The sequence below is a fragment of the Vibrio sp. ECSMB14106 genome (assembly GCF_000972265.1).
Lineage (GTDB): Bacteria > Pseudomonadota > Gammaproteobacteria > Enterobacterales > Vibrionaceae > Vibrio > Vibrio kanaloae.
In genome coordinates this window covers 1-57,671 of the sequence record NZ_LAUM01000007.1, presented here as the reverse complement: position 1 = coordinate 57,671, position 57,671 = coordinate 1, and the positions used below count along the sequence as shown (strand labels likewise).

Here is a 57,671-nt window from a genome sequence, read left to right as displayed (position 1 = left end):
AACTCGATTGCCATCTAGGGTGTATAAAGAGCCCGAATCAACACTGCCATCGTCGTTAGTTTTGTCGTAATGAACAGAAACCGTTACGTCTTCAGTTACATCGTAATCAACAACTACCCCACCAACAAAACGTTCTGTTTGAGGTTCAGAGCCGTCACCGTACGTTCTCCAAGAGTTGTAACTTTCTTTAGATAAGATTGCACGACCACGTAGAGTTTCAGCATCGTTCAGCGCACCGCTTACATCGACCGTTGTGCGAGAATGATCATTAGAACCAATATCTTGACTAACACTCACTTGCGTATCGTAAGTTGGCTTTTTGCTGACCATATTGATCAGACCTCCTGGCGCAGAAATACCATAAAGAAGACCTGAAGGGCCTTTCAATACTTCAACACGCTCTAGCAATTCGATAGGTTGGCGGTAGTGAGACCAGTGTTGTTGGCCATTCTTAAGGAAGCCTGAAGAGCTCCCTACAGAGAAACCACGTAGAGAAAAACGCTCACGGTTACGGCTTGTGCCACCCGCACTTACACTCGCATCATTCTTCAGAACATCACCAAGCGTTGTTGCACGCTGTTCATCAATGATTTGCTCATCGATTACTGAAACTTGTCCCGGAGTCTCTAACTGAGTTGCTTCCATGCGCATTGCAGTGGTGTTTGTATCGGCCTTGTAACCATAATCACGACCTTCGACGACCATATGCTCGTCTGTTTGTGCTGTTTCTGCCAATACTGCTGGTGAAGCCAATACCGCGCCGATCACTAAAGCCAATGGGCTCTTTAAAAACATGTCCTTTACTCCGCTTTATTCTTTTTGTCCGAGCACTTTTTTATTTATTCGCTGTGCTCATTAGGCCGTTACCGGCACCACTGAATTATTTCGCAAGTGAATATAAGTGATAATCATTACTATTTGCATTAAATTTACATTCTTTGCATTTGTAAGGTTTTGTAAAGGAACAGAGGGGGTATTAATTGCTTGCATATTAACAAAGTTCATTTGATACAACAGGTTATATGCCAACCGTAAGAAGATAGGTTTATGGGTAGAAGCTATCGCTATCCGCATTATTAATTACGTCGATTTAACGAACATTATTTCATCAATAATTCGGTTGTCTTACTTATTACCTTTCAAGCACCTTAATTTGTGTATAAAACTCTCGATAAATGTAATTAAACAGTGAATAACTTTGATTTAATTTGTTTAAATTATAGATTTATCAGTGATTTTGATCACATCTAGAATCCCAAGGCGATTTTTTGTTTTTCGATTTCTTTAACAGGCTGATAATCTCCTGCTCACTTTGAAAAGGTGTCAAAGTTATCAATAATAAGGAGTGTTCTAAATGAATACCAAGAAACCTATGTCTCTGACTGGACGAGTTATTCTCGGTATGGTCGCAGGTATATTGACGGGATTTGCCATTCAATCCCTGTTTGCAGAAAGTGGATTTGTCAACAATTACATCGTTAACGGACTCTTTGAAGTTGGCGGACAGATATTCGTCGCCAGTTTAAAAATGCTTGTTGTGCCGCTAGTCTTCGTTTCACTAGTGTGCGGTACGAGTTCCCTTAAAGATCTATCCACACTTGGCCGTATGGGCGGTAAAACACTTGCACTTTATATCGGTACAACAGCCGTTGCTATTACCCTTGCACTCACTATCGGTAACCTGTTCCAACCTGGAGCTGGTGCAGATCTTACTGCAGCAAGTTCTTTCAAATCAACGGATGCCCCTTCTTTGGGCCAAGTGATTATCGACATGTTCCCTACCAACCCTATCCAGGCAATGGCTGAAGGGAAAACGTTGCAAGTTATCGTATTTGCTGTGTTGTTTGGTATTGCTATCAGTGCGGCGGGTAAACCTGGTGAACGTATTGCTGCGGTTTTTTCTGACTTGAACGAAGTTATCATGAAGCTTGTAGCACTACTCATGAACCTAGCGCCTTACGGTGTTTTCTTCTTAATGGCGAAACTGTTCTCTAGCCTTGGCTTAAGCGCAATTTGGAATCTAGCGGAATACTTCCTAGTTCTGGCTGGTACCCTACTGTTGCACGGTTTGGTTACCTACAGTGCAATGCTTAAAGGATTCACAGGTTTAAGCCCAATCACATTCTTACGTAAGATGGAAGATGCGATCATGTTTGCGTTTTCAACGGCCTCTTCGAACGCAACGATTCCAGTTACAATGGAAACAGCGAAGAACCGCATGGGCGTAGATAATAAAGTGGCTTCGTTCACAGTACCACTAGGTGCGACTGTAAACATGGATGGTACAGCTATCATGCAGGGTGTGGCTACTGCATTTATCGCGCAAGCATACAACATTGACTTGACGATGGGCGACTACCTAATGGTTATTCTAACGGCGACATTAGCGTCTGTTGGTACAGCGGGTGTTCCAGGTGTTGGTCTTGTTATGCTGGCGATGGTATTGAACCAAGTAGGCCTACCACTGGAAGGTATCGCGCTTATCATGGGTGTTGACCGTCTTCTTGATATGATTCGCACCGCAGTAAACATCACTGGAGATAGTGCCGTAACTATCATCGTAGCTAAGTCTGAGGGTGCTTTTGACGAAACTCGCTTCAATGACCCGGCTGCTGGTGAGAAAGAAGAAGAAGTTAAGCTAACACGTCAACAGGCATAATTTAGCTTCTCTGTCGCTCTTACCTTCAAGCTAAAGCGTAATTAATGGCTGCACCTTAGCTGATAATGAAAAGCGTATAAACTAAAACGCCACTGCAGATGCAGTGGCGTTTTTATTAAGTGTCAGATTCAATTAATAGCGGGAAACATCAGATTTACTCGAAGCCCCCCACTTTCTCTATTCTCAGCAGTAACATAGCCATTCATCACACCCACCGCCTCCTTAACAATAGCAAGCCCTAGGCCATAACCACCAGACTGTTTATCTCGGGCTGATTCAATACGCGTAAACGGGTCGAAGATACCTGAAATCTGGTTATCAGGAATGCCATCACCGTCGTCTTCTACAGATATGACACTGTAACGTCTGTCTGCTAACAGTTCATATGTAGTAACGACAATATGAGCATTCTCTCCTGCGTATTTAATCGCGTTACCAACCAAGTTACCAATGACTCGAAGAAGAAGTCTCTCGTCAACATTAACCATTGATGTCGGCGTTTCTAAATCGCCGACTAAGGTTTGATTCGGCTTTAGGTCGTTTTGCATTTGCGCGATAAGCATCGAACAGTAATGCTCAAGATGCATCAAGCTTAACTTAGGGTCATAACGAGACGTTTCTAAACGGCTAAATTCAAGGATTTCCCCCACTAGCTTGTTCATCTCTTCCGTTTCACTTTCGAGTCGATCAAGTAAACCGACGCTCTTGTCGTCAACCTTGCTTCGCAATAAATGTAATGCGAGATTTTGCCTTGCCAATGGCGTTCTAAGCTCATGTGACACATCACGGATCAAACGACGCTGCTTTTCAGCCAATGACTTTATCTCGAACGTCATATGATCAAAATCATGGGCTAATTCATTAAATTCACGCGTGGTTGAATCGAGCTCAGACACCACACTCACCGAAAAGTCCCCTTGCGCTAACCTTCGACTGGCTTCCCTTAGGCGATCGAGAGGTTGCTGTAGACTCTTCGCCATAATAATCGAGAACAGTGTCAACACGATCAAAGCAATCAAAGCTTTAATTAGATAAGAATAAGGTGCAAAAGATTTGGCGGGGTGGAACTGGTGCGGCAATTGGATAACCAAGGTATTTCCGTTATTAAGCGGTAGACCGAATATAGGCTTGCTCACACGGTCACTCAGTTGGTGATCCAAAGTTCGTAGATATTGAAGCTTGAATTCAAAGTGCGGATGCATGTGTCGGTGCGTAATCGGTTGGTTATCTTTATCAATCACAAACAAGTAATACTCTTGAGCATTCCCCCAATCGGCTAACTCATCCATGTCACCTTCTTCAATCAACACATTGGCTTGATAGGCAAGGTCAAGCATTTCAGCTTTAACGGATTCAGGTACTTTCAAGAGCGCTTTCATCAGCGCTCTTTCAGCCACACCTTGCAGAATCAAAATACTCACCAAAATAACTGTCAGGTAACTGAACAGTTGGAACGTTAATCCATCCTTACGCTTAGCTATATAGTCCGGGCAGCGCAGTAACTTAGCGATCATGCTCCAACTGACTCTAGATAACTGTACCCTTTACCACGCACCGTTTTAATATGTTGTTTTGATAGGCCAGCCTGAACCAATTTCCGTCGTATATTACTGATGTGCATATCTAAGTTACGATCGAACGGACACAGCTCCTTCTTGAGTACATGGATTTGTAAATCTGATTTTGATACGACGATCCCGTCGTGTTTAATGAGGTAGTCAAGTAGGTCTTTTTCTGTGCCGGTTAATGGCAAACGAGAGAACTGTTCGCACAAGCCACGATCGGACGAAGCCAAAGATTGTCTCTGACGTTCAAACCCAACTCGGCGCAAGATCACCTTAATACGGGTTAAGAGTTCAGGAACATTGAAAGGTTTAGCGATGTACTGGTCGGCACCCGCTTGATAGCCATCAAGCATAGATGCGTCATCATTAAGCGCAGTTAACATAAGAATGGGAGTAGCAAAACGCTGACAAATGCGTCTTGCCACTTGAATACCGCTGAGGTTTGGAAGCATTACATCGAGTAAAACCAAATCGACAGGATGCGATTGAATAAACTCAAGCGCGGACTCACCGCAATGAACAGTATCAACGTGATACCCCTCATTCTCTAACACTTCACCCAATAGCTCACACAACTGAATATCATCATCAACAACTAAAACGCGCGACATCACACAAACCAATAAATAATAATAGTTTGCATTCTAATTATCGTTATTATTGATTTCAATTATAAATGTGAGATTTACTCTATAATAAGAAATCTTTTTCAATCGGTACAAATTTAGACGCAGAATCAATAAGGTTTTGCGCGGTTAGCCCAGGAACTCCATATACTTCAACCGGTTTGCCAAAACGTTCTTTGATTCGCTCTACAAGGATTTCGAAATCACCGTCGCCAGAGACCAAAACTATCGTATCAACCGTTTCTGCTAGCTCTATAGCATCTAACGCAATACCAACATCCCAATCTCCTTTTGCACTGCCATCTCGGCGCTGAATAAATGGTTTTAGCTTCACATTAAAACCAACACCACGGAGAATATGGTGAAATTGACGCTGTTTAGGATCTTGGCTAGAGATTGCGTAAGCATTCGCTGTAACAACGTTACGCCCTTCCGTGGCAACATACCAAAACTGGTTATAGTCGAAGTTAGAACGATATTTGTCGCGAGTGGTGTAGTAAACGTTTTGAACGTCGACCAGAATTGCTATGTTTTCCATAAATTCATACCTTTAGATTTTCCGTATACCCTATTCTATTCAATGAGGAAATGCGAGTCGCTTTATTTAAAAAAATGAACCCTTTAGCGATCGTCAACGTAAATCTAAGTATCTTCAACATAAACCTAACTATGCTTAATGTAGGTCGATTTGTTCCCCAGTTACCTGGAATTATTCTTCGCATCACTGCATTCACGTGACAATCAAATCGTACTCAGGCTCAGTGTTATTAAAGGGAGGTTGGCCATGCTACACCTACAGACACATAAACCGTGTGTAAGCCTCGACACAGCCAGATCGGCACAAACAAGCAATGACTCAAACGTTTGCTCTAATTTACTTAAGTTTCTCACCATCAGCACAGTACTAATAATGACCTTAGCCATCAGCTCAGCACTCGCCTATCCAGCTAGTTCTCACACCAATTCATTACCACACCGCAGTGTGATTTATTTCGCACCAAAAGAAGATTCAGTAGTTAAAGAGTTTCTCAATGAAGTGTTGATCAACAACTGTCAGTTAGACGAACGAGATGTCGTCATCATGGTGATAGCAGAGAGCGGTTACACTGTTCCTACTTGGCTAGAAGAAGAGTTTAACTTAGATGCCGTAACCCGTATTTATAAGATACCTAAAGGTTCACACACCGCTGTGTTGATTGGTAAAGACGGTAAAGAGAAATACAGATGGAGTGGTAAAACAGATTGGCAGAAAATCACCAATATCATTGACGAAATGCCAATGCGCCAACGAGAAATGCAGCGACAAAGTAGTCGCTGCAGTATTTGATTCTTGATTTATTCACTGGCTGATTGTTTATTAGCTTTGAGGCTACGCCGTTAAACTTGCTTGTTAAACCAAGCTAATTTTTCATGAAGTTGAGCGACACTGCCGACAACAATCAGCGCAGGACTTTTTGCAACGCCAGCAAGGCTAGCTAAATCACTCAACCCACCACGGAATACTTTTTGTTCTTGGCGCGTACCGTTCTCAATAATGGCAACAGGCATGTCCGATCGCATACCGTTATCAAGTAAATTCTTCTGGATGTTCGGGCTCTCTTTTAAACCCATATAGAACACGATCGTGTGATTGTGCTGAGCAAGCGAACGCCAATCAATATCTTCACCATCTTTCTTTAGATGACCAGTAATGAATTGGACGCTTTGTGCGTGATCTCGATGTGTTAGTGGAATGCCCGCGTAAGCCGTCGCGCCTGCTGCTGCAGTGATTCCGGGGACCACTTCAAACCTCACACCATGCTCAGCTAGGGTTTCACACTCTTCACCACCACGACCAAAGATAAACGAGTCACCACCTTTCAGGCGAACCACATGCTTATTTTCTTGTGCTTTAGTCACCAATAATTGATTGATTTGATCTTGTGGGACACAGTGATGGTCGAGCTTTTTTCCCACATACAGCATTTCTGCATCGGAGTTAGCCATTGCCAAAATATCTTTAGATACCAAGCGGTCATAAACGACCACATCAGCCTGTTGAATAACACGAGCCGCTTTTAGGGTAAGTAAGTCTGGGTCACCAGGGCCAGCACCTACTAATGTAACCAATCCTTTGGTTACTTCTTTAACATTCGATGACGATACTTCTGACATGCTGTGCTCCGAAGGTTTGCTTGTTTTTTCTCAAGCTTCAATCTATGTGGTAAGTCACTGTATTTGTGATGACTTATCCAAATCCTTAACCCTTAGACTATCAGGTGTTGAGTTAAATATTCTGTCTAAATACTAACGAAGATAGAAGTAATTATAACAAAACAATCTATTGCAGGTATTTTACTCAATAAGAATCAACACATTAATGGAGCTTAAGGCGTTCGAACAAAAAAGCCCCGAACATTTTGTTGGGGCTTTCAATCTCAAACTAAATTACGTTTCACCGTATTCAGATTTATTTAGCTCCTAGAGAAGGAGCCGTTTTAGCGTGAGTTAGGTATAGAGGAACACACGTTAACAGTAGGCCACCAACGATGTTACCAAGAATTGTAGGGATAAGGTTGAAGTTCAACCATGTCGCGATACCAAAATCTGCGCCTAGAATCATACCCAATGGGAATAGGAACATATTTACTACTGTGTGCTCGAATACGAGTGCGAAGAAGATGAAGATTGGGAACCACATCATTGCTACACGGCCAGACACTGTACGTGCTGTCATGTTACCAATCACACCTAGACATACCATGAGGTTACAGAAGATACCGCGTACGAAACACGTGATCCACCCGTCCATACCCATGTTTTCAAAACCTAAGCTACGAGCTGTAGAAACCGCAATGAATTTTTGTGCGACTGCATTTGGATCTAAAGAGAAGTTACCAGTCAATGAGATAGCAATCAGTACGGCTACGATGAGAGAACCGATAAGGTTACCAAGGCCAACAATACCCCAACAACGTAAAACACGCCCCCAAGTCACGCCTGGGCGGTTATCAAACTTAGCTAAAGGAGCAAGGCCAAATACGCCAGTGACTAGGTCATAACCCATCACACTTAGAATGACGAAACCAACTGGGAACACTAATGCGCCCACAATGCCGATACCGGTTTGTACAATAGTCGTGATTGCCACAACGACAGCAAGCGAAAGAATGATACCAGCCATAGTGCTTCGAATCAGAAGATCACGAGTACTTGTTTTCGTTTTTGCTTCACCCACATCGATCATCGTTTGAACGAATTCAGCTGGTTTAAAATCAGTAGACATAAGGTTGTCCTTAAAAAAGTTAAAATTGGATAGGAAAAGGCTCTAGTTGCCGAGTTAAGGCAATATCGAGAACTAGAACCCTTGAACTATCAAATCTTGCTAACTAATTCACTATGCAGAGGTTTCTAACTAACCGCGCAGAAGTTTCAACTAACTATAAGAGATTTCTACAGCACCTTTCGTAACACGAGCTTTGTACGCTTTTACGCTGAAGTTTTCATCTTCCATGCACGTACCTGTTGCTAGGTTAAAGCGTTGCTTCTTAAGTGGGCTTGCCACCCAAAGCTCTTCTTTGTGCTCAACAATCAAACCACGTGATAACACGTTAGATTGGAAGTATGGGTCTGTGTTGCTAATCGCGAATACTTCTTCAGCCTTAGTTGGGCGGAAGATAGCCACTTGCTCACCACCAACCAATGCACAAACACCTGTACCTGGGATAATGTCTTCGATCTTACAAACTTTGGTAAATGCCATGATGTCGTCTCCCGTTACACAGTTTCTACGTGAATGATGTCGCCCTGATGCCTTGAAGTAATGGCTTCAGAATATTTCTCAGTGAATGTCGCTGGACGGTGTTGTTCTCGACCATCTTCAACAAACACAACGTTATCATCACGGTCATCAGTATTGATGAAGTGTGCAAAGCGCTTAAGTTGAGCTTCGTCGTTGATTGTATCTGTCCATTCACAAGCAAAATTATCGACTAAGCCAGCAATATCAGCTTCAAGTTGGTCGTTGATACCAAGCTTGTTGTCTACAATCACTTCACGTAGGTAATCAACACCACCTTCTAGGTTGTCCATCCATACCGAAGTACGTTGCAGTGGCGCAGCCGTACGGATGTAGAACATCATGAAGCGGTCGATGTACTTGATCAGCGTTTCTTGGTCTAGGTCGCTTGCCAGTAAGTCTGCGTGACGAGGTTTCATACCACCGTTACCACATACGTACATGTTCCAACCTGCGTCAGTCGCGATAATGCCTAAATCTTTACCTTGAGCTTCAGCACACTCACGAGTACAGCCAGATACTCCAAACTTCATCTTATGAGGAGTACGGATGCCTTTGTAGCGGTTCTCGATCATCACACCAAGGCCAACAGAATCTTGAACGCCGTAACGACACCAAGTTGAACCGACACATGTTTTAGCCATACGAAGTGCTTTTGCGTAAGCTTGTCCAGTTTCGTAACCCGCAGCGATTAACTTCTTCCAGATTGCTGGTAAGTCATCTTTTTGAGCTCCGAATAGACCGATACGTTGTGCTCCCGTGATCTTTGTGTACAGGTTGTATTCAGCAGCAACATCAGCAAGAACACTTAGTGCTTGAGGTGTTACTTCACCACCCGCCATACGAGGGATAACAGAGTAAGTACCATCTTTTTGCATGTTACCTAGGAAGTTATCGTTAGTATCGTGCAGCTTCACTAGCTCAGGCTTAAGGATGTGTTCACCCCAGCAAGAAGCAAGAATAGAACCCGCTAGAGGCTTACACACTTCACAACCGTAACCTTTACCGTACTTCTCTAGAAGCTCATCAAACGTTTTGATTTCTTCGATACGAATTAGGTGGAAAAGCTCTTGGCGAGAGTAAGCAAAGTGCTCACACACGTCGTTCTTTACTTCTACACCAGCCTTAGCAAGTTCAGCGTTGAGTACTGAAGTCACCAGTGGGATACAACCACCACAACCCGTACCTGCGCCTGTTACTGCTTTGATATCACCAATGGTGTGGTGGCCTTCAGCAACCGCTTGAGCGATCTTGCCTTTCGTTACATCGAAACAAGAACATATAACGGCAGTTTCTGGTAAAGAATCCGCGCCAAGTGTTGGTTTTTCAGCACCCGCGTGAGCAGGAAGAATCAATGCATCTGGGTGTTCTGGTAGGTCGATTTCGTTCAGCATTAGCTGTAGAAGATCGCCGTAGTCAGACGTATCACCAACCATTACTGCACCAAGAAGCTTCTTGTTGTCTTCAGAAACAATTAGGCGTTTGTAAACTTCTGATTCTTCATTTTGGTAAACGTAGCTCTTACAACCAGGGGTACGGCCATTTGCGTCACCGATAGAACCTACTTTCACGCCAAGAAGCTTCAGCTTCGCTGACATGTCAGCACCTTCAAATGTACTTTCGTTACCAACAACGTGGTCAACCGCTACCGTTGCCATTTTGTAACCAGGAGCGACTAGGCCGTAGAACGTTTGGTTCCAAGATGCACACTCACCGATAGCGTAGATGTCTTTATCAGTCGTTTGACAGTGATCGTTAATCTCGATACCGCCACGAGGCGCAATACCTAGACCCATTTGACGAGCAAGTTTGTCTTGTGGGCGAATACCAGCAGAGAATACGATGAAATCAGTTTCTAGCTCGGTACCGTCTGCAAAACGCATTACGTTACGAGCTTCAATGCCTTCAGGAGCGATCTCAAGCGTGTTCTTACTTGTATGTACGTTTACGCCCATACGTTCGATTTTTTGACGAAGTTGGTTACCACCCGCTTGGTCAAGTTGCTCAGCCATTAGCTTAGGAGCAAACTCAACAACGTGTGTTGTCACGCCAAGCGCTTTCAGTGCGCCCGCCGCTTCAAGGCCAAGCAAACCACCACCAACAACAACACCCGACTTAGAGTTCTTAGCCGTTGCTTCAATCGCTTTCAAGTCTTCAATAGTGCGATATACGAAACAGTCTTTGCCTTCGTTACCTTTGATCGGAGGAACGAATGGGAATGAACCGGTAGCAAGGATGAGTTTGTCGTATTGAATTTCACGACCAGTGCTTGAGTAAACGGTTTTCTTTTCACGGTTAACGTTGATAGCACGTTCGCCGATCAGCATAGTGATGCCGTGTTTCTCGTAAAAGCCTTCTTTAACTAAAGAAAGTTCATCTGCAGTATGGTGTGAAAAATAAGAAGAAAGGTGTACGCGATCATAGGCTACACGAGGCTCTTCACAGAACACCGTGATGTCCATGTTAGTCACATCTGTCTTCTCGACTAAATCTTCGATATAGCGATGACCAACCATCCCATTACCGATTACGACTAGCTTCATCTTGCTCATAAGAATTCCTGAAGGTTATATATTTCTTAACTGAGCGAATAATGAATTATGAAAGAAAATGAAAATATGATGTAAATCAATTACGAAATCGAACTACCCAAAAGGGGTAGAACAAAAGAGGTAGGAGAGCCTAATCTTGCATTATTCATAGCGAATAACCATAAGTATGACAAGGTTTAAGGGCGGTATATCGTCACTTTGATGCACGACAGGGTGCGTTGTAATATTTCATAATAGATTAGTAACAACAAAAATAAATAACAATCATTTTCATTTATAACGATAAGATATGTAATAGCGGATGAAAGCGTTACAGAATCATGAGTAACTGTATATAAATGTGAAGAACTTATCGACTTAGTAGACAAGCGTAGGACGATGGTAGAAAACGAAAATATATCAAATTGCAGATAGCAGATAGCAGATAGCAGATAGCAAAAAGGCCAGCATTTTAGCTGACCTTTCACTTTGAATAATGGAGGCGCCTCCCGGAGTCGAACCGAGGTCCACGGATTTGCAATCCGCTGCATAGCCACTCTGCCAAGGCGCCTTCAAGCCGTGTTTTAAGAGAACGACTCTGTTGATTTCTACCCAACAAGGTAACAATCAAATAGATGGTGCCCCGGGCCGGACTTGAACCGGCACAACGCGAACGTCGAGGGATTTTAAATCCCTTGTGTCTACCAATTCCACCACCAGGGCACGCAATTCTTTATTGCGATAATCGGCACCATAGTCTAAACAGACTTACATCCAATTTTCGTAAAATTACTTTCTCTAGGGTTATTTCCCGAGAACGAGATGCACTTTAACTGATTAAAGTAATGAGTCAATAATAAATTTATTTATTTTATTCAACCGGTTATAAAACAATCTAACCAACGATCTTTCAACCTCACATAGAGCAAGGATAATGCAAAAGGCATCAATACGTATATGGCTTACAAACGTTGTTCATAAATCAACCAGTTAGCATTGGTTTTCAAGAAAAACATTAACTGTCTTAAACAACCCCCATAATAAATTAAAGCCCTTCACCTAGCACTCATTCATACCAAGCATTAGAACCCATTATTGATAAATTTATAACTAGCATAATCGTAATCTTACAAAATCATTGACATTTTTTATTTTCATTTGAAGCTCAATTCATTATCGAAAATATCAGTAATAAATGGTACGTTACATACGTTGCAGTAATTTAATGGACAAATATCACATATAGGGAAGTGGTTTACTTTGGCGACACAACATAAGACCAACAAGGTATATCACCAATGTCTATCAAGAACCTTTCTATAGCGAAAAAGATATCGCTATCATTTTTACTTATTGCCATTGTCAACATTGCGTTTGGCGTGTTTTTATCTACAGAGCTCAAAAGTATTAAAACTGAACTATTAAATTATACTGATGATACTCTGCCTGCAATGGAAAGAGTAGACGCTATTCGAGATCACATGTCTCTCTGGCGCCGTACTCAATTTGCGACTTATACCTATGAAGACGCTGACAAAATCAGAAATAAAATCGCCAGTAACATTCGCGAACGCGAGAAAATCAGTCAAGACCTACACGCTTACGGTGAGACAATTTGGCCAGGTGAAGAGCAACAAACTTACCAGCGTCTTATGCGTCAGTGGAAACAGTATTTAGTCACTATGGACAAGTACAACGAAGCGATGATGGCCAACGACAAAAGCACGGCCCAGCCAATCTTGGCAAATTCATTGTCTTCATTTCAAGCGGTTGACTCTGAGCTAGGCGAACTGATTCGACTGCTTAAAAATGCCATGGATAGCAATAAAACTCGTATCCTTTCTTCAGTAAACGGATTAAGCAATTCATCGATCGCGAGCAATATAATTATTCTATTGATTATGGTTGGCATGACGTATGCGCTAACACTGTTGATTTGCGGCCCACTCAAACTTGTTGTTGAGCAAGCAAACGCGATCGCAACCGGTGACTTATCAAGCGATATTGACCGTAAAGCGATAGGCAATGATGAACTTGGTGAGCTAGCTGATGCAACCACGAAGATGCAAGACGATTTACGCCAAGTAATCGACAACGTTATTTCAGCTGTGACTCAGTTAAGCAGCGCAGTAGAAGAGATGAACCAAATCTCTGATATTTCGGCATCAGGGATGAAAGACCAACAGATGCAAATCACGCACGTTGCAACCGCAATGACAGAAATGAAAGCAGCGGTAGCCGACGTAGCACGTAACACTGAAGATTCAGCGAACCATGCTAACGAAGCAAACCGCCGTACACAGCACGGCGTTCGTGAAACTCAAAGCATGGTTGACTCGATTCAAGAAGTTTCAAACGTTATTGGTGCTGCTGGGGATACTGTGGCTGAACTAGAACAGCAATCGAACAAAATTAACGTTATCGTAGATGTTATTCGCGACATTGCCGATCAAACTAACCTACTTGCGCTTAACGCTGCAATTGAGGCTGCACGCGCTGGTGAATCTGGTCGTGGCTTTGCAGTGGTTGCAGACGAGGTTCGAACACTTGCTGGTCGTACACAAGATTCAACCAGTGAAATCACTGCGATCATTGAACAGCTCCAATCGCTTGCGAAAGACGCAAAATCTGCCACAGAACTTTCTAGAAGCAGCATTTCAGAATGTGCAGAACAAGGAGTCCAATCGAAACAACTGATGAGCGACATTGAGCACTCTATTTCTGATATCTCAGACATGGGTAGCCAAATCGCGACCGCTTGTAACCAACAGGACTCGGTTGCAGAAGAGCTTAACCGAAGCATTGAAAATATACATTTGGCATCTCAAGAAGTATCACAAGGTTCAGATCAAACCGCTCAAGCTTGCCGCGAACTGAGCCAGCTGTCTATTTCTCTTAAAGATGTGATGGGTCGCTTCAAACTAAGTTAATCCGACTCTAAGTTAATCTAACACTAGGTTAAATCACGCTCCTCAAAAAACGCTCCAAATACCCACTTGGAGCGTTTCACTTCGTCAGGTATTCTCCCTAAAGAATCAATAACATAACCAATAAAAATGCGTACGGAGACTTTATGCACTTAAATAAAACCTTACTAGCACTTACCATCGGCGCGGCAACTTTTGCGCCAGCGATGCAAGCAACAGCTGCCCCTCTTCAGATCACCAATGCCGCAGTAAAAGCAGAGCAAGTTCAAGGTGCTAACGCTTGGTTAGAAGTAAACTTGAGTCAGTTCCAAGAAAATATTGAACAGTTTAAATCACACATGAATGGCAAAACAAAAATATGCGCCGTGATGAAAGCCGACGCCTACGGCAATGGCATCGCCGGTCTCATGCCTACCATAATAGAACAGAACATCCCATGTGTTGCGGTCGCAAGTAATGCAGAAGCGAAAGCCGTTCGTGATAGTGGCTTTAAAGGTCAACTTATGCGTGTACGCTCTGCTGACATTGGTGAAATTGAAGCGGCAATCGACCTCAATGTCGAAGAGCTTATTGGCAGTACTGAGCAAGCGAAAGCATTGTCTAAGTTAGCAGAAAAAACCGATAAAGAAGTTAAGATTCACCTTGCTCTAAACGACGGCGGTATGGGGCGAAATGGCGTGGATATGACAACCGAAGAAGGTCAACAAGAAGCGCTAGAGATCGCTCAACAAAATGGCGTTAACATTGTCGGTATTATGACTCACTTCCCAAACTACAATGCGGACGATGTTCGTCAAAAGTTAGCTTCATTTAAAAACAGCTCAGCATGGCTTATTAAAGAAGCGGATCTAAAGCGTGAAGACATTTTATTGCACGTTGCAAACTCTTATACCGCGCTTAATGTTCCAGAAGCACAACTTGATATGGTTCGTCCAGGTGGCGTTTTATATGGTGATTTACCAACCAACCCAGAATATCCATCAATCGTGTCTTTCAAAACACGCATCGCATCACTTCACCACCTACCAAAGAATAGTACTGTCGGCTACGACAGCAGTTACAAGACAAGTAAAGAGAGCTTAATGGCGAATATTCCTGTTGGCTACTCTGACGGTTACCCGAGAAAAATGGGCAATACAGCAGAAGTACTCATCAATGGTCAACGTGCTAAAGTTACGGGTGTGGCTTCAATGAACACTACCATGGTTGATGTCTCCGATATCAAAGATGTCGCTCCGGGCTCCGAAGTTGTGCTATTCGGTTCTCAGCAAGGCAAGACCATTTCCGCTGCGGAAATTGAAAATAACTCACAAGTGATCTTCCCTGAGCTATACACTATTTGGGGCACTGCAAACCCTCGTGTATATGTAAAGTAAACTAATTCGGTCTTCCTAACAGAATTATAAAGCGAGCCTCGTGCTCGCTTTCTTATTTAATGGTTTGGCCATGTTATTGATTAAATTCGGCTTTCAAGATTTTATCTTTGCTAACGCTTATGTGTTTTTATCTGCTATATAACGTTTGAAAGCCTATCCAATTGATGTTAAACATGCAGTTCACAAAATAACAACAAGATCCTTCCATGGCTCTGCCCTTTTGCCTGCTGGCTAGGAACCTCTATGACAGAAAATACTCAACACCTTCAACGCTCCTCAACTGAATTACACGAATTTACACGAATCGATGTCTGGAACGGCTTCACCCAACTTTTGCCTCTCTCTATGTTTGTGATCGTTTTTGGCCTCGCATTCGGTGTTGCAGCAGCACAAACAGGGCTGGATGAGTTTCCAACTATGTTAATGAGCACTCTCGTTTTTGCAGGTGCTTCACAGTTTGCTACGTTGGATATGTGGGGAGCAGAAGTGCCCCTTATTCCAGTTCTTATTACCGTGTTTGCGATCAATGCTCGCCACCTTTTGATGGGGGCCACGCTATATCCTTGGTTACGTCAACTCCCACCGGCAAAACGATATGGTGTGATGTTGGTAGCTTCGGACGCAAATTGGGCAATGGCACTCAATGCATTTGGGAGGAAAGAGCCGGGGTTTGGTCTGCTCGTTGGTGGTGGTTTAGCACTTTGGTCATTTTGGATTATTGGTACTTGGGTTGGAATTTACTTTGGTAGCGCAATCCAAGATCCTGTGAGTCTTGGGCTCGATATGGTTATGGGCTGTTTTTTACTTTCCATGGTGGTAGTCGGGCCTAAAAGCTTAAGAATTTTTGCTATTTGGACGACTGCTGCAGCGTCTTCAATGCTGGCGTATTGGTATTTACCAGAAAATAGCCATGTTGTAGTTGGTGCTATCTCTGGCGGAGTTTTGGGTGCTTGTTGGAAGGAGAAAAAAGCATGAATATCGAGACGAGCGTAGGTGGAACACTACTGATAATCATCGCAATGGCATTAGTCACGCTTATCACCCGCTGGGGTGGTGTGTATGTCATGTCGTTTGTTCCAATTAGCGAACGTATTCAACGGTTCATTAGTGCGATGTCAGGTTCTGTATTAGTTGCCCTTCTAGCACCTCTTGCAGTAGAAGGTGACAATGGCGCTAGAGCGGCACTCTTTTCGACAGCTGTCGTCATGTTCATCGTCAAAAAGCCTCTACCAGCAATCGCAGCAGGCATCATTGCTGCGGCGGCAATGCGATCTTTTTAGCTGTTGTCACTACTACGGAACTCCCTCAAATAACGAAGCCACAGCTAAGCCTTGGTAACATCTTTCGATACTATCAAGGCTGACCCAATACCTAAAACACCTGAAAGTGACTGGTATAAATCAAGTGGTAAACCATTGAAGAGAAGTAAATTTATTAATTTTTAGATACAAAAAAACCAGCTTTCGCTGGTTTTTAGTTAATGCTTTTAGCATCAAGATATCGTAATTACCATATCTGAATAATTTGGAGCGATACATCGGGTTCGAACCGATGACCTCAACCTTGGCAAGGTTGCGCTCTACCAACTGAGCTAGTATCGCAATTTTATTCTTCTTACTTATCTCTTCTTGTAAACAAAGAGTAAAAGAGAATGGAGGCGCCTCCCGGAGTCGAACCGAGGTCCACGGATTTGCAATCCGCTGCATAGCCACTCTGCCAAGGCGCCTTTATCAACATAACAATATATTGAAGTGTTTAAAGAGAACAACTCTTCGTTCATCACTCTACTCAAAAGTAGAAGCTAGATAGATGGTGCCCCGGGCCGGACTTGAACCGGCACAGCGCGAACGCCGAGGGATTTTAAATCCCTTGTGTCTACCAATTCCACCACCAGGGCAACGCAATCTTGCGATGCCGATTACTGAAAAGTAAAACACCATCTCTCTGCGACCTAAGCCGTGAGAACGAGATGTACTTTAACGGATGAAAAAAATTCGTCAACAATAAATTTTATCTTTTAATTCAAATGATTAATTATCACTCTCCAAAGAATAAATTTGATTCGGATTGTACGGTTTTTATACGCCACTCTCTGATTTAACAGTGTAATTGACTAACCATTATTAGCTTTAGCGACTGCAGCCTATTTCGGTTTTTCTGTAATGAATCAAACAAATGGTGTTTTCATGTGCTTTTCACATTCAACAACTAGAGTTTTAAGTAACTCTTATTAAGAAGTAAAAATGTGAAACCATTAAAACGATACCAATATGAGCGCTACGCCGTTCTCTGTAACCTCGCCTACCCCCGAGTTTTCAAGCAAACTCGTTATGGTTTCGACCCTAATGGACAACGCATCATAAAGAACCAGTTTGGTAAAACCATGATTCGCGTGTTATGGAGCAGCGACAAAGATGAAGTGGTTGTTGTTATCAAAGGATCGCACAGCATCTCAGATTGGTTACTGACTTTTGCTCTATGGACAAGAAGCTGCAAAAGAATTGGGCTCAATTATCGTGTTCATGCGGGTTTCTATCATCTAATGTTTCAAGAAAGCCAACCAAACAGGAATGAAGATAAGCTCGGCTTGACGGTAATCGAACGATTGGAAAGGACGCTCGTCCCTCTTTTAGAACAAGGTAAAAGAATCTCAATTACGGGTCACTCTTCCGGTGGCGCGATTGGTTGCGTGTTTGCCGACTACTTTGACCAGAAATACCCTGGTTGCATCAAACGAATCGTGACCTTTGGACAACCTGCGATTGGTGACTGGAGTTTTCGAAAACACTATCGTTTGCGTAGGAAAACCTACCGCATCTGTTGTGACATTGACATCGTCACCTTCATGCCGCCCGTACCTATACTGTATTGGCATGTAGGAAAGGTACTTTGGCTCTACAACGGCAGAATCTATGAGAATACGCCAACCTTTATTCGTCTTGGACGATCTATTTTTAGCTGGTTGATACGACCTTTCTCTTATCACTTGATGAGCAAATATATCCGCAATAAGGATTTCTTTGACCAACACTGAGCATCTCTTAAATCGAATAAAGAAAGAGCACAGGCTTATTACAGCCTGTGCTCTTTTTAGTATCGAACTTATGTTGATGCTTATTTATCTATTAAAGCTTGAATCGTGACAACTCTTGCTTCAAATCGCTGGCTAAGTGGCTGAGCTGATCCGCTTGTGAAACAGCATCAGTTGCGTCCAACGCCATAACATCACTTACTTCACGCACAGACTCAGTATTGGTATTAATTTCCGCAGTAACCAGTGATTGCTCTTCAGCAGCAGAAGCGATCTGAGTCGCCATGTCGCTGATCATCTGAATCGCTTCACGGATTTGAGCCAAGCTCTCTCCCGCCATGTCTACATCGTGCACGCTTGTCTTCGCCATATCATGACTTTGTGTCATCACTTTCACCGCACCGTTGGTCGCTTGCTGCAAACGCTTGATCTTGTCTTCGATCTCTTCTGTTGAAGCATGAGTGCGTTGAGAAAGCACTCGAACCTCATCCGCAACCACAGCAAAACCACGACCTTGTTCGCCAGCTCTAGCGGCTTCAATCGCTGCATTGAGCGCTAGTAAATTTGTTTGCTCAGCGATTTCACGTATTGTCGCCAAAATAGACGCAATTTGCTGACCGTGTTCTTCCAACTCACTAATGATAGATACAGCACTGGTTAGCTCGGTTGCTAGCTCGTTGATCGATGATTGACTCTTGGCCATTTGTTGGAAGCCTTGCTCGCTCAATTCAACAGAGTGAGTCGCACTTTTGGCTGTGTTGTCAGCGTTAGCAGCAATTTCAGAGGTCGCCGTCGCCATCTCAGTCACTGCGGTTGCAACCATGGTGATTTCGTCTTGCTGCCTGCTTACGCTATCACTACGCTTCAATGCGCTGCTATTGGCGTGCTCTGCACCATTGTTCATTGCGCTTGAAACTTGAGTGACATTTGTCATCATTCCATGAAGTCGGTCTACAAACACATTGAACTTATCGGCGAGTTGCCCTACTTCGTCTTTGCTTGATACTTGAAGGCGCTGCGTTAAGTCACCTTCCCCTTCAGCGATATCTGCGAGAGCTTCACTTACTCGCCCTAACTCCACCAGCTGTCGAGCAACAAACCAAGACGTTGCTGCCGCCATCACGATCAATACAATCAAACCTATTGTGACTTGGCTCACCAACATATCGAACAGAGGTTGTTCCAATACATCTTTATCCATTTCAATCACAAGCAGCCAGTCGGTGCCATTGATTGGCTCCGCCATGATCACTCGTTCGTTACCATCAACTTGAGTAAAGATCGTCGTTAGATTCTGCGCAGCGCTGTTTAAACCAGAAACACTGAGTTCAGGCGCGATCTCGTTAACTTGTTTAAGTATGAACTCTTTGTTTTGGTGCGCAACGACCGTACCTTCTTTATCAATGAGAATCGCACGTCCATTTCCTGGAACCTGAATCGCCAATACGTCTTTAATCAGCTTATCTAACGCAAGGTTTGAAGCAGCAACACCAATAATGGAGCCGTTTTCGGTGACAGGGTCAGTAAGTGTTACGACTAGCGCTTGCATTGTGACGCTAACATACGGCTTTGTTGTGACGGCTTTATTCTGAGCCAAAGTCTCTTTATACCAACCTCGGACTCTTGGGTCATAACCCGCTTTATTAAGCGAAGGATCATGACGGAACATCTCCCCCTCTTTATTACCGTAATAACTCAATCCAAAGCCACCAGACACAAGGGTTTGACGCAAATGAGGGACAATATCTAATGAGGGATTAAGCTGCACTTGCTGTTTTAAGCCATGCACTGCTTGTTTCTTATCATGGAACCAATCACTGATCCCTTTCGCGTGTGCTTGCAGTGTGTTGCGACTCTCGCTTTCTATCGCTTGCCAGCTGTTGTTTTGAAAGGTTTTATAACCCATAAAAAGAAGAATGGCAGATGTCACTGCAATCGCCAAAACGACAGAGAAAACCATTTTCCTCTTTAGACTAAATTGCATATTAAGAACCTCTTATAGAGCAATTAAAGAAATATAGAGAAGAACACTATCACTCATACGCATGTTTTAATCAGGGTTATCCCATAAAAAAATGAAACAAATTGAGCATTATGTTTAATTGTGACTTCGATTTATTTACCGGTTTATCAACGACAGGTGAATTGTAGGGTTAGTCGAAGATAACTTAGGGTAGAAGGTGTGACGTGATGCAAAGCAAATTGTTTAAGAAAAAATAGTGACTCAAAGACGGGGGGAAGCCAGAAACGAAAAAACCAGCCACAAGGACTGGTTTCTTCTAAATGATGGAGGCGCCTCCCGGAGTCGAACCGAGGTCCACGGATTTGCAATCCGCTGCATAGCCACTCTGCCAAGGCGCCTTCAATAGTGTTTTAAGAGAACAGCTCTTTTGAATACTACCTAGAGAGGTAACAATCAAATAGATGGTGCCCCGGGCCGGACTTGAACCGGCACAGCGCGAACGCCGAGGGATTTTAAATCCCTTGTGTCTACCAATTCCACCACCAGGGCACGCAATTCTTTATTGCGATGCCAATTACTGAAAAGTAAAACACCATCTTAATGTCAAAATGAATCGACATTACAAAATTTGGAGCGATACATCGGGTTCGAACCGATGACCTCAACCTTGGCAAGGTTGCGCTCTACCAACTGAGCTAGTATCGCAATGTCATTCTTCTTGCTTATCCCTTCTTGTAAACAACATGAATAAGTAGGAGAGAATGGAGGCGCCTCCCGGAATCGAACCGAGGTCCACGGATTTGCAATCCGCTGCATAGCCACTCTGCCAAGGCGCCTTTAATTCAACGCTTTCAGGGTTTAGATTAGCTACACCGCTGCGTTCGGGTGCTTACTTTACGGATTGAAGGGCGATAGTCAAACAAAAAAGTGAATTTAAACTTCGCTTGCTGACATTTAAATCAAATTGCTGCATGTTCGATCTCTTTAATCAAAAAACACACAGCAAAATGGGCCAAATTAAAGTGTCTTGGCACTACCACTTCTTCATAAAACGACCAACCAAGCTCGGGTGATACGCCCAACAATGATCAAACATCGTCATAAGTTGAGGGTTGCCGTATTTAGAAAGGCTCACCGCATGGAAACGGTTTTTGTGCGTTTTAAGTTTCTCGACTTGAGCAATCATCTCCTCAGACTGCTTAGGCGCGATAAAGTCAGAAAGTACAATCAAATCAGCATTCTTATATTTATCGCCCATCATCAAATCAATCGACTTCATCAGAACAGGCTCTAGATCCGTACCACCGTGGAATGAGTAACTTAAAAAGTCACTCGCTTCGCGCAAGCCATCTTGTCGAGTCAATTCATAAGTAATGTGTTCTGAAGAGAACAAAATCACGTAACAGTCTCTCTCTTCCGCGAGCGCGATTTGCATCAAGGCATACGCCATTGCTTTGGCAGATTGCTCTGGGAAGCCACTCATTGAGCCAGACGCGTCCACACAAACGATGAATGGACCTTTTTCAATATCGACGTTCTTGCTATCTGGCTTTTGCGCCTTCACTTTGCGTAACGTACGAGACTTCCCTTGCGAACGGTAGCTCAATAAACGCTTGTCAGCCAAGTGCTTATAGAAGATAACTTCAAGCTCAGGGTAAGCTAAAAACATGGTTTCGTTTGGCAGCATCTTATTGAGGTCATCACTCTCGTGAATCCCTACAATGTCATCCACCGCTTCATCGCTTTTCTCTTCCACCATCTGCAGTTCTTCTACAGGGGCTTTGTGCAACGAAGGATCATCTTCCTCACCAGCCATACGGCCAAGCTTTTCGGCGATCTCTTGAAGACCTTTATGCTTATTTAAAAACTCGGCATGGCGCTTCATTACGGTTAAGTCAGTTTTACTCAACTTAGCCGATGCCATATCCCACAAGCGCCCCACGCTGCCTTCATCACCAGACTCCGTCACTTTATCCATGTTTTTCATGGTTTCCATGCGCTGGTATAGATCGGCTAAGACTTTTTCTTTGCTGGTTTCAAGTTCGGTAACTTGCGCTTGCTTGATCGCGTCGGACAGTGATTGATACCACTGGTCGCAGAAATAGTGAGGGAACATCGCATTGTAAACGCCCTTATTGTGTTCCATTAGGCGTCTAGCTTGAAGATAAAACGCTGAGTGCCACTCCAATTTTCTGATGACACTGTCAATTTCATCAAAAAACTGGGACTCATCCCAGTGGATCACTTCTTGGTAAAGTGCGATTTCTTCTTGGAATCGATCAGTTTCACACACCTTGGTGACGCGTTTTTTCACTTTGCCACGCCATTTAACCAAGTGGTTTTTTACCGACGTTTTCACGCCTTTGTTCTCAGCCGCCATCATGACCTGAGAACGAGCGATGAGATCATTCATCGCGGTATCTATGATGCCTGAGTCCGCAACCATTAAAGCAAGGTTTAAGCCGTCTGCTCCTAACATACTTGTCTCCCCTTACTCGAAGTACTGGCTCATGAACTTGATGCGTTGAGCGATCTTGCTGCTTTTCACCTTAGTGGTTTCCAAATCTTGTGTGACCGCTTGTAAGCTTGATTCCATCGCTTTAGGGAGCTCCGGGTCAATGTAGTTATGAGGCAGTGCATCATGGAATTCAGTACGGACTCTTTTCAACTTAAACTCAGCTTCGGTTAACTGCTCTAACGCTCTCTCTGCGCCAGTCAGCCACTTGTTGTAAAGCTCTTGGTTTAAACCATCAGAGGTAACCACACTCACCAATACTGAACGATTCGCGATATCTTTTATGACCAATTGGTTAGATGCATCAAGATCCAGCTTCAAGCGACACAGATTCTTGTTTTCGTTTACGTAACCGTAAATGTCGCCGTGGCCTTCTTTTAGCACACGGTCAAAGTCGTCTTTGGCTACGTATACCCAGCGGCTATCGCCTTTCTCAGATTCAGAAACTGACATGTTGCTTTGTAGCAGAACCAACTTAACTAAGTTGTACGCGTTACCAACACTGTACATCTTCGCGTTCTTGATATCGTTTTGGTAAACGTCTTTACGCAGCAAGCCACTGGTAGACTCCATTGACAGCGACACTGACAATGTCGATTCAACGTCATCTTGAATCTCTTCTAGCTCTTCACGAGACATTTCGATTTGTGCTTTTGACTCTTGCTGATCGAACGCACGGTTCAATGCAAAATCTTTTACCACGCTACGAACCACATCACGTGATTCAGGGCTGTGCCATAAACAATCTTGCAGAAGCATAATATCCAGAGGGTTTACGCTGTCTCGACCACTAAAGAAGGCACTCGCTTTCAATAGTTTAACGGCTTTCTTCCAACGTCTGTCTGATACATACAAATCAGACTCTGATGCTGAACCTTGCTTCTTAACTGTTTCCTCAAGCATGGTTTTCAGTTCATACAGCTTGTTAAACGAGTTATCGGTCAGCTCTAGCGTGTCGAGCTCTTTCTGCCACTGGTGGTATTCAATGTCAGTAATCGCCAAACCTTTTGGAATCACAGCTTCTTGAGATGTACCAGTCGTCAGCATCGATTTGAAGTTTTGCTTGTTTTGAATACGGTTAACAAATACGCGAACCAACATACGGTCATAAAGGGCTTCTAAACCGCTGTCTTCATCTGGTAGTTCATTTGATGCAGAAACCAATAAGCGCATCGGTACACGTTCAATGTCGCTGCCGTTCTTGAAGGTTTTTTCGTTAACTACAGTAAGAAGTGTATTTAGGATCGCAGGGCCTGCTTTCCAGATCTCATCAAGGAAAACGACTTGTGCGGTTGGTAGGTAGCCTTCAGTCAGTCGTACATAGCGACCATTGTCTTTCAGTTCTTGAATGCTTAATGGGCCGAACACTTCTTCGGGCGTAGAGAAACGTGTCATCAAGTATTCGAAATAGCTACTGTTGTCAAAAGCTTGGATGAGACGTTTAGCGATAAGGCTTTTTGCGATGCCCGGAGGGCCTAATAGGAATACACTTTCGCCGGCGAGAGCCGCGAGTAAACAGAGCTTAATCGTGTCTTCTCTTTCATAGACACCATCTGAGAGAGCATGCGCTAATTTATTGATTCTTTCAGAGAGTAGCGCCTTGTCAGCATGTGAGGAAATAGAAGGGTTCATGCGTTACTCCGAAAATCTTTGAACTGTTGAGAGTGTAGATATGTTTTTATACATTTGTTAGCACTTTGTTACAAGTGCATTTTATTATTGAGTTGCATTTATATCAGATGGTTAGGGTCGTAATTTTGATGTAATCATAGATTCCAAATATGAGAGTAACATCACGAACGGCGTAAAACGAAACCTATTACTAAACTCAATTTTTCTTTTATTTTCGACACCATAGACGCTATGGTAGTGCACGTCTTCAGTTATCGAAAAATTGGCAAGGAATGTGGCCAGACTGCATGAGTAAAGTTATCCATCAATGGAAAAGTATTTCTCTTATCGAAGAGAACGTGACGCTCCCTACGAACGTCGTGGTAAAACACACCACAATCAGTCACCCTGGCGCGGCCGTTATTCTTCCAATCACTTCGTCTGGAAAGATTATCCTCATTAATCAGTTTCGCCCTTCCCTTAAAAAATGGCTTCTAGAGTTACCTGCAGGCACCATGGAAAATGATGAGACACCTCTTCAATGTGCTCAACGCGAACTGGAAGAAGAAACCGGTTACAGTGCAACTTCCTTTCAAGGCTTGGGGCAAGTTACGCCTTTGGCTGGCTTCTGTGATGAGATACAACATCTATTCGTCGCGAAAGACCTTAGCCTCACTACCCGCTTTGAATGTGACGAAGATGAAGTCATAGAAGTAATCGAGCTAAGCTTACAAGAACTGCACGACAAAATACGACACGATCAAATCACTGATGCCAAAACTATCGCTTGTTTAAGTAAAGCCCAACTATGTGGTTATCTATAGCCAATTATATGACTACCTAAAGTACTCTAGGAGAGAAAACATGGACTTTCGTTCTGATACCGTAACTAAACCTTCACAAGCTATGCGTGATGCAATGGCAAACGCAGAAGTGGGTGATGATGTTTATGGCGACGACCCAACCGTAAACGAATTAGAACTGTGGGCTGCGAATGAAACCGGCTTTGAAACGGCCATGTTCACCTCTTCAGGTACACAAGCCAACCTACTCGGGTTAATGGCACATTGTGAACGTGGTGACGAATACCTTTGTGGCCAACAAGCGCACAATTATAAATACGAAGCTGGCGGCGCTGCGGTACTTGGTTCTATTCAACCTCAACCAATCGAGAACAACCCAGACGGCACATTAGACTTTAAAAAGCTTGCTGCTGCGATTAAGCCCGACGACAGCCACTTTGCTCGTACCAAGCTTCTTAGTTTAGAAAACACTATCAATGGTAAAGTCCTCCCAATGTCTTATCTAGCGGAAGCACGTGAGTTCGTAAACCAACACGGACTTCAAATGCACCTAGATGGCGCGCGCGTCTATAACGCAGCCGTGGCATTAGACGTGCACATTAAAGAAATCGCACAACACTTCGATTCTATGACGATTTGCTTATCGAAAGGTTTAGGCGCTCCAATCGGTTCACTACTTCTTGGCAGCAAAGAATACATCGCCAAAGCACGTCGACTGCGCAAAATGGTCGGCGGTGGTATGCGCCAAGCAGGTATTCTTGCCGCTGCAGGTAAAATGGCGCTGACGGAGAACGTCACTCAACTTAAAGCTGACCACGACAATGCGAAAAATCTAGCGATTGGTTTAAACGAGCTCGAAGGCTTCTCGGTTAACCCTGATTTCATCCAAACTAACATTGTGTTTGCTAAATTAGATGAGTCAGTAGATATCAACCGCATCGCTCGCGAACTGGGCGAACAAGGCATTACGATGTCACCAGGGAACCCAGTGCGCTTTGTTACTCACCGTGACATTAGCGCAGAAGATATTGCTACTTTCCTAACAACATTAGAAAGCGCGCTTTAGCTCTTAACGAGACTAACCTCTATTGCAATTGAGACTTGAGCTTCCCCTATGGGAAGCTTTATTTTTGAACAAAATTATTAACCGATTCCACTGCCAAAATAGCCTTCGACACCTACTAGTTTTCTCATAAACACACTTGATTAACTGGAACAGAACGCGATCTCGTTTTGGCCTATGAGAATACCTTCTAATAATTATTCTAGCATTTAAACATTAAATTATTGTTTAAGTTGGAGTTACATTAATGGCTTACCAGCACTGTATTTTCACTAAAGGTAAATGACTTAGTAATAATAGATTCAAGTTTTTAATCACCACGCATACGGTAATTAAAACTAGAACACATCAATTCTAATAGATTCTTGTAAAGAACTAATTTCAATAAAGAAATAGTAGATAGTCGCTCTCCATTATTACAGTAACCCATCAAAAAACCCAAAACACCCGTGTAGACCATAGTCCTATTTTAATCAATTAAATAAAAAATCTCCGCCAATATTAGCATTGAGTAAAAACAACCTATCTAATTGAATATTAAATTATTCTCTAATAATTTCGCTTCTACCTCTCAGCTTAAAATCATACTAAAACTCATACTTCTCCTAAATAATAAACTTTTTTTACTACTTCACCATTTTTAAAAGCACTTATAGTTTTGGTTAAGCAACAAGTTACATTCAATCAGTGAGAGGTGAAATTATGGTTAGAGTATTTAGTAGCCTTCATAACTTCACCGTCTCCGTATTAATCTTTAGCCTATCGCTTTCATTCTATGCCAGTGCTAATAGCTTAACGTTAGGAATTAGCGGTCAGATCAAAGATCGATGCGAAATAAACTTTTTTTCTGGCAACATTATGAACTTTACGGAACACCGTAATGTGCAATCGTTGCCTTTTAATATGTATTGTAACCGTCCGTTGGGTATAACGATCAACTCAAAATATGGAGGCTTAAAATATCAACATCAAGGGGTTGATATTATTGAGAGTTACAATTTGTCATTACAAATAGACGAAATTCGTCTTTATGAAAGTAGGCACAGCAGTCAACTTATTTCACCAGTAATGATAGACAGTTCTGGTGTTATTCCGTTCTCTCAACATGGGAGTCTTAGGGTAGCACTCGAAAATAGCTTGCGTTTCGCAGGTTATTATCAAGACGTTATTGAGATCGAAGTTTACCCTTCGATTCATAGCGTAACAAAGTGAAAACTCTGCAATGTATCTGCAGAACAACATACGCTCAGCAGTATTCGAGCCAATCATTTAAGATAAAGGAATTTCTAATGAAAAAGCTAACACTCTACGCAGCAACAGTCACAGCTATTTTTGGCGCTCAAGTCCAAGCCGCTCCAGGCGATGTCCAATTAGTTGGATTTGTTTCACCTGTATGTGAGGTTACTGGTCTTTCAACGCAACTGATGGACTTTGGTAACGTATCTCAAATTCAAAGCCTTTCTGTTAGTGGTCTTAACATGAAGTGTAATGACGTCGATGGTGCAACTGTGACACTGACAAGTGCTGAAGGTGGTCTAGAGTCAGACGATAACGAAGACTACGCTCTTACCTACGATGCGACATTTAATCCTTCAGGCTTAGCTCCTTTCACGCTTAATGCGCCAGGGGGCCCAGGTCTAAATGACGTTTCAGTCAGTAAATCTTATGGCAGTTCTGGAGCATTAGCGATAGGTGTTGCCGCATCTATTGATATTGTGACGACAGAAACCTCCCCATGGGCAGGTGGCTACTCAGATACATTAACCGTAAATATCACCTCGAATTAGAGGTTAATAAGTCGGGGGCTATTATTTGGCCTCCGGCTTAATCTCAATCTCAATCTCAATCTCAACGACATAAGTTTAATTTGGAGCTCTTCACTATGTATAAATGGATCATGCATAAATGGATCGTTCTTTTCCTATTGTCATTCACTTGTCTGTCCGCTCATGCGTTCAAAGTCGAACCGATGTCTATGGAAATAACACCGCTTGGCAAAAGAGCTCAAATGACCATGAGGGTTGAAAACTCTTCAACCGAACCACTCACGGTTGAGTTGTCTCCGGTATATATGACAATGGACAAATATGGGAAAGAGACCACGACGCCTGCAGATGACGAGCTATTAGTGATACCGGTAACCGCAATAATAGAACCTGGGCGATCGCAATCCATTATGGTGCGCTATTTGGGCGATCCTTCCATCACAGAGTCTAAAGCGTATCGCATTGCTGTTAAGCAAGTAAAAGTTCAAAGAGCGAGCAGCAACCAAGGGCAAGTAAGTCTTTTGCTTCAGTTTAATACGCTTATCAACGTGCGACCTCAGAACACGGCTTCTCAGCTAGAAATTAAAAGCATCGAACAAAATGACAAAAAGAACAAATGGGTTCTTGAAGTACTTAACAGTGGTAATAGTTATGGTCGATTAACCAATACAACATGGAAGATATCTGATGGTAAAAATTCAACCTATTTAAAAGGCGTAGAAATCGCTAAACGTATTCCGGGTACTTTAGTCCTTCCCTACTCCACTCGCTTTTTCGAAATGCAGCCACTTAAAAATTATGACGTGAACACCCTATCGATTGAAATAGAGCAGGACCAATAACAATGAGACGTTATATCTTGGGTGGGCTCATTTATTACTTTCTGTGTGCACAAACGTTTGGCATAACACTGTTTCCAACCGTCATCGAGCTCAACACCGATCACAGGGCAACGTCGCAACTAGTTGTAACTAACAACTCTACACAAGCTCTCCCACTTGAAGCTAACGTTCGTCGTTTGAACTTCTCATCTGATGGTACGTTCGAGACATCTGATCTAGCGAGTGAAGAGATGTTTGTGTTTCCACCAGCCGCGATGTTAGCCCCCGGAGAACGTCAAGTGTTCCGTATACAATGGTTGGGAAACAGAACACTCGAAACCTCTCAGAGTTATTTTATTCGTTTCAGTACCGTAAATATTGGCCAGAACAACGCGAGAATAGATAAACCCATCGGTTTAGCAACCGGTATCAATTTACAAGTTCACTACAATGCGTTGTTGCACATTCACTCATCCTCGTTAGAACCTGACGTGAAATTGCACGTAGATGAACAAGGCAAACTAACACTTACTAATTCAGGGTCACGATTTACCTATACATCGTTACTTCATTTTGCGGGGCTCGAATCTCAGAGCCAAAAAGTACATGCGGCTTTAGGTGAGCAGTTTATTCCACCACGGTCCACTATTACTTTGCCCTCTTCTTTAAATTACTTACCAATGGGCACATACCATGGGCATGAAAACTGAAACCCATCACAAGATGTGGCAAGTTTTGTATGTCTTGGGATTAGTACTTTTTTATTGTGCCGCCTTAAGCCCTGCAGCTTGGGGCCGGGAAATGGTCTTGAATCCAACAGGGAGAGATATTCAACTTACCTCTTTGCTAAGGATAAGTGACACCATACTGGGGGAAGCGGACATTATCATTACCGCAAACAACGAGATCTTGTTACCAAAGGAAAGTACACTTTCTCTCCTTTCTTCCGTCGTAACTCAAGAAGGTATTGGGAAACTCAATGACACAACAGACGATGAAATGCTGTCCCAGCATCATTTTGAGAGCGTAGGATTAGGCCTTAGTTTCGATTTCTCTTCATTAGAATGCATCGTGACAGTGCCGCCTGAATTTAGCTTAACCCAGCAATTGTCTATGAACGGTGCAGATGATTTTTATAACTATGCCGAGCCAAGTTTACTTAGTGGATACGTTAACTTTGCCCTTTCGGCTAATGAGAGCCAATATGTCGATCAGAATTCGTCAAGGCAGGACCTCTATCGCAGTCAGTTTGACTCAGCACTTAACATTGGTTTTCTAAACTTTGAGTATGAATCTTATTTAGAAAACAGCTCATCACAAGATTCGCGATACGTAAGAGAAGGATCTCGTCTTAATATTGACTTTGCAGAACAAGGCACACGACTTGTACTCGGCGATATGTACAACAGTGGTCAATCTTTTCAGGACAGCACCGACATACTTGGTATTGGCTTAACTCGAGATTTCACACTCATTCCAACCAGAAATGCACGACCACGGGCCAATCAATCATTCACACTTCAAAGAGCTTCAAATGTCGATGTCTATATAGATGGGATTGCCGTCCAGCGATTAACGCTAGGCGCCGGTAGCTATAACCTTAGTGACATACCCTTGGCGCAAGGTAGCAATGATATTGTACTCGTCATCACCGACCGCTCCGGGAATGAAGAACGCATCGAGTTCTCTGTTGCGACCGGGAACGACTTGCTCAATAGCGGTGAGTTTGAATATAGCGTCATGTATGGAGCACCTTCTGAATTACAAAATGGACAACTAGAATACCTAACCAACGAGCGCATTTTCCATGGTTATGTCGATGTGGGTATTAATCCTTGGTTAACGTTAGGTACCAACTTCCAAACCCGTGAAGATCTTTACCAATATGGTGCTACCGCGTTATTCGCTTCTACATGGGGCGTCACTGAACTCAATGCTTCGCGTAGCGAACACCCTACATTTGGAACTGGCGACGCTTACAAATTTGCGTTCGATGCGGAATTTTCCAATACGAATACGCTGTCCCCACAACTGAGTGTGAGTTATGAATATCTGACCAACAATTTTGCTGGGGTCTCAGGGGTAGATGCTTCCGATATCGATATCAACTTAACCACCCATTATGTATCTACATTTAGCTCCATTTACCTTGGTCAGTCTTTACGTGCCGCCATGACCCTCAATTACAGATCAGGAATAGACAAAGAGAACGATTATTGGCTGATTAGCCCGAGTTTATCGGACGGACTGTTTGATACTCCCGCTACTTGGAGTGCACGCGTTAACTATCGGCATAATGAAAGCGAAGACGATGATATCAGCACTACTGTCACCATAAGCTGGCCTCTGAGTCGACAAACTCGTGTTGTCGGTCGTTACACCACAGAGCTCAATGAAGCCGCCTTAGATTACAGCTATCAAAATAACATTGGTAACACAGGGGGGGTGTCGGCGTTTGCGAGTGTTATTACTAACGAAGAAACGGATGCCGATATGGATGCTGGTATTAACTACACGGCCAACCGTTATGAATTAAACGCGACCCACGCTTCGCGGCTTGAAGATATTAGTGGTGAGACACGAAACCACAGTACTGATGTAACTATAAGTAGTGCCCTTGCTTTTGCAGGTTCATCTGTGACGCTCGGCAGACCAGTGCGCGAAGCATTTGCTATTGTTAGCAAGCACGAAAGCCTCGCAAAAAATGACGTGGCTGTCGACCCAACAAAAGATGGTGAGTACGCACGCGTTTACCTAAAAGGAGATGCAAGTGCTATGGTCCCAGACCTTGTTGCTTATAATGGCCAAGTAGTCAGTTACGAGGTCGATAACTTGCCGCCAGGATATGACTTAGGTGACGGCGCTTTTTGGATTAAGCCGGGTTATAAACGGGGCTTCCAACTCCAGATCGGCTCTGATGCCGTATTAACTGTTATTGGCAAGCTATTCGATCGTCAAAGTAACAACCCTGTTTCACTTGTCGCTGGTGTAGCACATTACCTTGGTGATGCAAAACAGTTGCCGATTGACTTCTTTACCAATCGTAACGGCATATTCGCAATCTCTGGATTAAAGCCCGGTAAGTACCAGTTGATACTCGACACTAAAGAGCAAGAATCAGTCATCATTACCCTAAGTGAACGCAGTGACAACTTGATAAGACTAGGAGATGTGTATGTCGAATAAACAAGTACTTTGGGGATCCTTGTTCCTCATCGCCATAAACCATGTACCTTCGGCATTGGCATGTGAAGCTAGTGCGTTGACTATTCAACCCGTCTCATCGAAATCACAATATGATGTTTTCAGCGCAGGCACATTCGCAACAATAAACACTTACCGTATAGATGCGAACATAATTGGCGAACCCTGCAACTTAAGCTTAATTTTGCAGCTTAACGATACAAGTCGCTCGTTAAAAGGGTCAAACCAAGACAAACTCAACTTTGAGTGGAGTGGACAGATCGGTATGCCAGTGGCTAATCAATGGCACTTATCATTAACCGACAGCCAACCTTCTGCAACGATACAAATGCGATTTCCGAGCAAACAATGGTTAGCATCAGGAACCTATCGGGGGTTATTGGAAGTCTCGCCGTCTTATACATCAAATAGTCAACAAATAGAAATTAGCCCTAGTTCCATCCCGGTATCGGTTAACGTTCCGCCTGCTGCTAAAATTCATTTTTATGGATTACCCCAACAACATTATGACCTTGATCTAGGGACATTATATTCAAACAAGATTATTCGCTCTGCACCTAATCTATGGGTTCAAAGTAATACAGCTTATACCATCGTATTCGAGTCATCTCATCAAGGGATGCTACGTCATGAATCTAATGAGACTAAATGGGATATTCCATACCAACTTTCCCTCGATAGCGACAGAATAAACCTTGAGCAACTGGATGCAAGAATTCAACGTCTTTCCGCTACGATTGGTCAACCTATTTCTTTGAATTTTCTCATTGGTGAAACAGAGAACAAACCAGGAGGACAATATGACGATATATTACAAATTTCTATTGAACCTCGACTTTCACAGCAACCATAATTGTGCAATTATGTAAAAATTAAGCCGTAGAGCTCAATTTTATAAAACACAACGTCATAAAATCAAAACATGATTTACCAGGCTCGGAATAAGTTATGCGTAGAAATAATTTAAAGCAGATGCTCCTAATAGGTGACAACGGTATTAACAACCAGTTTATTCATCGCGAAATAGAAAAATACAGTGACTTTTCTTTTAGCAGTAAATGTTTGGCAAGCATTGGACGCTCGAGTAACCATAAAACTTTCGATGTCGTCCTTATTAGCTACTTGCTATTGGAAAATATCGAACATATCAACATCATCTTATCAAAAATAGAATCCAATAAATGGGTAGTTTATGATGTACCCGCAGACATTACCGGACAGAGTATTACCGTAATACAGTTATTCAACTTGTTTGATATAAAGGGCATCATCTATCAGGATGCTCCTATTGATCACCTTAGCCGTTGTTTAAAAACAGTGTGTGACGACGATCTGTGGCTACCGAGAAAGTTAATGTCACATATTCTATCTAATAGACACGATTACACTTTCAAGTCGAAAGTAATACTATCTAGCCTTACGAAAAGAGAGGTTCAAATATTCAAACGCGTGATTAGAGGAGATTCAAATTTAGAAATTTCAAAAGAACTATTTATTTCAGAAAGTACGGTAAAGACACACGTATACAATATATATAAAAAAATAAATGTCAAAAATCGCAAAGAAGCGATAAGAAAAGCATATTTTATCAATAGTTTAGAAACTACTATACAACCAGAAATATAGCTGAAGTTATGGTCGGAAATATAAGAAAGGCCCACAATTATTTTGCTAATAGAACATATTAAAGTTTAAACCTTTGAAAAGATAAGCTTATATTAATAATCGCTCATAGTATCTCTGTCAAACTGATAAACACAATCTAAATCGTATCACCTGTGATTTAATTACATTTCACAAATCAAAACATCACTTCTGAAACCATTCTACTTACCTAGCAGAGCAAAAAGTACACTAATGTATGACTTACCAATCCTTCGCTTTACTATTACTGACTATTTTCCCCTAGCCTTCATCCTCTGGTTTTAACGATCCTGAACTGGGTAAAATGAAGTCATCAAGTTGCGTTTTCTGTCATAACCCCACGAGGGGGAAACAAGTAACATTGATTACCCAAACTTTCTGGTCAAGATTCAACTTACTTCTATCACACAATGAAAGCTCACCAAACCGAGGTCGACTAGGTACTAACGCTCAGATGATGCAAACACAACGGAGTAAACTCGACGCTCAAGACTTAAAAGATATTGCGGCTTTCTATACTTCACAACAGTAACGGATCTCACCTTCATTAGGTCAACCTAAGCTAAAACACATCACCAAGTCGCCTATACTTCAAGCAAATTCACTGAGCTAATTGAAGACCGGATAGATATACCTTTACACGTATCCTCCAACCCTTACAATGTGCAGCAAATATTTATCAAGGTTTATCTCTATGTCTATTCAATGGTTTCCGGGACACATGCATAAAGCCCGCAAAGAAATCGAAGAAGTTATCCCACAGGTTGATGTGATTATCGAAGTACTGGACGCTCGTATTCCGTTCAGTAGTGAAAACCCAATGATCTCTTCACTGCGCGGCGATAAGCCTTGTGTAAAAGTGTTGAACAAACGTGACCTTGCGGATCCTGAACTGACTCAGCGTTGGATTGAGCACTTCGAGAAAGAGCAAGGTGTTAAAGCGATTGCAATTACCACCAGCGTTAAAGAAGAAGTTAACCATGTTATGGAGTTAGTCCGTAAGCTAGCACCGCACCGTGAACAGATGGGTAAAAACATTCGCACGATGATCATGGGTATCCCTAACGTAGGTAAATCAACCATTATCAACTGCTTAGCTGGACGTACAATCGCGGTAACGGGTAACCAACCGGCAGTGACTCGTCGCCAACAACGCATTAACTTGCAAAACGGAGTGATCCTTTCAGATACTCCTGGAATCCTTTGGCCTAAAGTAGAAAACCCACACAGTGGTTTCCGCTTGGCAGCAACGGGGGCTGTTAAAGATACAGCAATGGAATACGATGAAGTTGCTTTTTATACGGTTGAATACTTAGCGAAACAGTACCCGAATCTACTTAAAGAACGCTACCAAATCGAAGAATTGCCAGAGTCTGACATCGAGTTGATGGAAGCGATTGGTCGTAAGCGTGGTGCACTTCGTGCAGGTGGTCATATCGACCTTCACAAATGTTCTGAAATTCTACTTCACGAACTGCGCAACGGTACTTTAGGTAAAGTCACTCTAGAGCTACCTGAAATGATCACTAAAGAGCTGGTCGAAGTTGAAGAAGCTGCTGCTCTAAAAGCCGAACAACAAATTAAGAAGAAAGAAGAACGTCGTAAGCGTTACTTGAAGAACAAACGTTAATCAACCTGCCTCTAACGTATTCACGCTCTATATTCGATAGAGCGTAAATGTCGTCTTTCAGGTCATCAATCTCAATTAGATACTGAAAAGTCTATAAAACTTGCCGTTTTCAATCACAAAAACGCAAGATAATCACTAAACGAGAAAGCCCCAAACCTAGCAGGTTTGGGGCTTTATCTAATCCAGTCACGCTTCATTTTAAGATCAGAGTTGCCTACGCAAAAGTCGCTTAAGAATAAACGACACTAGCAGTTTTCTGTTCAAGATCTTGTGGCGACTCCCAAGAAATCACTTTTTCATTCACTTGACTACCACAGGGTGCATTCCAAACTTGTTCCAGCTCTTCTTTACCACCAATCGCTTCATAGAATGCAATGGCTTGGTGGTTTTCAGACATCACTTCTAGGTAAAGTCCTGAATCCGAGTAATATTGCTTCAACCACTTAGATAGTTCAGACAGTAAACGCTTACCTATGCCCCGGCCACGATAATTATCGTCTACATGTAATGCATCAATGAACGTGCCACGTTCAAAGTTATGATTACCAAACGCGCAGACAAAACCAACCAGTAAACCGCCCTCTTCAAGCAATAAAACATGTTGGTTAAAAGGAGGGTTGATCAAACGAGTCTGCCAAATAACAGATCTGTCCTCTAAAACGTCACTTTCTAAGTAATCGTCAGCGAGAATGCCACGGTAATATAGCTTCCAGCTATCCGCATGTAATTGGGCGATTCGTTCATAATCTTTATATTCAGCTACCTTAATTTCCATTTATTAGCCCTTAGTACTTCCATTTATGACTTGCTACTACATTTCACACTACCTTTATACAATATTTAAGCAAAACATACTAATACACGTTTACACTTTCAATCTTGACTTACACGTGTACGCTGATATTCTAGCGCACAGATGTAAGCCCAATGGAAATTTACTAATGAATAGTGCCGACACACCATCAACAAAAAAGCCACCATTAATCTGGCTTAATATTTTTGTATTCTCTTTTAGTATGCTGCTTGCTGTTGTCGCGGCTCCCGTTTATGGCTACTTTTTTGGCTATGATATGGGGCACTGGATATGGCTGGCGATCTGTTTTACGTTCTGTAATCTTTCAATTACGACGGGTTACCACCGCTTATGGTCACATAAAGCCTTTGAAGCACATTCAAGCCTAAGATTTCTGTTTGCTTTGGGGGGGGCATTTGCATTGCAGAACAGCGCTCTACACTGGTCTTCTGACCACCGTGTTCACCACAAGCATGTTGACAACAACGACAAAGACCCATATTCAGCAAAACGTGGCTTTTGGTATTCACACATCGGCTGGATGATTCGTAACTACAACACCTCAATGTATGAAGATTACGAAAACTGTCGTGACCTAAAGAAAGACAAGATCTTAATGTGGCAACACAAAAATTATATTTTGCTGGCGCTATTAATGAACTTCGGCGTACCTATCACTCTTGGCGTTGTTTACGGTGATGTGATTGGGATGTTATTGATTGTGGGTGCTGTTCGTTTGGTACTAAACCACCACACCACATTTTTTATTAACTCTCTCGCTCATATTTGGGGTAGCCAACCATTTACTGATAAAAATACAGCACGTGACAACGGTGTACTTGCTGTCCTTACTTTTGGCGAGGGCTATCATAACTTCCACCACATTTTTGAGAATGACTATCGTAATGGTATTTATTGGTGGCAATACGATCCAACAAAGTGGTTAATTAAGAGTGCTTCATTGATGGGCTTAGCAAGCAAGCTTAAGAAAACGCCTCAAGCACGTATTGAGAAAGCTGAAGCATCAATGTTACTGAAGCGGACGCAACAAAAAATCATGCACCGCGCTGACAAACAGCAGATCGCAGACAAGCTTCAAAAAGAGTTCGACGCACTGGTATCAAACATGAACGAATACTACGCAGTCAAAAAACAATTACTTGAAAGCAAACGCGAAGACGTGGTGAAAAAATACGAACACTCTGTACTTAAAGTTCGTTATCAGCAAATCAAAATGAATTTTGAGCAACAGAAGAAAAACTGGGCGATGACGGTAGAGCAGTATGCTTAATTTTTAAAGTAGGGCAATCCGCTTAATGCGCCAGTAACCACGCTGTTTAACCCTTATTTAAAGTCCTCATATTACTATGAGGACTTTTTTGTGAGCATTACCGAATGCTATCAGCCTTAAGCCCGTCAATGACGATTCTATAAATGCTAGTATCTGTAGAATCGCACTCTACATGAATACAGATATCTCAATGTTCTACTGAATCTGTATTCATCTTCGCCTCTACCATCTTTATATTTAGGCTTTAAGACGCCAGAATGGCCTTAAGTCATCTAATGATCCCTGTTACTTCTCAACTTCAGAGTATAGATAACATAATGATTGTGATATGGCTCGTAATACGCTTAACTAAAAGTAGATGCTGACACGATATTCAACTGGGTTCGAGCAAAGCTTCAAGAGCGATTGTTTTGTCCATGTGCACGTTTGCATTAATACATACTATTGCTTTACCAACGAACAATATAACAAGGTATTTTGGTATGAATAGACGTAAGTTCATGTTTGACAGCGACACCGATGCTCTATTCGATTTGCATAATAAAAGAAGAGTATTGAAGTTTATCGTGTTAGTTGCAATGCTCACTTTCTTACCATTGATCATCAAGAATTTTGTTATTGGTGAAGCTTTTCTCGCTTTATTTTTACTCTCTTTTTTAGCTACCTTGCTGATTGAAGTTTATGTCGCCTTATACTTTCATGAAAAAATAATTGGTCATTTGATCCCACTAACTCTTATTACATTTTCGATTATTTTAAGTGTGGATATATTTGGAACTCTTGTAACGTACTGGGTATTTCCAATCATCACAGCCATTGTATTTGTTATCCCTCAACGCTTAGCTATTGCCACCAATGGTATTATTATCCTAGGGACAAGCATGGTGGCTTTACAGCATCAACCCCTCTCGATTACCCTTCGCTTTTTTTTAGCGATGCTTTGTTGCTCTTCCATCTCTCACTTTGCCATTGAGGCCATTCGTAAGTTACAACATGAACTTCGTAACCTGTCTACCAAAGACTCTTTAACTGGCGCATTTAACCGCTATCAGCTGGAGACATTTTTACAAAACGCAGCCGATAAGAAGATGCCAAATCAACAGTCGCCAAGTAAATCTTCTATAGCAATAATTGATATTGATTATTTTAAGCAAATCAATGATTTGTACGGTCATGATGTAGGGGATCAAATCATTAAAGAAGTAGTGGATACAGTTAAGGCCAACACACGAAAAAGTGATATTTTATTTAGGCTTGGTGGGGATGAATTTTTACTCTTGCTGATTGATACTTCAAAAAAAGAGGCAAATGATATCGTGAAGCATTTCTCTAACCTGGTTTCGGCAGGGCGAAATTCAGCACCTTGTCAAATTAACTTGAGTATTGGTATTGCTGAACTTATTTCTAATGAAGAAATTGATACTTGGATGAAGCGGGCTGACGAGGCTCTGTATGCTGCAAAACATAATGGTCGTAACCAAGTACACATATACGATACGGCTTGTTCATCAACACAGGCTAACTCACTAGGGACTAAAATTAATTAAATGTATTTATCGCAATGTTTTATGCTTTTGCCTCAAAGCTTCTCACATTCTATCGACTTCGTCTATCACACCTACAAAGTGCTTTAAAGTGATCCGTTCTATATTCTTTAAACTAAAGAGAAACACCAATTAACATCTAAACAACACTAGTTATTCATGATTTATAACCAGAATTAACATCAAAAAAAATGTTTGTTTTAGATCATACCAACCTCAACTATACCTCGTGCCACAGCGCAGTTTTCTGTACATTCATGATCATATTCTGAAACACTTTCTTATATTTTTTAAACTTTGCGGAGATTTCTATGTTAGAGCTCTTGATCGGATTAGTGATTACCATCGCTGTTGGTTACTTTATTGTCAAAGGCTACAAGGCAGCAGGTGTATTACTGACTGCTGGCCTTGCCCTACTTCTTATTACTGGCCTTATTGGCCATACCGTTTTACCAGCTAAAGTCGCTTCAACAGGTAATGTGGTTACCGACTCACTAGAATTCGTTAAGTACATGCTCCAATATCGAGGTGGCGGCCTAGGCATGCAGATCATGCTTTTGTGTGGTTTTGCTTCTTACATGACACACATCGGCGCGAACAACGTGGTAGTGAAACAGTTCTCTAAACCGCTTGCTGTGATCAAATCTCCTTATGTGTTGCTAGTAGCGGCTTACATTGTGGCTTGTTTGATGTCACTTGCAGTCAGTTCGGCAACAGGTCTGGGGGTGTTGTTGATGGCGACCTTATTCCCAATGATGACAGCAATGGGTATTTCTCGCCCAGCAGCTGTCGCGGTTTGTGCGTCACCTGCGGCAATCATCCTTTCACCAACATCTGGTGATGTTGTTATTGCCGCTGAAAAATCCGGAATGTCTTTAGATGTGTTTGCCGTTCAAACGGTACTACCAGTGTCTATCTGTGCAATCATTGTGATGGCTGCTGCAGCTTTCTTCTGGAACAAGTACCTAGATAAGAAAGAAAATACACCCATGGAAAAAGTAGACGTTTCTGAAATTGAAACAACAGCACCCGCTTTCTACGCTGCATTACCATTTCTACCTATCATCGGTGTTTTCCTATTCAACGGCCGCACTATTCCGGGGCTTTCACTTGATATCTACACCATCGTAGTTGGCTCTATCTTCGTAGGTGCGCTCATCGATTACGTTGTTAAGAAATTCGACGGAGAAAAAACACTGGAAGACCTAGATTCTTGCTATCAAGGTATGGCAGAAGCATTTAAAGGCGTGGTAATGCTTTTGGTTGCGGCAGGTGTGTTTGCTCAAGGCTTAATGTCTATAGGTGCGATTGATAACCTAATCGGCCTTGCTGAATCGGCAGGTGCTGGTGGTATTGCCTTAATGCTTATCCTAACGGGCCTAACGGTTGCTGCGGCTATCGCGACCGGCTCTGGTAACGCACCTTTCTATGCTTTCGTAGAACTGGCTCCATCACTGGCAGCTAAGATGGGCTTGAACCCAGCATTCCTCATTATCCCAATGCTCCAAGCGTCTAACTTAGGCCGTACCATCTCTCCAGTATCTGGTGTGGTTGTTGCTACATCTGGTATGGGTAAAATTAGTCCATTCGAAGTCGTTAAACGTACTTCTGTACCCGTAATTTGTGGTCTTATTACGGTTATCTTCGGTACGCTGGTATTGGTTCCAATGACGGCGTAAGCCTAACGTTCGTAAGAGCAACAGCTTAGTAATACGAACCACAGTACCGATATAAAATGCTTAAATAAAAAAGCACTGAACTTAATAAGGTCAGTGCTTTTTTGTGTCTCTTTTTATCTATTTAGCTTCGCGTTCTGATTTCAACAAAAGCGATCACATGTAAATTAGGCATCGAAACTAAGCAGTACGGCTTAAAATAGTTTAATTGCAAAGGAATAAGCCCTACTTCATTTCTCCGTAACGTTCTAGGTAAAGAACGGTTGCGGCGGTACGTGAAGGCACCTGTAGCTTTTTCAGTAGGCTCTTCATATGTACCTTAACCGTCGATTCAGAAATGAACAAGTGATCAGCGATCTGCTTATTACGATAACCTTTTGCGACTTCTTGAAGGATCTGCATTTCACGTTCAGTCAGCTGATCGAAGATATCTTTACGACTGACGGTATCACTCAAATAGCGAGCAACAACATCGCTGTAGGCCTTGTCGCCACTATGCGCTTGTTTAAGTAACTCAATCAATTCATCAGGTTCAGTGTCTTTCAACAAGTAACCGTCAGCACCTGCTTTTACTATAGCTTCAATATCTGCAGGACTATCCGAGACAGTTAAAATAACAATGTTAGCGCTAGACCCATCAGTACGAAGCGCTTTTAAAGTATCGAGCCCTGACATCCCCTTCATATTAAGATCCAACAGGATCAAATCAGGTTCTTCTTCATGAGCAAGAGCGATCGCTTCAGTGCCATTGCTTGCTTCCGCAATCACCTCGAATTCATCTTCAAAGCTCAGTAATTGGCTTATACCTCTGCGCATCAATGGATGATCATCAACCAGTATTACTTTACAAATCGTCAACTTGAACTTCCTTCAAAATTTTATATTTTAATATGACTGTACAGCCTTCACCTTTTGCTGCTTCAACCGTTAAGTCGCCATTCAGTCTTGCCGCTCGCTCCTGCATGATGCTCATTCCATAGTGGTTAATTTTAGAACTACTGGGATCAAAGCCATCTCCATTATCCTTAATTACAACTAATACTTCACCATTTTCATTTATGCAGCATACATCTATCAAGTCTGCATTAGCGTGTTTTATGGCGTTTATTGTTGCCTCACGAATCAATTGAAGCAGGTGAACTTGACTATGAGCATCAAGTTCAATAGATGAAAGATTATTGGTTAAACTAATCTTCGCATCGGTACGCTCATTGAGTTGTTCGAGCATCGTACCCAAAGCATCTCCAAAGCTACCTTCTTTGATAGATAACCTAAATGTAGTGAGCAGCTCCCGAAGTTGAGTATAGGCATTAGCTAAACCAACCCCTATCTCAGAGGCTATCTGTTCTGACTGCTCTCTGTGTTTATGTTCAGGTAGTTTGCTAACAACACGCTTTAACAAAGTGACTTGAATCTTCAAATATGAAAGAGATTGGGCCAATGAATCGTGCAGTTCACGCGCTATCGTTGCACGCTCTTCCATAATGATAAGCTGCTCAGCTTTCTTTTGAGCACGATTATAATAGATCGCTCGCGATAGCAATTGAATAAAGCTTTCAATCAAAGTTTTTGTTGAATGCCCATGATGATATGAGCAATACAAATAACCCAAAATCAGTTCGTTATCATCCAACTTCATCTCAAATTTTTCATAGTTACAATTTGAGTCGTAACCTTCATCCAGAATAAGTGACCGACCTGAATTATCAACAATCTCTAACCTTAATGATTCGATTCCTTCAAGGCTAGCTAAGTGTTGTAAGATCGCTCTAAAGTTTTCTGGGGCAATACGCGTCACTGTGAGTTCTTGTGAGGAATAATAAAGCGCCTGCAATGATTGATTGGCATTTTGCAGTTCAACTGTTTTGGCATCAACGACATCTTCAAGATTTCGGTAAAGCACCCCCAAATCTTTGGCCATTGAGTTGAACGTTTTGGTCAAAATACCGAGTTCATTGCTGTTCGTCACTTCCAACTGAACCTCAAAGTCACTGTTCTTTATTCGCTGACTTGCTCCAACTAACGCATGGAGAGGTTTAACAACCTGTTTACGTACAAAGTGAACAACAAAAAGAGATATGACGAGAATACCACCTAACCCTACGCCACCAGCCCACGCTAATTTTATCAGCTTATTCTCTGAGAATTGTTGAAGCTTGAAAACAAAATGGTCTATTTCGTTCACGAAGTTTTCGACTAACACTAAATAGTGCTTACGATCTTCGCTATTCAAAACACGCTTCAATTCATGCCAACGACCAATGATCAAGTAATAATCTTCTGTGATGTTCGTAGGAACATTCCAACTGACCAACTTGGTCATGGATGGAGAGTAAAGCGAGCGCTCAAACTCGTGAATATGAGAATCATAATCAACTGATTCTATTTGAATATCATGGGCTAAGCGGTAGCTCTGCATACGCATTGAACCAGCGACGTTAACCGCCTCCGCATCATTCAAACTTGAAGCCAAAGTAAAGATGGCAAAGCCAGTAGTCGCAACCGACAACAGCAGTATAAATAGCAATGATTTCGCTATTGTACTAGTGACAGATGAAACCGGTTTTATAAGCAAAAGAGCCTTCCTATTTATAAATAACTAGCTAGCGAAATGGTATTGTCACACATCAAATATCATAGCTCCATTCAATATGTGATCACTCGCTTCGTAATTTATTGATCTAAGACAATATATCCCCCCAATTAGCCCTTAGGGGGTATTTATACAATTGTTTCTAAAACTACACTACTTATGAGGATTAATGACAAGATATTAATGAAACAATGACCTACAGTTACAACATATTAGCAACATCTATAGGTATTTAGTGGTAGATCTATCAAAACGACGTCTATTCTCTAGACGAAAGGTTGACTCAAGTCAGATTCGTTTGCCTTGGATTAATAACCTAGAAAGCTTTGCAGATGACTGCACTCGCTGTGGTAAATGTATCGAGAGCTGTGAAACTAAGATAATCATTGTGGGCGATGGTGGTTTTCCTACTGTCGACTTTTCTATCGATGAATGCACCTTCTGTTATCAGTGTGCAGACGTTTGTCCTGAACCAATTTTTAAACCCAAGGAAGAAACACCTTGGCAAGCAAAAGCAAGTATCTCTGATAAATGCTTAGCCCAACAAAATGTTGAATGTCGAAGCTGTGGTGACATGTGTGAACCCATGGCCATTCAATTTCAACTTAGAGCAGGCAGTGTTGCTCTACCAAAGATCAAGTTAGATGAGTGTAGCGGTTGTGGGGCCTGCGTAGCAGTTTGCCCAACCTCAGCTATTCTTGTGAGTAATGCATAAATAAAAATAACGAGAGCAATTTATGGCACTAAATGAAGTGCATATATCAAGTTTAGTCGTGCATGTGAGCCCAGAGCATCTAAATGAGATTAAAGCGGAGATCGAGCAATTCGATAACGCTGAAATCTACGGAGATAGCCCTGAAGGCAAAATCATCGTGGTCCTAGAAACCGAAAACCAAGGTTTTGTAACGGACACCATCGAAGCAATAAACAACATTAAGAACGTTTTAGGGACAGCTTTGGTTTATCACCAAATCGAAACTGGACTAGAAGAAACGGATTTAGAAACTGGAAGCAACAATTCTCAACTTGAGGGTGAAGTATGAAAATGACAAGACGTGCGTTTGTGAAAGCAAACGCAGCGGCATCAGCGGCAGCCGTTGCAGGTGTAACACTACCAGCAACCGCAACCAACCTGATTGCTAGCTCTGATCAAACAAAAATCACGTGGGATAAAGCGCCTTGTCGTTTTTGTGGTACGGGCTGTTCAGTACTAGTGGGTACTCAAAACGGCAAAGTGGTCGCAACTCAAGGCGACCCAGAAGCACCAGTAAACAAAGGCCTTAACTGTATCAAAGGCTACTTCCTTTCAAAAATCATGTACGGCAAAGACCGTCTAGAACAACCTCTTCTTCGTATGAAAGATGGTGAATTCCATAAAGACGGTGACTTCGCACCCGTATCTTGGGACAAAGCGTTCGACGTAATGGCTGAGAAATGGAAAGCTTCACTGAAGAAGAACGGTCCAACAGGTGTTGGTATGTTCGGTTCAGGCCAATGGACCGTGATGGAAGGCTACGCAGCCGTTAAGATGATGAAAGCGGGTTTCCGTTCAAACAACATCGATCCAAACGCTCGTCACTGTATGGCTTCAGCGGTAGGCGCATTCATGCGTACTTTCGGTATCGATGAGCCAATGGGTTGTTACGATGACTTTGAACACGCAGACGCATTCGTACTGTGGGGTTCAAACATGGCAGAAATGCACCCTGTACTATGGACTCGCATTACCGACCGTCGTCTAAGCCACCCACACGTTAAAGTAAACGTACTGTCTACTTACTACCACCGTTCTTTCGAGCTTGCAGACACGGGTTACATCTTCGAACCTCAATCGGATCTAGCAATTGCTAACTTCATTGCTAACTACATCATTCAAAACGATGCGGTGAATTGGGACTTCGTGAACAAGCACACGAACTTCAAGCAAGCAACGACAGACATCGGTTATGGCCTTCGTGACGACGACCCACTACAGCAAGCCGCTGCGAACCCTAACTCGGGCAAAATGACGGCAATTACGTTCGAAGAGTACAAAGCTTCTGTTGCTGAATACACCGTTGAGAAAGCCTCTGAAATGTCAGGTGTCTCTCAAGATGACCTTATCAAGCTGGCTAAGCAATACGCAGATCCAAACATCAAAGTGATGTCTCTATGGACAATGGGCATGAACCAACATACTCGTGGTGTGTGGATGAACAGCCTTGTGTACAACATCCATCTTCTAACCGGTAAGATTTCTACTCCAGGTAACAGTCCGTTCTCACTAACAGGCCAACCATCTGCGTGTGGTACTGCTCGTGAAGTTGGTACATTCTCTCACCGTCTACCAGCAGATATGGTGGTTGCTAACCCGAAACACCGTAAGATCGCAGAAGACATCTGGAAACTTCCAGAAGGGACTATTCCACCTAAACCAGGTGCTCACGCTGTTGTTCAAGACCGTATGCTTAAAGATGGCAAGATCAATGCTTACTGGGTAATGTGTAACAACAACATGCAAGCGGGTCCAAACATCAACACTGAACGTCTGCCAGGTTACCGCAACCCAGACAACTTCATTGTATGTTCTGACCCGTACCCAACGGCAACGGCTCAAGCGGCTGACCTGATTCTTCCTACCGCAATGTGGATTGAGAAAGAAGGTGCTTACGGTAACGCAGAACGTCGTACACAAGCGTGGTACCAACAAGTGAAAACCGTAGGTGAAGCTAAGTCTGACCTATGGCAAATCATGGAATTCTCTAAACGCTTCACTGTTGAAGAAGTTTGGGGCGAAGAACTTCTTGCTAAAGCACCGGAGCATCGTGGTAAAACGATGTACGACGTGCTTTACAAAAACGGCAACGTTGATGCATTCCCACTGTCTGAAGCTCAAGAACTTAACGACGATGCTCAAGCTCAAGGTTTCTACGTTCAAAAAGGTCTATTCGAAGAATACGCAGCCTTTGGTCGCGACCACGGTCACGATTTAGCACCTTACGACACTTACCACAAAGTCCGCGGCCTACGTTGGCCTGTTGTTGACGGTAAAGAAACACTGTGGCGCTTTAAAGAAGGTTCAGATCCATACGCTAAGAAAGGTTCTGGTTGGGATTTCTACGGTAAGCCAGATGGTAAAGCTCTTATCATCAATGCTCCTTACGAAGCGCCACCAGAAGTACCAAGCGACGAATACGACATGTGGCTATGTACAGGTCGTGTTCTTGAGCACTGGCACACAGGTACTATGACTCGTCGTGTACCAGAACTTTACAAAGCAGTACCGGATGCACTTTGTTACATCCACCCTGCTGATGCTAAAGCTCGTGGCCTTCGCCGTGGTGATGAAGTTCTTATCGAAAACAAACGTGGTGAAGTACGCGTTCGTGTTGAAACTCGTGGTCGTAACCGTCCACCACAAGGCTTGGTATTCGTACCATTCTTTGATGCAAGAATTCTGATCAACAAGTTGATCTTGGATGCAACGGATCCTCTGTCTAAGCAGACGGATTACAAGAAGTGTCCAGTTAAGATCACTAAGGTTTCTTAAGAGCCAAGCGCTTTTCGAACCTAGATACAAGATCTAACGTATTTAATATTGCGACTACTTTTTTCGTTACTTTTTGAAAGAAGTAGTCCACTCAAAGAATTAGCCTTTAGGCGGAGAAATTAACCATGAAAAAACTGATTACTGCCCTACTATCAGCTGGTCTTTTGCTAGCTGGTGCAGTTCAAGCTCAAGCTGAGCTGGATAACCCTGGCGGCATTGGTGGCGTAGAATCTCTACGTGGTGCAAGTGAACTCGAAGCAACTCGCGCAGCAGATGACTTCAAAAAGTTTCCTCGTGACCAAGTACTTGAGAGTGACTACGTATACCAACCACCTTTAGTGCCTCATACTATTCGTAGCTATGAAGTGTCTCTTAACGCTAACAAGTGTCTTGCTTGTCATAGCTGGAAAAACGCAAAAGAAATGGGTGCAACTAAAGTGAGTGTAACTCACTACATGAACCGCGAAGATGCGGTACTTGCTGATGTTTCACCTCGTCGTTACTTCTGTCTACAGTGTCACGTACCTCAAGCTAATGCTAAACCGCTAGTTGAGAACGAGTTCAAACCTGTAGATTCACTGCGTTAATCGTAGCCGGACTGTAAGAGAGGCTATATATGATAAAATTACTTAAAGCGTTTTGGAAAAGACTCGCGACACCAAGTAAAGCAGCGGTAGGCGTTGTTTTGTTCTTGGGTTTCTCGGGTGGTCTTTTGTTCTGGGGTGCATTCAACACGGGTATGGAAGCAACCAATACGGAAGAGTTCTGTTCTGGTTGTCACGCACCTATCGTTGCTGAAATCCAAGAAACAATTCACTACTCTAACCGTTCTGGTGTTCGTGCTATCTGTTCAGACTGTCACGTACCTCATGAGTGGACAGATAAAATTGTTCGTAAGGTTCAGGCTTCTAAAGAGCTATACGCACACTTTATTGCGAAAACCATCAATACTGAAGAAAAGTTCAAAGCACGTCGTGCTCACTTAGCAGAACGCGAATGGGCTCGATTGAAAAAGAACGATTCACTTGAGTGTCGTAACTGTCACCAGTTCGATTACATGGACTTCTCAGAGCAGAGCCCTCGTAGTGCGAAACAACACTCGACAGCGCTAGCTTCTGGTGAAAAAACGTGTGTAGACTGTCACAAAGGTATCGCACACAAACTACCAGACATGCACGGCGTTGAAGGCTGGCAATAAGGAGCGATTGAATGAGTACTTTAGAAAGCGTAATTTGGCACATCCTAGGTTACAGCGCTATGCCAGTTATCATTCTTGGCGGCTTCGCAGGTGTTGCAGCCGTATCTCTTTGGATTTTATCTATGGGTAAAGACAAAGAAATCGATTAACAATCGAGATTACATCAACTTCTACCAGATAATTCTGATATGAGTTGATACGAAAAAGCCACTGATTTCAGTGGCTTTTTTATTACCTGGTGTTTTGTTTTACTGTTAATTCAAAGACGATGCCTAAGCTTTGCTTTCCGGAGCTTCTGTCTCAGCAGGTTCTTTATCGACGATCGGCAGCACCTGTTTTACATAGCTGCCTGGCGCTTTACCAATCACAGGATTAAGCTCTGAGCCTTGATTGAAAGGTTCGATTTTTTCGTCAGTTTCAAAACCTTGTAGCCACTGATTCCAGTGTGTCCACCAAGACCCCTCATTATGAGTCGCATTAGTTAGCCACTCGTCCGCCGAGTCATCTAGGTTGTCATTCAGCCAGAACCCGTACTTCTTCTTATCTGGATGGTTAACAATACCCGCAATATGACCAGACTCACCCAACACAAAGGTTTTATTGCCACCAGTATTCAATGCGCCGCGATAAGTCCCCTGCCACAAAGCAATATGGTCTTCTTTGGCTGAAATAAAGTAGCTTGGTATTTTGATCTTATTCAAATCAATCCAAACACCGCCCACTTTCACGCCTTTGTCTTGAACCAGTTTGTTTTCAAGATAAAGCTCTCGCAGCAAGAAGTTATGACACTTGGCCGCCACGTTTGTGCTGTCACTGTTCCAGTACAGAAGATCAAACTCCATCGGGCTGCTACCTTTGAGGTAGTTATCAATGTAGTAGTTCCAATACAGACTGTTTTCACGAAGCAAACTGAACGTCACGCTCAATGAGCGACCATCCATATAGCCTTTGCCATCGTTCTGCTTCTCAATCGCATTAATGATCGTTTCGTTGATATACGCACCCACCTCTCCCGGCTGCGAGAAATCCAACAAGGTGGTAAAGAACGTCGCTGTTTTAATACGTTTCTTCATGCGTTTTGCAGCGTAGTAAGCCACCGCCGAAGCCAACACCGTACCGCCAATACAGTAACCCGCCGCATTGATTTGCTCTTTACCTGTGATGTCTTCAATCGCAGCAACGGCTTTAACCACGCCTTCCGTGACATAGTCACCAAACTCAGTGTCTTTCTGCGCTTCACCAGGGTTGCGCCAAGACATCATGAATACGCTATGTCCTTGCTCAAGTAACCAGCGCACCATCGAGTTCTTCTCACGGAGATCAAGAATATAGTACTTATTGATGAACGGCGGAACGATCAACAAAGGCGTCGCGTTAACCTGCGGTGTCTTTGGGTGATACTGAATCAGCTCAAACAGCTCGTTTTGAAAGACAACATCACCTTCGGTGTTCGCAACATCCACACCTAATCGGAAAGCGTTATTGTTGGTCATGCGGATCTTGAGTATATCGGCGCTTGCTTCAACGTCTGCTTGTAACTGCTCTAATCCATCGAGAAGGTTTTCACCATTTCGCTCAAGCGTCAGTTTCATCAACTCTGGATTCGTTGCAATAAAGTTGCTTGGAGAAAGTGCATTGATTGCCTGACGAGAAAAGAACGCCACTCGTTCTTTGGTTTTTTCGTCAATACCTTCGATCGAGTTGATGGTATCGATGTAGCTTTTGCTGAATAACAAATAGGATTGCTTAATAAAGCTGTAGAACGGGTCGTTTTTCCACGCCTCGTCAATAAAGCGCTTGTCGCTACGATCTTCGGCTATCACACTCTCGGTGTTGCCCATCAGCGCGGCATTCTGCCAGATCTTAAGTTGCTGTTCCCACCATTGAGATTGTAACTGAAGTAGAACGGCAGGTTGGTTGGCGGCTTGCTCGAAGATTTTTGATGCATCATCAAAGTTCAATTCTTGCATCGCTTGGTTTAGGGGAGAATGCGCGGCTTCCTTGTTTTGTTCAAAGCTTTCCCACCATTGCTGGTTCGTTTGTTGAAGTTTAACAAGGTAGTCCGAAAAGAAGTGTTGAAACATAACATGGCTCCAATAATCGGAAAATCGCCACCGAACCTCACAGTAAACACTGCGCTAACTCGATGGCGATTAAATTTATGCAGGTGTAACTGTTTTCAAGTTTTCAGTTGTTAGTGTTTCAACATCTTCTTTGAACTCTTTTGCAGCAGCTTGCATTTTTGAGCTATCACTCATCATCTGTTGAGACAATTGAGTTAGCGCTGCTAGTTGCTGGCTGTTGAAAGCCGTTAGGCTAGCCACGTCTTTGATTTCAGTCACTGCTTTCATTTGCGCAAGACCCATGTTCGTGTAAGTCTGCATTGCATTCATTTGCAGCTCTGTCATCGTTTGGACGTTCTTTGCAACCAACTTGTTGAACTTTAAGTACGGTTCAAATTGCTTTTCAGTTTGGTCAGTCATTGTTTTGAAAATATCCGTGTACATAAGTAACTCCTGATGAATACATAGTTTAATAAATTTGTGTCACTATCGTTTCAGCCAACGCTCATCGATTAACTCACGATGCTTTGAAAAGCTGATCCGATATTTAAGCTTGCTACCGATATATCAGGCTCTAACCGTCAATACCTTTTAGCAAAACAGCGGTTCCCATTCCTCCACCCACACAAAGTGAAGCAACGCCATAAGTCGTTTTCTGTTCAAGCATTTCATGGATGAGTGAAACAATAATTCGATTGCCTGACGCACCTAAAGGATGGCCAAGCGCGATTGCACCACCATTCACATTCACCTTTGGCTTGAACTCATCAAGCGGTAAGTCATGCTGCTCTGACAATTGGTACATTACGCCAAGAGCTTGTGCTGCAAACGCTTCATTCAATTCAAACAAATCTATTTCTTCGAGAGTGAGGTTCGCTTTATCAAGCGCTTTAGAAACCGCTTCTACTGGCCCTAAACCCATAATCTTTGGGTCCAAACCTGACTGTGCGTAGCTGGTCAGTTCCACTAAAGGTGTTAGACCATATTTCGCTACCGCCGACTCAGACGCTAAGATGATTGCACTCGCGCCATCATTGATACCCGAAGCGTTACCCGCCGTGACAGACCCTTCACGGTCAAATGCTGGGCGAAGCTTTTGCAGACCTTCGAATGTCGCGTCTGACTTCGGATACTCATCGGTATCAAAAGTCACGGTTTGTCTGCGCTGCTTAACTTCTACAGGCACGATTTGCTCGTTAAACTTACCCGCTTCAATTGCGGCAATGGCTTTCTGTTGGCTTTCTAAGGCATAGTTATCTTGAGCTAGGCGTGAAATGTTCAACGTATTCGCAATGTTTTCAGCCGTCATGCCCATATGGTAATGATTAAACGCATCCGTTAAGCCATCGCCCACCAACAAGTCTTTCATCGATATATCACCCATTTTGTGCCCGTTACGAATGTTCGGCGGAACCACAAAAGGGATTTGGGACATCACTTCAACACCAGCCGCAACCACCACTTCAGCGTCTTGCGCCTTAATGTGTGCAGCAGCGTCCATCACTGACTTCATACCACTGCCACAGATCATGTTGACGCCATACGCAGGTATTTCCTCTGCAAGCCCTGCGTAGATTGAAGCTTGGCGCGCTACGCCCATGCCTTGCCCTGCTGAAATCACGTTGCCGACTATCACTTCGTCAATCGCATCTAACGGTAGGTCAACTGCGTCCAACGCACCTTTAATCGCCACACCAGCTAGTTCACCCGCGGATACGTTGTTTAAAGACCCGGTAAATGCACCAATTGGGGTACGTTTTGCCGCAACAATAAATACTTTTTCCATCATTCCAATCCCTTCAGTTTTGCCAATTAGTGCATGTACAAGCCGCCATTCACAGACAATGTTTCGCCTGTAATGTACGCGCCAGATTCACTCGCTAAAAAGCCCACTGCGTCCGCAATTTCAACAGGTGTAGCCAAACGTTTCATTGGGATTTGGTTCTTTATTGAATCAAGAATTTCAGGCTTCATTTGCTCAACCATAGGTGTTGCTGTGTAACCAGGGGCAATCACGTTCACTGTTACGCCACTGCGAGCGCCTTCTGCAGCCAAGGCCTTCGAAAAACCAATCATTCCGGCTTTAGCAGCCGAGTAGTTGGTTTGTCCAAACTGACCTTTAAGACCATTGACTGAAGAAATGTTGATGACTCGGCAGTTACCCTTTTCGCACATCGGTGCAAACAAAGGCTGTGTCACATTGAAAAGACTGTTGAGGTTTGTCTCAATCACATCTTTCCATGCTTCCGCATCCATCTTTTTAAAGACACTGTCACGCGTAATACCAGCATTGTTTACCAACACATCAACCGTGCCTTCTTCTTCCAACAACTTGCTTAAGCTCAATGCACATTCAGCAGTGTTAGTAACATCTAATTCAAACAATCTGACTTGATCTTCAGTAAATTGTTTTTCCTTAAACCAATCTACTGCACATTGATAATTCCCTGTAAAATAGGTCGCGATCACACGATATCCATCTGCGACTAGTTTAGAAGATATTGCCGACCCGATACCGCCTTTTGATCCTGTAATTAAAGCAAGCTTTTTCATTAATGTTTCCATCCCTTAAAAGCAATTAAATAACAATGATGTTAATAAAATAATGTCTTAGTTGATAATTAAACTTTACGTTTTGCTTTAATTAAACCCTACATCTCAAAATCAAAAAGTATTATTACAAATATAAAATATTTTCATATTATAGCTAAAAATCTGACTTGCCTCTCAAAAAATATGAAATGTTACACATATGTAAATGTAGGTAATTCTATGATTTTAAAGTTATTTAATTAATTTTAATTATATCATCAAGATAGTAAACCTTTGTTAATCCAAGATAAACTGACAGCTCAAAGCTTGTTTCAACCAGAATGCAATATAGAAAGTAAAAATAATCAATAACGAATATAAAATAAAAATCCCACTCAATTAATGAGTGGGCTTTAAACTTTTAATGAGTGGGCTTTAAACTTTTAAATAGAAAGGTTAATTTCTATTAATACATCCGACATTAATAGTGGCGTGGATCCTACTTAGTAAATATTTCATTTGTATTTACATCTAAATAAATTTTATTTTCAAGAGATAGTCCGCCACAATAGATAAAATAGACATCTCGACCACTGTACTTCACCGACTTCACCCAGCCGCCTAATTCTTCGAAATCACTTGGGGTACATTCACCTTCAGAGAGCAGCTTAGCAATTGTGTTACGAAACTTCTCTTGATGGATCTTAAGATCGTCGGATTTAACCAAGTATGAGTCCAATATCTCTTTGTTTTCTTTTTCTGAGATAATCACTTCATCGTTAGATAAACCAGACATCGCGACCCATTCTGCCGTCTGAGGGCCACCTTCTTTTAGGACGATGTAATCTGAGATACGAGCCCATTTACCCTGCTTCTCTAATACTTCGACTTTTTCGCTCTTATAGAGGTAATCCGTTATCAAACCATCAACTGCCGGCTGTTCCACCACTTCAAGCTTTCTGTCCAAAACATAGAACTCTGTCTGTTCTGGCTCAGATTTAAGCTCCATGAGCGGTTCTAAGTCAGATTCAGATTGCTGAGCAACTTCTTCAACTGATTCTTCGTTTTTCTCTGTTGGTGTTGAGTCTTTTTTCATAACAAAGAAGTAGTACGCCGCTCCTCCTCCGCCCAATACTAACAATACAAGTAAAGCGATCAGCGCTTTTTTCATCAAATCCACCAACTCTTCCGTTTTAGGTATGCTTTAAGTGTACATCAACTCATGTTGTCACTCATCTATACTCTCTAAAGAGAGTACGGTAAGTAGAGGAAAGTCATGCGTTTTTGTGTGAAGGTTATGATTATGAGTGTAGCTTGGAGTGCGAATGTCTCGTTCGCAAACCATTGTAATCGTGAAAACTGGCAAACACTGTTGGATCACCAGCTCGCATTCGAAAGTCGCTATAACCAATACACCAAAGAATTCAACCGAGTTCTTTCAACTTATGAATCCCAAATCCTTCTCTCTAAACATTTCACTGAAACACAGATCATTGAACTTTGGGTAAAGTATGAACCAAGATTTAATGTACAGCTCAAGAATCATATGAATACCGCTTATGATATCTCTGAGGTTTTGTTAAAGCAGGCATACGTGGTGTCTACAGAACTCGAAGGGGCTCAGTTTCTCAGCGATTCATGGCAAGCTGTCGCTAAACACTGTGCAATGGCAAAGCTACCAAGCCAATCAGAAAGCGCGCAGGTGCACGTGGTAAGTTCGCAATCGCTTTCCCAAGATCTCCATACACTCAGCGAAAAGTTTCGTCAGCTGTCATCAAAGTATCGTCAAGAAGCCGCCATAATAGATAAAGCACGCCGTACTACAGCGCCTATAAAAGACGTCCAAAACTAAAACCCACACTCGACTTTCTCTGCTCTTTGACGGAATTAACTTGAATAGATAGCTACGTTCCATTAAGAATAATCAAATAGTTCGCTAATCAAAGCTTTATCAATAACTTGTAAAGTTAATGTGTCAAATACCAACAAGAAAGCTTAATTTCCAACCAATTCAGGTGACTATATGAGATATTCATCACAAAATAGATTTACAAATGCCAGAAAATTGTTATCATGAATATTCATATAACTTAATAACAAGACACATTTTGGCTAGGTAATATGCAAAAGACTATGGCTTTCAACTGCTTAAGTAACACGGAATGGACTGCAGAGGTAAGAGGTAAACTTTTATCTGTAGCTAAACACATGGAAGAGTTCGGTTCAGTAAGTGAGCTAGAGCTATGTAAGATATTTGGAGAAACAATTTGGAATGATGGTGTGGATTATCATTCACATGCTTTTTCATTCAGAATTAATGCACAAACTGGGGATTGTTCAATCTCTCACTTTAAGTATCACTAAGTTTTGCACCTATCATGTACGGAGTACCTTTCACGAGTTGCTCCGTTTTTATTGTTGCGTATCTGCAATTTAATAGACAATCATTAATTGCTCCCGCGATTCCTATCAGGAATCATTACTTTTCTGCTCATTTCATCACATAACGTATCCCTTTACCTACAGCTTAGTCGGTATAAACCGGTAGCGGCGCGTTACCTTTCACTTGTCTTATCGCAAGGTGAGTGTGGATGTCTTTGACGTTAGAGAGCCTTTGGAGCTTTCTTGTAAATGCCTCGTAGGCCATCAAGTTTGGGTTAACCACTTCTAACAGATAATCATAAGCCCCAGATACAACGTGGCAACTGATGACCTCTTCCATCTCGACAATTGCACTTTCAAACTTATCGATAGACACTTCTTGGTGGTTGTTTAAGCTCACTTCAACAAACACACTCATTGCTATACCAACTTGCTCTCGAGACAAACTCACACGATAACCGTCAATAATCCCTTTTTCTTCAAGCCTTTTGATACGCCTTGCACACGGTGAAGGTGATAAACCCACTTCATCAGCGAGCTCCGCCGTGGTTAACCTGCCATCTATTTGTAACAACTCAAGAAGATGTCTATCAATTCTATCCATAGCGAATACTGTCCATTAGTTATATTCATTAATAATCTAAAGAATATTAGCAGAAACAATTAATGATAAGTAAAATTAGAACTAAATTTGCCAACTTATGGCACGTACTCTCCCCCATAATTAGTCATCATTCAATTTCCTTATTTATTATGACGCTTGGCTATCTATCTATTACTGTCACTTTGCTCATCTGGGCGAGCTTTTTTCTTTCTCTTAAAGGCGGCGCGAATTCAAATTTAACGCCTGCAGACATCGCACTCACACGCTTCCTTATTCCCGCCTTGGTACTATTACCCTTGGTGTGGAAAGCTCGTAATGCCATAACAGCAGTGCCTAATCGTTACTTGGTTGGTATGTTTGTCGGCAGTGGCCTGCCTTATCTGCTCGTCGCAGGTACAGCAATGCAGTTTGTTCCTGTTTCACACGGCAGTGCTTTGATACCCGGAACACTGCCTCTGTTTGTTACCGGGATTGCAATACTCTTTTTCAAACAGCCACTTAGCCGCCATCGCAGTGCAGGTTTAACCTTGGTGTTACTCGGTATTATATTGTTCTTAGGCAGTAGTTTAAGCAGCTTCAACTTTGAATATACAAAAGGCCACTTGTTACTTCTCTGCGGAAGCTTAATGTGGGCGACCTTTACCATCTCAGCGCGTGTCGCCAATCTTAATGCGTTAGTGAGCGCGGGGTTAATCGCTATCAGTTCAACTTTGCTATTGTTGTTTTTGATCCTAACAGGAACGTTCCCTAGCTATTTAGTAGATGCACCCATCACTCAATGGCCTTTCTCAGAGCTTGCCGTACATTCCGCAGTACAAGGGGTTGGAGCAGGCCTAATTGCCGCATTCACTTACCTTTATGCGGTTAACACTCTCGGGGCAGAGCGTTCTGCGGCGTTCGGGAGCGCGACACCAGCCGTTGCAACGTTATTAGCTATCCCTCTATTTAACGAAACCCCTGATCTTATGACTTGGTTCGCTCTAGGTTCGATTTGTATCGGCAGCTTAGTGGCAAGCAACATTTTTATGAGAAGCGACCAATCAATGCAATACCAACCGCCAAGCCATAGCAAAACTTGATTCGTTTAATTATCTATAAGAGGTTAATTTGAAGTATTGATACCCGTATAAGCCTACCAACGTAGGCTTATCTAAAATCTGCTTTTTCTGAACTCGCTTCTCCATTAAACTGTCAGGCCTTTTTGCCCATCCAAGAGAACACCATGCAACGCGACTACACCTTAAATTGCTTAATCACCATGCCTCGCCATGAACTAGAAGAATTTAGTTTAAGAATGATTCATCGCCTGGTTCCTGAAGATGCAATGACGGAATTGTTCACTTTTGAGCAAGAAGAAGTGGCCAGCGAAGAACGTATGCAATCAGCGAAGTTTGACGCAATGCTACGAATGACCGCGATTGCCCTTGGTGAAGTGAACCTAGCATTCTCTGAATCTGACAACTCGCAACAAAACATTGAGCGTATGACTCGTCTGCTGCTTTGGCATTTCTATTCGATTTCGTTCAATCTTGAAGAAGCAATTGCGATTGAAGTGCACTGCGAGAAAGTCGAGAAGATCTTAGTTAATGCTCCGAAGGACGCATTTGGTTGGGTTAAAGAATTGACTGAACTACTTCACTTCTACGCGAAAGTGAATGAAGACGACGAAACTAAATAAGCTAACAAAACGAAAGAAAGCGCATAAGTTCACATAGATACGAAGCCTAATATCAGTAGAAGCTTTGTTAAAATACGTTCTCTGCCGTTATCCAACCAAGCTTATTAAAAACCTTAATATGACATACTTTGAAACTATAAACTTCGACAATATAAAAGGCCCAATCGGTATACGATTAGGCCTTTAATTGGGTGTGTTGTTGTTCGCTCAGCAAAGCCTGATTAAGTAGGGCAAGATTACGAAGCCCCTTGCCCTGCAAGGACTTGAGAAAGGTA

At 42.6% G+C, this 57,671-nt stretch carries 50 protein-coding genes and 9 tRNA genes (1 of these 59 running past the window's edge); 30 read left to right on the top strand and 29 right to left on the bottom strand.

The window, feature by feature from the left end; all coding sequences use genetic code 11:
• Positions 1–795, bottom strand: partial view of a TonB-dependent siderophore receptor gene (locus tag WR49_RS07115; RefSeq protein ID WP_046223540.1) — the beginning only. Its footprint begins 1,302 nt before the window's first position; only the first 795 of its 2,097 coding nucleotides appear in the window; its start codon is at positions 793–795; its stop codon lies beyond the left edge, outside the window.
• 559 nt (positions 796–1,354) lie between these two features.
• Between WR49_RS07115 and WR49_RS07110 the strand changes: the two genes are divergently transcribed.
• A complete protein-coding gene (locus WR49_RS07110; protein WP_017058228.1) occupies positions 1,355–2,659 on the top strand; it encodes a dicarboxylate/amino acid:cation symporter in 1,305 nt (434 codons plus the stop codon).
• A 128-nt stretch (positions 2,660–2,787) separates the two neighbouring features.
• Here WR49_RS07110 and WR49_RS07105 read toward each other — a convergent pair whose 3' ends face one another.
• From WR49_RS07105 to WR49_RS07095, 3 genes are all read right to left on the bottom strand, one after another.
• The gene (locus tag WR49_RS07105) at positions 2,788–4,173 is read right to left on the bottom strand and encodes a sensor histidine kinase (RefSeq protein ID WP_046223539.1); all 1,386 of its coding nucleotides are present in this window, start codon (positions 4,171–4,173) and stop codon (positions 2,788–2,790) included.
• On the bottom strand, positions 4,170–4,835 hold the full coding sequence (locus WR49_RS07100; RefSeq protein WP_017058226.1) for a response regulator transcription factor: 666 nt from the start codon (positions 4,833–4,835) through the stop codon (positions 4,170–4,172). Before WR49_RS07100 ends, WR49_RS07105 begins: the two co-directional genes overlap by 4 nt.
• A 79-nt stretch (positions 4,836–4,914) precedes the next feature.
• Complete coding sequence (locus tag WR49_RS07095) at positions 4,915–5,388, bottom strand: LabA-like NYN domain-containing protein (RefSeq protein WP_046223538.1); 474 nt, start codon at positions 5,386–5,388, stop codon at positions 4,915–4,917.
• Between the two features lie 246 nt (positions 5,389–5,634).
• Here WR49_RS07095 and WR49_RS07090 point away from each other — a divergent pair, with 246 nt between their 5' ends.
• The gene (locus tag WR49_RS07090; protein WP_046223537.1) at positions 5,635–6,177 is read left to right on the top strand and encodes a DUF4174 domain-containing protein; all 543 of its coding nucleotides are present in this window, start codon (positions 5,635–5,637) and stop codon (positions 6,175–6,177) included.
• A 50-nt stretch (positions 6,178–6,227) separates the two neighbouring features.
• On the opposite strand, the gene cobA is transcribed toward WR49_RS07090, so the two are convergent.
• From cobA to WR49_RS07060, 6 genes are all read right to left on the bottom strand, one after another.
• Positions 6,228–7,004 (bottom strand): uroporphyrinogen-III C-methyltransferase, encoded by a 777-nt coding sequence (cobA, locus tag WR49_RS07085; protein ID WP_046223536.1) that lies wholly within the window; start codon positions 7,002–7,004, stop codon positions 6,228–6,230.
• 295 nt (positions 7,005–7,299) lie between these two features.
• Positions 7,300–8,115, bottom strand: coding sequence for a formate/nitrite transporter family protein (locus WR49_RS07080; protein ID WP_017058222.1), 816 nt, complete (start codon positions 8,113–8,115; stop codon positions 7,300–7,302).
• Positions 8,116–8,265: 150 nt separating this feature from the next.
• Positions 8,266–8,592 carry a nitrite reductase small subunit NirD gene (nirD, locus tag WR49_RS07075; RefSeq protein ID WP_046223535.1) on the bottom strand — a complete coding sequence of 109 codons (327 nt, stop codon included), beginning with the start codon at positions 8,590–8,592 and terminating at the stop codon, positions 8,266–8,268.
• A gap of 14 nt (positions 8,593–8,606) precedes the next feature.
• Positions 8,607–11,180: a nitrite reductase large subunit NirB gene (nirB, locus tag WR49_RS07070; protein WP_046223534.1), complete on the bottom strand. Its 2,574-nt coding sequence runs from the start codon at positions 11,178–11,180 to the stop codon at positions 8,607–8,609.
• Positions 11,181–11,656: 476 nt separating this feature from the next.
• Positions 11,657–11,730, bottom strand: a tRNA-Cys gene (locus WR49_RS07065).
• Between the two features lie 65 nt (positions 11,731–11,795).
• Positions 11,796–11,882: transfer RNA gene (locus WR49_RS07060), tRNA-Leu, on the bottom strand.
• Positions 11,883–12,457: 575 nt separating this feature from the next.
• Between WR49_RS07060 and WR49_RS07055 the strand changes: the two genes are divergently transcribed.
• The 4 genes from WR49_RS07055 (at position 12,458) to WR49_RS07040 (ending at position 16,742) form a co-directional block, all read left to right on the top strand.
• The gene (locus WR49_RS07055) at positions 12,458–14,089 is read left to right on the top strand and encodes a methyl-accepting chemotaxis protein (RefSeq protein WP_017058219.1); all 1,632 of its coding nucleotides are present in this window, start codon (positions 12,458–12,460) and stop codon (positions 14,087–14,089) included.
• 143 nt (positions 14,090–14,232) lie between these two features.
• On the top strand, positions 14,233–15,462 hold the full coding sequence (gene alr, locus WR49_RS07050) for an alanine racemase (protein ID WP_046223533.1): 1,230 nt from the start codon (positions 14,233–14,235) through the stop codon (positions 15,460–15,462).
• 243 nt (positions 15,463–15,705) lie between these two features.
• On the top strand, positions 15,706–16,437 hold the full coding sequence (locus tag WR49_RS07045; RefSeq protein WP_017058217.1) for an AzlC family ABC transporter permease: 732 nt from the start codon (positions 15,706–15,708) through the stop codon (positions 16,435–16,437).
• The gene (locus WR49_RS07040) at positions 16,434–16,742 is read left to right on the top strand and encodes an AzlD family protein (protein ID WP_017058216.1); all 309 of its coding nucleotides are present in this window, start codon (positions 16,434–16,436) and stop codon (positions 16,740–16,742) included. The genes WR49_RS07045 and WR49_RS07040 overlap by 4 nt, the downstream gene beginning before the upstream one ends.
• 245 nt (positions 16,743–16,987) lie before the next feature.
• Here WR49_RS07040 and WR49_RS07035 read toward each other — a convergent pair.
• From WR49_RS07035 to WR49_RS07025, 3 genes are all read right to left on the bottom strand, one after another.
• Positions 16,988–17,063 (bottom strand) — tRNA-Gly (locus WR49_RS07035).
• 51 nt (positions 17,064–17,114) lie between these two features.
• Positions 17,115–17,188 (bottom strand) — tRNA-Cys (locus WR49_RS07030).
• Positions 17,189–17,272: 84 nt separating this feature from the next.
• Positions 17,273–17,359: transfer RNA gene (locus WR49_RS07025), tRNA-Leu, on the bottom strand.
• Between the two features lie 348 nt (positions 17,360–17,707).
• Here WR49_RS07025 and WR49_RS07020 point away from each other — a divergent pair.
• Positions 17,708–18,496, top strand: a complete 789-nt coding sequence (locus WR49_RS07020; protein ID WP_046223532.1) for a lipase family protein — start codon at positions 17,708–17,710, stop codon at positions 18,494–18,496.
• 91 nt (positions 18,497–18,587) lie between these two features.
• Here WR49_RS07020 and WR49_RS07015 read toward each other — a convergent pair whose 3' ends face one another.
• The 7 genes from WR49_RS07015 to WR49_RS06985 all read right to left on the bottom strand — a co-directional run bounded on the left by WR49_RS07015 (position 18,588) and on the right by WR49_RS06985 (position 24,603).
• Entirely contained in the window at positions 18,588–20,477 is a 1,890-nt protein-coding gene (locus tag WR49_RS07015; protein WP_436410614.1) for a methyl-accepting chemotaxis protein, read from the bottom strand.
• Between the two features lie 303 nt (positions 20,478–20,780).
• Positions 20,781–20,854 (bottom strand) — tRNA-Cys (locus tag WR49_RS07010).
• A gap of 64 nt (positions 20,855–20,918) precedes the next feature.
• Positions 20,919–21,005, bottom strand: a tRNA-Leu gene (locus tag WR49_RS07005).
• Positions 21,006–21,085: 80 nt separating this feature from the next.
• A tRNA-Gly gene (locus WR49_RS07000) sits at positions 21,086–21,161 on the bottom strand.
• Between the two features lie 57 nt (positions 21,162–21,218).
• Positions 21,219–21,292 (bottom strand) — tRNA-Cys (locus tag WR49_RS06995).
• Between the two features lie 197 nt (positions 21,293–21,489).
• On the bottom strand, positions 21,490–22,935 hold the full coding sequence (gene viaA / locus WR49_RS06990) for an ATPase RavA stimulator ViaA (RefSeq protein ID WP_046223530.1): 1,446 nt from the start codon (positions 22,933–22,935) through the stop codon (positions 21,490–21,492).
• 12 nt (positions 22,936–22,947) lie between these two features.
• On the bottom strand, positions 22,948–24,603 hold the full coding sequence (locus tag WR49_RS06985) for an ATPase RavA domain-containing protein (protein WP_046223529.1): 1,656 nt from the start codon (positions 24,601–24,603) through the stop codon (positions 22,948–22,950).
• 287 nt (positions 24,604–24,890) lie between these two features.
• On the opposite strand from WR49_RS06985, the gene WR49_RS06980 reads away from it, so the two are divergent.
• The 10 genes from WR49_RS06980 to ylqF all read left to right on the top strand — a co-directional run bounded on the left by WR49_RS06980 (position 24,891) and on the right by ylqF (position 35,513).
• Positions 24,891–25,406 carry an NUDIX hydrolase gene (locus WR49_RS06980; protein ID WP_017058211.1) on the top strand — a complete coding sequence of 172 codons (516 nt, stop codon included), beginning with the start codon at positions 24,891–24,893 and terminating at the stop codon, positions 25,404–25,406.
• Positions 25,407–25,446: 40 nt separating this feature from the next.
• The gene (ltaE, locus tag WR49_RS06975; RefSeq protein ID WP_046223528.1) at positions 25,447–26,451 is read left to right on the top strand and encodes a low-specificity L-threonine aldolase; all 1,005 of its coding nucleotides are present in this window, start codon (positions 25,447–25,449) and stop codon (positions 26,449–26,451) included.
• A gap of 684 nt (positions 26,452–27,135) precedes the next feature.
• Positions 27,136–27,660, top strand: a complete 525-nt coding sequence (locus WR49_RS06970) for a hypothetical protein (protein WP_197078526.1) — start codon at positions 27,136–27,138, stop codon at positions 27,658–27,660.
• Positions 27,661–27,737: 77 nt separating this feature from the next.
• A complete protein-coding gene (locus tag WR49_RS06965) occupies positions 27,738–28,235 on the top strand; it encodes a hypothetical protein (protein WP_046223527.1) in 498 nt (165 codons plus the stop codon).
• A 95-nt stretch (positions 28,236–28,330) separates the two neighbouring features.
• Complete coding sequence (locus WR49_RS06960; protein WP_017058207.1) at positions 28,331–29,056, top strand: molecular chaperone; 726 nt, start codon at positions 28,331–28,333, stop codon at positions 29,054–29,056.
• A 2-nt stretch (positions 29,057–29,058) separates the two neighbouring features.
• Entirely contained in the window at positions 29,059–29,745 is a 687-nt protein-coding gene (locus WR49_RS06955; RefSeq protein ID WP_017058206.1) for a fimbria/pilus periplasmic chaperone, read from the top strand.
• 91 nt (positions 29,746–29,836) lie between these two features.
• On the top strand, positions 29,837–32,221 hold the full coding sequence (locus tag WR49_RS06950) for a fimbria/pilus outer membrane usher protein (RefSeq protein WP_046223636.1): 2,385 nt from the start codon (positions 29,837–29,839) through the stop codon (positions 32,219–32,221).
• Positions 32,211–33,092 carry a hypothetical protein gene (locus WR49_RS06945; RefSeq protein WP_046223526.1) on the top strand — a complete coding sequence of 294 codons (882 nt, stop codon included), beginning with the start codon at positions 32,211–32,213 and terminating at the stop codon, positions 33,090–33,092. Before WR49_RS06950 ends, WR49_RS06945 begins: the two co-directional genes overlap by 11 nt.
• Positions 33,093–33,187: 95 nt before the next feature.
• Positions 33,188–33,865 (top strand): helix-turn-helix domain-containing protein, encoded by a 678-nt coding sequence (locus tag WR49_RS06940; protein WP_046223525.1) that lies wholly within the window; start codon positions 33,188–33,190, stop codon positions 33,863–33,865.
• A gap of 712 nt (positions 33,866–34,577) precedes the next feature.
• Positions 34,578–35,513: a ribosome biogenesis GTPase YlqF gene (gene ylqF / locus WR49_RS06935; protein WP_017058202.1), complete on the top strand. Its 936-nt coding sequence runs from the start codon at positions 34,578–34,580 to the stop codon at positions 35,511–35,513.
• 229 nt (positions 35,514–35,742) lie between these two features.
• Here the strand turns inward: ylqF and WR49_RS06930 are convergent, their stop codons facing one another.
• Positions 35,743–36,288, bottom strand: a complete 546-nt coding sequence (locus tag WR49_RS06930) for a GNAT family N-acetyltransferase (RefSeq protein WP_017058201.1) — start codon at positions 36,286–36,288, stop codon at positions 35,743–35,745.
• A 166-nt stretch (positions 36,289–36,454) separates the two neighbouring features.
• Here WR49_RS06930 and WR49_RS06925 point away from each other — a divergent pair, with 166 nt between their 5' ends.
• The 3 genes from WR49_RS06925 (at position 36,455) to dcuC (ending at position 40,820) form a co-directional block, all read left to right on the top strand.
• Positions 36,455–37,597, top strand: a complete 1,143-nt coding sequence (locus WR49_RS06925) for an acyl-CoA desaturase (protein ID WP_046223524.1) — start codon at positions 36,455–36,457, stop codon at positions 37,595–37,597.
• Between the two features lie 482 nt (positions 37,598–38,079).
• Entirely contained in the window at positions 38,080–39,144 is a 1,065-nt protein-coding gene (locus tag WR49_RS06920; RefSeq protein WP_046223523.1) for a GGDEF domain-containing protein, read from the top strand.
• Positions 39,145–39,452: 308 nt separating this feature from the next.
• On the top strand, positions 39,453–40,820 hold the full coding sequence (dcuC, locus tag WR49_RS06915) for an anaerobic C4-dicarboxylate transporter DcuC (protein ID WP_046223522.1): 1,368 nt from the start codon (positions 39,453–39,455) through the stop codon (positions 40,818–40,820).
• Positions 40,821–41,042: 222 nt separating this feature from the next.
• Here dcuC and WR49_RS06910 read toward each other — a convergent pair whose 3' ends face one another.
• On the bottom strand, positions 41,043–41,675 hold the full coding sequence (locus WR49_RS06910) for a response regulator (protein WP_046223521.1): 633 nt from the start codon (positions 41,673–41,675) through the stop codon (positions 41,043–41,045).
• Positions 41,662–43,392 (bottom strand): nitrate/nitrite two-component system sensor histidine kinase NarQ, encoded by a 1,731-nt coding sequence (gene narQ, locus WR49_RS06905; RefSeq protein ID WP_046223520.1) that lies wholly within the window; start codon positions 43,390–43,392, stop codon positions 41,662–41,664. The genes WR49_RS06910 and narQ overlap by 14 nt, the downstream gene beginning before the upstream one ends.
• A gap of 253 nt (positions 43,393–43,645) precedes the next feature.
• On the opposite strand from narQ, the gene napF reads away from it, so the two are divergent.
• From napF to WR49_RS20960, 6 genes are all read left to right on the top strand, one after another.
• A complete protein-coding gene (napF, locus tag WR49_RS06900) occupies positions 43,646–44,125 on the top strand; it encodes a ferredoxin-type protein NapF (RefSeq protein WP_046223519.1) in 480 nt (159 codons plus the stop codon).
• 22 nt (positions 44,126–44,147) lie between these two features.
• Positions 44,148–44,453, top strand: a complete 306-nt coding sequence (locus WR49_RS06895) for a chaperone NapD (protein WP_017058194.1) — start codon at positions 44,148–44,150, stop codon at positions 44,451–44,453.
• A complete protein-coding gene (napA, locus tag WR49_RS06890; RefSeq protein ID WP_046223518.1) occupies positions 44,450–46,939 on the top strand; it encodes a periplasmic nitrate reductase subunit alpha in 2,490 nt (829 codons plus the stop codon). Before WR49_RS06895 ends, napA begins: the two co-directional genes overlap by 4 nt.
• 125 nt (positions 46,940–47,064) lie before the next feature.
• Positions 47,065–47,526: a nitrate reductase cytochrome c-type subunit gene (locus tag WR49_RS06885; RefSeq protein ID WP_009845455.1), complete on the top strand. Its 462-nt coding sequence runs from the start codon at positions 47,065–47,067 to the stop codon at positions 47,524–47,526.
• 29 nt (positions 47,527–47,555) lie between these two features.
• Complete coding sequence (locus WR49_RS06880; RefSeq protein ID WP_009845456.1) at positions 47,556–48,137, top strand: NapC/NirT family cytochrome c; 582 nt, start codon at positions 47,556–47,558, stop codon at positions 48,135–48,137.
• Positions 48,138–48,148: 11 nt separating this feature from the next.
• The gene (locus tag WR49_RS20960) at positions 48,149–48,286 is read left to right on the top strand and encodes a TIGR02808 family protein (RefSeq protein ID WP_010430103.1); all 138 of its coding nucleotides are present in this window, start codon (positions 48,149–48,151) and stop codon (positions 48,284–48,286) included.
• Between the two features lie 123 nt (positions 48,287–48,409).
• Here WR49_RS20960 and phaC read toward each other — a convergent pair whose 3' ends face one another.
• From phaC to WR49_RS06855, 5 genes are all read right to left on the bottom strand, one after another.
• Positions 48,410–50,221 (bottom strand): class I poly(R)-hydroxyalkanoic acid synthase, encoded by a 1,812-nt coding sequence (gene phaC / locus WR49_RS06875; RefSeq protein WP_046223517.1) that lies wholly within the window; start codon positions 50,219–50,221, stop codon positions 48,410–48,412.
• A gap of 75 nt (positions 50,222–50,296) precedes the next feature.
• Complete coding sequence (locus WR49_RS06870; RefSeq protein ID WP_017058191.1) at positions 50,297–50,644, bottom strand: phasin family protein; 348 nt, start codon at positions 50,642–50,644, stop codon at positions 50,297–50,299.
• A 130-nt stretch (positions 50,645–50,774) separates the two neighbouring features.
• Entirely contained in the window at positions 50,775–51,986 is a 1,212-nt protein-coding gene (locus WR49_RS06865; RefSeq protein ID WP_046223516.1) for an acetyl-CoA C-acetyltransferase, read from the bottom strand.
• A gap of 26 nt (positions 51,987–52,012) precedes the next feature.
• The gene (locus WR49_RS06860; protein WP_046223515.1) at positions 52,013–52,753 is read right to left on the bottom strand and encodes an SDR family oxidoreductase; all 741 of its coding nucleotides are present in this window, start codon (positions 52,751–52,753) and stop codon (positions 52,013–52,015) included.
• A 478-nt stretch (positions 52,754–53,231) separates the two neighbouring features.
• Entirely contained in the window at positions 53,232–53,912 is a 681-nt protein-coding gene (locus tag WR49_RS06855) for a hypothetical protein (protein ID WP_046223514.1), read from the bottom strand.
• Between the two features lie 96 nt (positions 53,913–54,008).
• Between WR49_RS06855 and WR49_RS06850 the strand changes: the two genes are divergently transcribed.
• On the top strand, positions 54,009–54,584 hold the full coding sequence (locus tag WR49_RS06850) for a hypothetical protein (protein ID WP_046223513.1): 576 nt from the start codon (positions 54,009–54,011) through the stop codon (positions 54,582–54,584).
• Between the two features lie 269 nt (positions 54,585–54,853).
• The gene (locus WR49_RS06845) at positions 54,854–55,096 is read left to right on the top strand and encodes a hypothetical protein (protein WP_017058186.1); all 243 of its coding nucleotides are present in this window, start codon (positions 54,854–54,856) and stop codon (positions 55,094–55,096) included.
• A gap of 163 nt (positions 55,097–55,259) precedes the next feature.
• Here the strand turns inward: WR49_RS06845 and WR49_RS06840 are convergent, their stop codons facing one another.
• Positions 55,260–55,718: an Lrp/AsnC family transcriptional regulator gene (locus tag WR49_RS06840; protein WP_017058185.1), complete on the bottom strand. Its 459-nt coding sequence runs from the start codon at positions 55,716–55,718 to the stop codon at positions 55,260–55,262.
• A gap of 149 nt (positions 55,719–55,867) precedes the next feature.
• Here WR49_RS06840 and WR49_RS06835 point away from each other — a divergent pair, with 149 nt between their 5' ends.
• Both WR49_RS06835 and WR49_RS06830 read left to right on the top strand, forming a co-directional pair.
• The gene (locus WR49_RS06835) at positions 55,868–56,797 is read left to right on the top strand and encodes a DMT family transporter (RefSeq protein ID WP_046223512.1); all 930 of its coding nucleotides are present in this window, start codon (positions 55,868–55,870) and stop codon (positions 56,795–56,797) included.
• 143 nt (positions 56,798–56,940) lie between these two features.
• Positions 56,941–57,396 (top strand): hypothetical protein, encoded by a 456-nt coding sequence (locus WR49_RS06830; RefSeq protein WP_046223511.1) that lies wholly within the window; start codon positions 56,941–56,943, stop codon positions 57,394–57,396.
• Positions 57,397–57,671 lie beyond the last annotated feature (275 nt).

Coding starts and splice junctions, on each gene's coding strand:
- WR49_RS07110 (WP_017058228.1), top strand. CDS start 1,355: ATGAATACCAAGAAACCTATGTCTCTGACTGGACGAGTTATTCTCGGT.
- WR49_RS07105 (WP_046223539.1), bottom strand. CDS start 4,173: ATGATCGCTAAGTTACTGCGCTGCCCGGACTATATAGCTAAGCGTAAG.
- WR49_RS07100 (WP_017058226.1), bottom strand. CDS start 4,835: ATGTCGCGCGTTTTAGTTGTTGATGATGATATTCAGTTGTGTGAGCTA.
- WR49_RS07095 (WP_046223538.1), bottom strand. CDS start 5,388: ATGGAAAACATAGCAATTCTGGTCGACGTTCAAAACGTTTACTACACC.
- WR49_RS07090 (WP_046223537.1), top strand. CDS start 5,635: ATGCTACACCTACAGACACATAAACCGTGTGTAAGCCTCGACACAGCC.
- cobA (WP_046223536.1), bottom strand. CDS start 7,004: ATGTCAGAAGTATCGTCATCGAATGTTAAAGAAGTAACCAAAGGATTG.
- WR49_RS07080 (WP_017058222.1), bottom strand. CDS start 8,115: ATGTCTACTGATTTTAAACCAGCTGAATTCGTTCAAACGATGATCGAT.
- nirD (WP_046223535.1), bottom strand. CDS start 8,592: ATGGCATTTACCAAAGTTTGTAAGATCGAAGACATTATCCCAGGTACA.
- nirB (WP_046223534.1), bottom strand. CDS start 11,180: ATGAGCAAGATGAAGCTAGTCGTAATCGGTAATGGGATGGTTGGTCAT.
- WR49_RS07055 (WP_017058219.1), top strand. CDS start 12,458: ATGTCTATCAAGAACCTTTCTATAGCGAAAAAGATATCGCTATCATTT.
- alr (WP_046223533.1), top strand. CDS start 14,233: ATGCACTTAAATAAAACCTTACTAGCACTTACCATCGGCGCGGCAACT.
- WR49_RS07045 (WP_017058217.1), top strand. CDS start 15,706: ATGACAGAAAATACTCAACACCTTCAACGCTCCTCAACTGAATTACAC.
- WR49_RS07040 (WP_017058216.1), top strand. CDS start 16,434: ATGAATATCGAGACGAGCGTAGGTGGAACACTACTGATAATCATCGCA.
- WR49_RS07015 (WP_436410614.1), bottom strand. CDS start 20,477: ATGCAATTTAGTCTAAAGAGGAAAATGGTTTTCTCTGTCGTTTTGGCG.
- viaA (WP_046223530.1), bottom strand. CDS start 22,935: ATGTTAGGAGCAGACGGCTTAAACCTTGCTTTAATGGTTGCGGACTCA.
- WR49_RS06985 (WP_046223529.1), bottom strand. CDS start 24,603: ATGAACCCTTCTATTTCCTCACATGCTGACAAGGCGCTACTCTCTGAA.
- WR49_RS06980 (WP_017058211.1), top strand. CDS start 24,891: ATGAGTAAAGTTATCCATCAATGGAAAAGTATTTCTCTTATCGAAGAG.
- ltaE (WP_046223528.1), top strand. CDS start 25,447: ATGGACTTTCGTTCTGATACCGTAACTAAACCTTCACAAGCTATGCGT.
- WR49_RS06965 (WP_046223527.1), top strand. CDS start 27,738: ATGAAAAAGCTAACACTCTACGCAGCAACAGTCACAGCTATTTTTGGC.
- WR49_RS06960 (WP_017058207.1), top strand. CDS start 28,331: ATGTATAAATGGATCATGCATAAATGGATCGTTCTTTTCCTATTGTCA.
- WR49_RS06955 (WP_017058206.1), top strand. CDS start 29,059: ATGAGACGTTATATCTTGGGTGGGCTCATTTATTACTTTCTGTGTGCA.
- WR49_RS06950 (WP_046223636.1), top strand. CDS start 29,837: ATGGTCTTGAATCCAACAGGGAGAGATATTCAACTTACCTCTTTGCTA.
- WR49_RS06945 (WP_046223526.1), top strand. CDS start 32,211: ATGTCGAATAAACAAGTACTTTGGGGATCCTTGTTCCTCATCGCCATA.
- WR49_RS06940 (WP_046223525.1), top strand. CDS start 33,188: ATGCGTAGAAATAATTTAAAGCAGATGCTCCTAATAGGTGACAACGGT.
- ylqF (WP_017058202.1), top strand. CDS start 34,578: ATGTCTATTCAATGGTTTCCGGGACACATGCATAAAGCCCGCAAAGAA.
- WR49_RS06930 (WP_017058201.1), bottom strand. CDS start 36,288: ATGGAAATTAAGGTAGCTGAATATAAAGATTATGAACGAATCGCCCAA.
- WR49_RS06925 (WP_046223524.1), top strand. CDS start 36,455: ATGAATAGTGCCGACACACCATCAACAAAAAAGCCACCATTAATCTGG.
- WR49_RS06920 (WP_046223523.1), top strand. CDS start 38,080: ATGAATAGACGTAAGTTCATGTTTGACAGCGACACCGATGCTCTATTC.
- dcuC (WP_046223522.1), top strand. CDS start 39,453: ATGTTAGAGCTCTTGATCGGATTAGTGATTACCATCGCTGTTGGTTAC.
- WR49_RS06895 (WP_017058194.1), top strand. CDS start 44,148: ATGGCACTAAATGAAGTGCATATATCAAGTTTAGTCGTGCATGTGAGC.
- napA (WP_046223518.1), top strand. CDS start 44,450: ATGAAAATGACAAGACGTGCGTTTGTGAAAGCAAACGCAGCGGCATCA.
- WR49_RS06885 (WP_009845455.1), top strand. CDS start 47,065: ATGAAAAAACTGATTACTGCCCTACTATCAGCTGGTCTTTTGCTAGCT.
- WR49_RS06880 (WP_009845456.1), top strand. CDS start 47,556: ATGATAAAATTACTTAAAGCGTTTTGGAAAAGACTCGCGACACCAAGT.
- WR49_RS20960 (WP_010430103.1), top strand. CDS start 48,149: ATGAGTACTTTAGAAAGCGTAATTTGGCACATCCTAGGTTACAGCGCT.
- phaC (WP_046223517.1), bottom strand. CDS start 50,221: ATGTTTCAACACTTCTTTTCGGACTACCTTGTTAAACTTCAACAAACG.
- WR49_RS06870 (WP_017058191.1), bottom strand. CDS start 50,644: ATGTACACGGATATTTTCAAAACAATGACTGACCAAACTGAAAAGCAA.
- WR49_RS06865 (WP_046223516.1), bottom strand. CDS start 51,986: ATGGAAAAAGTATTTATTGTTGCGGCAAAACGTACCCCAATTGGTGCA.
- WR49_RS06860 (WP_046223515.1), bottom strand. CDS start 52,753: ATGAAAAAGCTTGCTTTAATTACAGGATCAAAAGGCGGTATCGGGTCG.
- WR49_RS06850 (WP_046223513.1), top strand. CDS start 54,009: ATGCGTTTTTGTGTGAAGGTTATGATTATGAGTGTAGCTTGGAGTGCG.
- WR49_RS06845 (WP_017058186.1), top strand. CDS start 54,854: ATGCAAAAGACTATGGCTTTCAACTGCTTAAGTAACACGGAATGGACT.
- WR49_RS06840 (WP_017058185.1), bottom strand. CDS start 55,718: ATGGATAGAATTGATAGACATCTTCTTGAGTTGTTACAAATAGATGGC.
- WR49_RS06835 (WP_046223512.1), top strand. CDS start 55,868: ATGACGCTTGGCTATCTATCTATTACTGTCACTTTGCTCATCTGGGCG.
- WR49_RS06830 (WP_046223511.1), top strand. CDS start 56,941: ATGCAACGCGACTACACCTTAAATTGCTTAATCACCATGCCTCGCCAT.